The organism is Hespellia stercorisuis DSM 15480, from assembly GCF_900142165.1.
Taxonomy (GTDB): domain Bacteria; phylum Bacillota; class Clostridia; order Lachnospirales; family Lachnospiraceae; genus Hespellia; species Hespellia stercorisuis.
Genome location: NZ_FQZY01000007.1, coordinates 104979 through 151235, shown reverse-complemented (window position 1 = coordinate 151235; position 46257 = coordinate 104979). Strand labels below are relative to the sequence as shown.

Annotated in this window: 55 protein-coding genes (1 of these 55 cut by a window edge); 44 read left to right on the top strand and 11 right to left on the bottom strand. The window is 44.1% G+C overall.

Annotation, left to right across the window (positions count from 1 at the left end; translation table 11 throughout):
- Positions 1-294, top strand: a 294-nt coding sequence (locus BUB85_RS02340) for an IS66 family transposase (protein WP_143160647.1), incomplete at its 5' end; no start/stop codon positions are given.
- On the opposite strand, the gene BUB85_RS02335 is transcribed toward BUB85_RS02340, so the two are convergent.
- Positions 291-806, bottom strand: a complete 516-nt coding sequence (locus tag BUB85_RS02335; RefSeq protein ID WP_073104453.1) for a hypothetical protein — start codon at positions 804-806, stop codon at positions 291-293. The two genes, BUB85_RS02340 and BUB85_RS02335, sit on opposite strands and share 4 nt — an antisense overlap.
- Positions 807-1030: 224 nt before the next feature.
- On the opposite strand from BUB85_RS02335, the gene BUB85_RS21375 reads away from it, so the two are divergent.
- Together BUB85_RS21375 and BUB85_RS02330 are read left to right on the top strand one after the other, a co-directional pair.
- Positions 1031-1198 carry a hypothetical protein gene (locus BUB85_RS21375; RefSeq protein ID WP_159434605.1) on the top strand — a complete coding sequence of 56 codons (168 nt, stop codon included), beginning with the start codon at positions 1031-1033 and terminating at the stop codon, positions 1196-1198.
- On the top strand, positions 1198-1395 hold the full coding sequence (locus tag BUB85_RS02330; protein WP_073104451.1) for a recombinase family protein: 198 nt from the start codon (positions 1198-1200) through the stop codon (positions 1393-1395). Before BUB85_RS21375 ends, BUB85_RS02330 begins: the two co-directional genes overlap by 1 nt.
- A 308-nt stretch (positions 1396-1703) precedes the next feature.
- On the opposite strand, the gene BUB85_RS02325 is transcribed toward BUB85_RS02330, so the two are convergent.
- From BUB85_RS02325 to BUB85_RS02315, 3 genes are read right to left on the bottom strand one after another with little or no spacing between them, the layout of a single operon-like run.
- Positions 1704-3905: a GmrSD restriction endonuclease domain-containing protein gene (locus tag BUB85_RS02325; RefSeq protein WP_084533882.1), complete on the bottom strand. Its 2202-nt coding sequence runs from the start codon at positions 3903-3905 to the stop codon at positions 1704-1706.
- Positions 3905-5614 (bottom strand): DUF262 domain-containing protein, encoded by a 1710-nt coding sequence (locus tag BUB85_RS02320; RefSeq protein WP_073104450.1) that lies wholly within the window; start codon positions 5612-5614, stop codon positions 3905-3907. The genes BUB85_RS02325 and BUB85_RS02320 overlap by 1 nt, the downstream gene beginning before the upstream one ends.
- A gap of 16 nt (positions 5615-5630) precedes the next feature.
- On the bottom strand, positions 5631-8696 hold the full coding sequence (locus BUB85_RS02315; RefSeq protein WP_073104448.1) for a type I restriction endonuclease subunit R: 3066 nt from the start codon (positions 8694-8696) through the stop codon (positions 5631-5633).
- Positions 8697-8788: 92 nt separating this feature from the next.
- On the opposite strand from BUB85_RS02315, the gene BUB85_RS02310 reads away from it, so the two are divergent.
- Complete coding sequence (locus BUB85_RS02310; RefSeq protein WP_073104446.1) at positions 8789-9340, top strand: restriction endonuclease subunit S; 552 nt, start codon at positions 8789-8791, stop codon at positions 9338-9340.
- Here the strand turns inward: BUB85_RS02310 and BUB85_RS02305 are convergent.
- From BUB85_RS02305 to BUB85_RS02275, 7 genes are all read right to left on the bottom strand, one after another.
- A complete protein-coding gene (locus tag BUB85_RS02305; protein ID WP_073104444.1) occupies positions 9337-9882 on the bottom strand; it encodes a restriction endonuclease subunit S in 546 nt (181 codons plus the stop codon). The two genes, BUB85_RS02310 and BUB85_RS02305, sit on opposite strands and share 4 nt — an antisense overlap.
- A gap of 12 nt (positions 9883-9894) precedes the next feature.
- The gene (gene xerA / locus BUB85_RS02300; RefSeq protein ID WP_073104442.1) at positions 9895-10881 is read right to left on the bottom strand and encodes a site-specific tyrosine recombinase/integron integrase; all 987 of its coding nucleotides are present in this window, start codon (positions 10879-10881) and stop codon (positions 9895-9897) included.
- A 110-nt stretch (positions 10882-10991) separates the two neighbouring features.
- On the bottom strand, positions 10992-12086 hold the full coding sequence (locus BUB85_RS02295; protein WP_073104440.1) for a restriction endonuclease subunit S: 1095 nt from the start codon (positions 12084-12086) through the stop codon (positions 10992-10994).
- The gene (locus BUB85_RS02290) at positions 12076-13581 is read right to left on the bottom strand and encodes a type I restriction-modification system subunit M (protein ID WP_073104438.1); all 1506 of its coding nucleotides are present in this window, start codon (positions 13579-13581) and stop codon (positions 12076-12078) included. The genes BUB85_RS02295 and BUB85_RS02290 overlap by 11 nt, the downstream gene beginning before the upstream one ends.
- A 14-nt stretch (positions 13582-13595) precedes the next feature.
- Entirely contained in the window at positions 13596-14252 is a 657-nt protein-coding gene (locus BUB85_RS02285) for an SIMPL domain-containing protein (RefSeq protein ID WP_073104436.1), read from the bottom strand.
- A gap of 77 nt (positions 14253-14329) precedes the next feature.
- Positions 14330-14536, bottom strand: a complete 207-nt coding sequence (locus BUB85_RS02280) for a helix-turn-helix domain-containing protein (protein ID WP_073104434.1) — start codon at positions 14534-14536, stop codon at positions 14330-14332.
- A 15-nt stretch (positions 14537-14551) separates the two neighbouring features.
- Positions 14552-16897: an NACHT domain-containing protein gene (locus BUB85_RS02275; RefSeq protein ID WP_073104431.1), complete on the bottom strand. Its 2346-nt coding sequence runs from the start codon at positions 16895-16897 to the stop codon at positions 14552-14554.
- 555 nt (positions 16898-17452) lie between these two features.
- Between BUB85_RS02275 and BUB85_RS02270 the strand changes: the two genes are divergently transcribed.
- From BUB85_RS02270 to BUB85_RS02085, 40 genes are all read left to right on the top strand, one after another.
- A complete protein-coding gene (locus BUB85_RS02270; protein ID WP_073104476.1) occupies positions 17453-18004 on the top strand; it encodes a hypothetical protein in 552 nt (183 codons plus the stop codon).
- Between the two features lie 45 nt (positions 18005-18049).
- Positions 18050-18256: a hypothetical protein gene (locus BUB85_RS02265; protein ID WP_073104429.1), complete on the top strand. Its 207-nt coding sequence runs from the start codon at positions 18050-18052 to the stop codon at positions 18254-18256.
- Positions 18243-18617 carry a hypothetical protein gene (locus BUB85_RS02260; RefSeq protein ID WP_073104427.1) on the top strand — a complete coding sequence of 125 codons (375 nt, stop codon included), beginning with the start codon at positions 18243-18245 and terminating at the stop codon, positions 18615-18617. Before BUB85_RS02265 ends, BUB85_RS02260 begins: the two co-directional genes overlap by 14 nt.
- The gene (locus tag BUB85_RS02255) at positions 18617-19744 is read left to right on the top strand and encodes a DUF2800 domain-containing protein (RefSeq protein WP_073104425.1); all 1128 of its coding nucleotides are present in this window, start codon (positions 18617-18619) and stop codon (positions 19742-19744) included. Before BUB85_RS02260 ends, BUB85_RS02255 begins: the two co-directional genes overlap by 1 nt.
- A gap of 16 nt (positions 19745-19760) precedes the next feature.
- A complete protein-coding gene (locus BUB85_RS02250) occupies positions 19761-20327 on the top strand; it encodes a DUF2815 family protein (RefSeq protein ID WP_073104424.1) in 567 nt (188 codons plus the stop codon).
- A 69-nt stretch (positions 20328-20396) separates the two neighbouring features.
- On the top strand, positions 20397-22379 hold the full coding sequence (locus BUB85_RS02245; RefSeq protein WP_073104422.1) for a DNA polymerase: 1983 nt from the start codon (positions 20397-20399) through the stop codon (positions 22377-22379).
- A gap of 108 nt (positions 22380-22487) precedes the next feature.
- Entirely contained in the window at positions 22488-23153 is a 666-nt protein-coding gene (locus tag BUB85_RS02240) for a Rha family transcriptional regulator (RefSeq protein ID WP_073104420.1), read from the top strand.
- Position 23154: 1 nt separating this feature from the next.
- Positions 23155-23379 carry a hypothetical protein gene (locus BUB85_RS02235; protein WP_073104418.1) on the top strand — a complete coding sequence of 75 codons (225 nt, stop codon included), beginning with the start codon at positions 23155-23157 and terminating at the stop codon, positions 23377-23379.
- The gene (locus BUB85_RS02230; protein ID WP_073104417.1) at positions 23360-23791 is read left to right on the top strand and encodes a DUF7768 domain-containing protein; all 432 of its coding nucleotides are present in this window, start codon (positions 23360-23362) and stop codon (positions 23789-23791) included. Before BUB85_RS02235 ends, BUB85_RS02230 begins: the two co-directional genes overlap by 20 nt.
- Positions 23781-26159 (top strand): virulence-associated E family protein, encoded by a 2379-nt coding sequence (locus tag BUB85_RS02225; RefSeq protein WP_200803529.1) that lies wholly within the window; start codon positions 23781-23783, stop codon positions 26157-26159. The genes BUB85_RS02230 and BUB85_RS02225 overlap by 11 nt, the downstream gene beginning before the upstream one ends.
- A gap of 165 nt (positions 26160-26324) precedes the next feature.
- Positions 26325-26582, top strand: a complete 258-nt coding sequence (locus BUB85_RS02220) for a hypothetical protein (protein WP_073104416.1) — start codon at positions 26325-26327, stop codon at positions 26580-26582.
- A complete protein-coding gene (locus BUB85_RS02215) occupies positions 26579-26860 on the top strand; it encodes a VRR-NUC domain-containing protein (RefSeq protein WP_073104414.1) in 282 nt (93 codons plus the stop codon). Before BUB85_RS02220 ends, BUB85_RS02215 begins: the two co-directional genes overlap by 4 nt.
- On the top strand, positions 26841-28199 hold the full coding sequence (locus tag BUB85_RS02210; RefSeq protein ID WP_242945324.1) for a DEAD/DEAH box helicase: 1359 nt from the start codon (positions 26841-26843) through the stop codon (positions 28197-28199). The genes BUB85_RS02215 and BUB85_RS02210 overlap by 20 nt, the downstream gene beginning before the upstream one ends.
- A 67-nt stretch (positions 28200-28266) precedes the next feature.
- Entirely contained in the window at positions 28267-28701 is a 435-nt protein-coding gene (locus tag BUB85_RS02205) for a DUF1492 domain-containing protein (RefSeq protein ID WP_073104412.1), read from the top strand.
- Complete coding sequence (locus tag BUB85_RS02200; RefSeq protein ID WP_073104410.1) at positions 28688-29329, top strand: DUF559 domain-containing protein; 642 nt, start codon at positions 28688-28690, stop codon at positions 29327-29329. Before BUB85_RS02205 ends, BUB85_RS02200 begins: the two co-directional genes overlap by 14 nt.
- A 122-nt stretch (positions 29330-29451) precedes the next feature.
- Positions 29452-29817, top strand: a complete 366-nt coding sequence (locus BUB85_RS02195; protein ID WP_073104409.1) for an HNH endonuclease — start codon at positions 29452-29454, stop codon at positions 29815-29817.
- 111 nt (positions 29818-29928) lie between these two features.
- Positions 29929-30480: a P27 family phage terminase small subunit gene (locus BUB85_RS02190; RefSeq protein ID WP_073104407.1), complete on the top strand. Its 552-nt coding sequence runs from the start codon at positions 29929-29931 to the stop codon at positions 30478-30480.
- 1 nt (position 30481) lies between these two features.
- Complete coding sequence (locus BUB85_RS21675) at positions 30482-30640, top strand: hypothetical protein (protein WP_200803528.1); 159 nt, start codon at positions 30482-30484, stop codon at positions 30638-30640.
- Complete coding sequence (locus BUB85_RS02185) at positions 30640-31914, top strand: site-specific DNA-methyltransferase (RefSeq protein WP_073104405.1); 1275 nt, start codon at positions 30640-30642, stop codon at positions 31912-31914. Before BUB85_RS21675 ends, BUB85_RS02185 begins: the two co-directional genes overlap by 1 nt.
- A complete protein-coding gene (locus BUB85_RS02180) occupies positions 31907-32515 on the top strand; it encodes an HNH endonuclease (protein ID WP_073104404.1) in 609 nt (202 codons plus the stop codon). The genes BUB85_RS02185 and BUB85_RS02180 overlap by 8 nt, the downstream gene beginning before the upstream one ends.
- Positions 32505-34421, top strand: coding sequence for a DNA cytosine methyltransferase (gene dcm / locus BUB85_RS02175; RefSeq protein WP_073104402.1), 1917 nt, complete (start codon positions 32505-32507; stop codon positions 34419-34421). The genes BUB85_RS02180 and dcm overlap by 11 nt, the downstream gene beginning before the upstream one ends.
- 82 nt (positions 34422-34503) lie before the next feature.
- On the top strand, positions 34504-35253 hold the full coding sequence (locus BUB85_RS02170) for a virulence protein (protein WP_073104401.1): 750 nt from the start codon (positions 34504-34506) through the stop codon (positions 35251-35253).
- Positions 35237-35464 (top strand): DUF4314 domain-containing protein, encoded by a 228-nt coding sequence (locus BUB85_RS02165; RefSeq protein WP_073104399.1) that lies wholly within the window; start codon positions 35237-35239, stop codon positions 35462-35464. Before BUB85_RS02170 ends, BUB85_RS02165 begins: the two co-directional genes overlap by 17 nt.
- A gap of 132 nt (positions 35465-35596) precedes the next feature.
- Entirely contained in the window at positions 35597-36544 is a 948-nt protein-coding gene (locus BUB85_RS02160; RefSeq protein WP_073104398.1) for an amidoligase family protein, read from the top strand.
- A gap of 100 nt (positions 36545-36644) precedes the next feature.
- Positions 36645-37127, top strand: coding sequence for a gamma-glutamylcyclotransferase family protein (locus tag BUB85_RS02155; RefSeq protein ID WP_073104472.1), 483 nt, complete (start codon positions 36645-36647; stop codon positions 37125-37127).
- A complete protein-coding gene (locus BUB85_RS02150) occupies positions 37108-37308 on the top strand; it encodes a hypothetical protein (RefSeq protein WP_073104396.1) in 201 nt (66 codons plus the stop codon). Before BUB85_RS02155 ends, BUB85_RS02150 begins: the two co-directional genes overlap by 20 nt.
- A 133-nt stretch (positions 37309-37441) precedes the next feature.
- Positions 37442-37636, top strand: a complete 195-nt coding sequence (locus BUB85_RS02145) for a hypothetical protein (protein WP_073104395.1) — start codon at positions 37442-37444, stop codon at positions 37634-37636.
- A gap of 69 nt (positions 37637-37705) precedes the next feature.
- Positions 37706-39349, top strand: coding sequence for a terminase large subunit (locus tag BUB85_RS02140; protein ID WP_073104393.1), 1644 nt, complete (start codon positions 37706-37708; stop codon positions 39347-39349).
- A gap of 91 nt (positions 39350-39440) precedes the next feature.
- The gene (locus BUB85_RS02135; protein WP_073104392.1) at positions 39441-39710 is read left to right on the top strand and encodes a hypothetical protein; all 270 of its coding nucleotides are present in this window, start codon (positions 39441-39443) and stop codon (positions 39708-39710) included.
- A gap of 70 nt (positions 39711-39780) precedes the next feature.
- Entirely contained in the window at positions 39781-41160 is a 1380-nt protein-coding gene (locus tag BUB85_RS02130) for a phage portal protein (RefSeq protein WP_073104390.1), read from the top strand.
- Positions 41045-41800, top strand: coding sequence for a head maturation protease, ClpP-related (locus BUB85_RS02125; RefSeq protein ID WP_143160646.1), 756 nt, complete (start codon positions 41045-41047; stop codon positions 41798-41800). Before BUB85_RS02130 ends, BUB85_RS02125 begins: the two co-directional genes overlap by 116 nt.
- Positions 41801-41814: 14 nt before the next feature.
- Positions 41815-42987, top strand: coding sequence for a phage major capsid protein (locus tag BUB85_RS02120; protein ID WP_073104389.1), 1173 nt, complete (start codon positions 41815-41817; stop codon positions 42985-42987).
- A gap of 66 nt (positions 42988-43053) precedes the next feature.
- A complete protein-coding gene (locus tag BUB85_RS02115; protein ID WP_073104387.1) occupies positions 43054-43329 on the top strand; it encodes a head-tail connector protein in 276 nt (91 codons plus the stop codon).
- A complete protein-coding gene (locus tag BUB85_RS02110; RefSeq protein WP_073104385.1) occupies positions 43329-43661 on the top strand; it encodes a phage head closure protein in 333 nt (110 codons plus the stop codon). The genes BUB85_RS02115 and BUB85_RS02110 overlap by 1 nt, the downstream gene beginning before the upstream one ends.
- A gap of 1 nt (position 43662) precedes the next feature.
- Positions 43663-44049 carry an HK97 gp10 family phage protein gene (locus BUB85_RS02105; RefSeq protein ID WP_073104383.1) on the top strand — a complete coding sequence of 129 codons (387 nt, stop codon included), beginning with the start codon at positions 43663-43665 and terminating at the stop codon, positions 44047-44049.
- Positions 44042-44353, top strand: a complete 312-nt coding sequence (locus BUB85_RS02100; protein ID WP_073104381.1) for a hypothetical protein — start codon at positions 44042-44044, stop codon at positions 44351-44353. The genes BUB85_RS02105 and BUB85_RS02100 overlap by 8 nt, the downstream gene beginning before the upstream one ends.
- 32 nt (positions 44354-44385) lie before the next feature.
- The gene (locus BUB85_RS02095) at positions 44386-45048 is read left to right on the top strand and encodes a major tail protein (protein ID WP_073104380.1); all 663 of its coding nucleotides are present in this window, start codon (positions 44386-44388) and stop codon (positions 45046-45048) included.
- 3 nt (positions 45049-45051) lie between these two features.
- Positions 45052-45429, top strand: a complete 378-nt coding sequence (locus tag BUB85_RS02090; protein WP_073104379.1) for a hypothetical protein — start codon at positions 45052-45054, stop codon at positions 45427-45429.
- Positions 45426-45590, top strand: a complete 165-nt coding sequence (locus BUB85_RS21670; RefSeq protein ID WP_200803527.1) for a hypothetical protein — start codon at positions 45426-45428, stop codon at positions 45588-45590. The genes BUB85_RS02090 and BUB85_RS21670 overlap by 4 nt, the downstream gene beginning before the upstream one ends.
- A 62-nt stretch (positions 45591-45652) precedes the next feature.
- Positions 45653-46257 carry the 5' end (the start) of a phage tail tape measure protein gene (locus tag BUB85_RS02085; protein ID WP_073104377.1) on the top strand. Its footprint extends 2389 nt past the window's final position, so only the first 605 of its 2994 coding nucleotides appear in the window; its start codon is at positions 45653-45655; its stop codon lies beyond the right edge, outside the window.

The window sequence follows — 46257 nt, the reverse complement described above, 5'->3', positions numbered from 1 at the left end:
CGAAAGAAAAAGACCAAGGTACTAAATCTAATTGACAGACTTGTGAATTACAAGGCATCAGTCTGCTTATTTATAAAGAATCTCTGTGTTCCGTTTGATAATAACCTTGCGGAACGTGATTTGCGCATGATTAAGGTTAAAACCAAGGTCTCAGGATGTTTTCGCAGTGAGGAAGGCGCACAGGAATATCTTACAATCATGAGCTATATTGGGACTGCTCATAAGCATGGAATAAATGCTTTTACAGCAATCAGAGAAGCCCTTTTAGGGAATTCCGATATCATCTTTAACTAATGGAGTTCTGAACAGTTACCATCGAGGTAAATAAAATAATCGCAGTCATGGTAAATAAAGCGGTCAATAATTCCGCTCATCAATTTTTCTTTGTTGATATTTTTCAGTAAAATGTAGATGGTATCCGGTTGCTTTGCCGATGCGGTAGTCAAAATCATTTCACTCCATTCATAGACAAATTCTTTGACGAGAGAACGAAATTCCATACGTTTACTCTCCACACCACTGTGATAAAATTCTCGCAGTGCATCTAATGAGAGTGCTGCTTGAGCGGGATTCCGATCTTCCACCATGATGTTTTGAACTAAAAATGCGTCCAAAGCCTGATGATATGATAATACTTCCCCTTCTTTCATCACTCCAGTCGCATCGTAGAGGGCGGTGAATGTTTCCTCCTTAATATTGACAACCGTAATTCTGGCATAAGTCTGTTTTAAAAGGTCAAGCAGAATATCCTGCTTGGAGGAAAGTGTGTCTGCTGTTGTTAAATCGGATAGAAATGTATCGTCCATAAATACTCCTTTCAAAAAAAATCTATTGTAAAAATAGTAAGTCTGTTCTTGGCTTTAGAGAACGAAGATTATCTAATGTCAATTTTGTGTTTATTCTAACACAATTAATTTGTACTTTCCACTTATAAGATTTCAGAAGAATGATCATCCCTTGTAATATGGTACAAACCGGCACGAATACATTTTACCGAGGGGGTGTTAATCGGTTGAAATGTCGAGACTTTATGTATGTCGGTGAGGCTGTTGAGCAAATTACGGAGCGGGAGCATGCAGCGTTTTTGCTACAGCTTCAAAAATCAATCCTTGCTTCTTTGGAAAAAAGAGAGCTTTTAAACCACGCGCAGTATCAGCGCTGTGTCTGGGAAATTGAAAAGCAAAAAGGAGAAGTTTGATGTCGATCGAAAAATATGTAAACTTGAATGAAGAAAGAAAAATACAGAATACGAAAAGAAAAGTTGCGGCATACTGCCGTGTCTCTACTGATAATGAAGATCAGGCTAATTCGTTCGAAAGTCAACAGCGTTATTTCAGACAGTATATTGAACGCAATCCGGATTGGGAACTGTTTGAGGTTTTTGCCGATGAATAGAACCTCATATTGATACAATAATACAGGGTTTCTGCCCTCTAATATATGCAAAAACGGCTCTCAAGAGTGTGATTTTCACTCCGAGAGCCGTTTTTATTCCTATATTCCGTTTTTGTGGTTCACTGGGGTATGCTCGCCTGCGTATACCCTTGGCGAAAGAATGTACACCCTTGCAATAAAAGCGTATACCCTTTGGAGAAGATGCGTATACCCCCAAAGGCAAAGTCAAAAGGTTTCGTATTCACTTTTTGTGGTTTTCTTGCCTTTGGACATCACCAGCTGTGCAAATCATTATTCGACAGCTGGATTTATCCTTGTAATTTCTTTCTTTTCAAGTATCTTTTCAACTTGATTATTCTGTCTTCGGTGTCAGTACCGCTATCGTCTTGCGAAATATCCACTCGGTCAAGTTCTACCTCATCCTCGCCGTCCAGTTTGCAGAGAAGATAGGCGGCATTTTCACAATAAATATACTGTTCTCCATATTCCAGAAATTGCCCCATTTCATCCCTTGAGAGATGGGCATCGTCAGCAGCTTTAAGATAAGGCATATAGGTGTTCTGAGACCATTGCGATTTCGTTTGCATGATAGAGAACAGATACGGATTTTCTTCCAATTTGCTATTGCTCAATTTTCCAAAACTGCCTGGTCTGAATAGCGGATATTTCACATAATAATACCGCCAAGGATAGTTTTTGCTGTTCTCACATTCTGTAGTGAAAGCAGTAGCAATGCCTTCAAGGATATCATCAGTGAAGGTTTCGTTGGTAGAGAGCAGCTGAACCAGAATATTCTTGGTGTTATCGAATCCAGCATTTGCGCTCTTGTGGAACAGTTCATCCCAAGCAAGCTGCAGACTCTTTGAAGCAAACTGATGTCTCCATTTGTTTCGTTCCTGCTGACCATAGTTTCCTGTTGCCATCAATGCACAATCAATCTTGTCCCAACTACAGGTGAATAGCGATGCAAATCGGTCTGCATAAGTAAGGTTTTCAAGACCAATGATGCTGATTTGACCTTTAAGCATTGGGTGGTCTTCCAATTCAAATAATGTATCTGCAGACTTTGGATGATCTGCGAGGAATGCGATTTTTTCTTTTTCCTCCTGCAACTGGTTTACATTAAAGTTGTTTTCAACTGTATCATCAATTGTTCCGGTAAGGATAATAGCATCAACCTCTGAAAGAATAGCTGGGATTCTATTTCGGTCAATTCTGTCGCTGACCTCATCTTCAGAATTCTGAATCAGGTTATTTACAATTCTAATCCTGCGGGAATACTCACCCTGCGACACCTCGGCTTGGTGTTGTAAATACACCGTAATCGCATACAGAAGGACAATACGGTTCAATGGGAATTGACGTGTCCGCCCGGTTTTGTCAGAATATGAGTGCAGGCAATCTTCGAAAATATCAATGATATAACGAGAATCGACAATGATTTTGCCGGGTTCGTGTTGACTACTCATAAACGATGTTAAAAACTCGGAAGGATTAGAAAAACCATCAATGTAGCACCAACAATCGAAGAAGGCTTCAAGTGTTGCAATGTTAGCTATGACATTTTTGTTAGAAACAGAAAAATACTGCTGCAACAAATCAAATTCATCACTGCTATAACCCTGCGGTGATTGACCATTTCTGTAACAGATAATATCACAGATAAATTTGAAGTACCGCAGGAACTCATCATCAGTAATATTGTCATCGCTATTGCCGTTGCCTCCATCCCTGTATCGCCACAGCAAATCCGTCCAGGTTCTATCAATCTTATCAATGATTGTCACAGCGCGCTGCTCGTCTATTGCTCGAATGTTACGCTCCAGTTCAGCTTTAAAATGCTCAAACAATGTAAGCGGCTTTCCACGGGAATTCATCTTGATATAAAGCTCATCCGTTAATCCCATGTCCTTTATCGGAAGAAAGTAGAAGGTAATGGTTTTATCGGAGAGTTTATTCCAAATGTCCGGCACATCCTTGAACTGTTCATCGATGGCATCCAGCATGACAAGCATAGAGCTGATGGTTGGGTCTTTCTTCCAGTCCAGAGGAAACCATGCCTGATTGATGATTTCTTCGGAAATCTTTTTGCTGAAAGATGGATTAAACTTCACCAGCTCGGAACAGAAGTAGCGCACACTATAGCGGGTTTCATAGCTGAACATCTTCAAAAAAGCATACTTTTCTGCAGAGATATTCTGTTTTTTAGCGGCGTACCAGTGGAGCAGAAAGAGGGTGGTTAATCGCTGCTGACCGTCTAAAGGGGTCATTGTTCCGTTTGCATCAATATCACCATAAACAAAATCAAGAGTGACAGGTTCCTTTGTTATGGCATCATACAGAGAAGAAAGGAAGCGGTCTCTGACTCTGTTTATATCGGAGTCAATTCTGCCTTGCGCATAATCACGCTGAATGAGCGGAATTGCAATCTTCTTTAAGAGAACCTTGTCACCGCCAACATCGAATTCTGTTTCAAAAATATCCATAAAGGAATGGAGTGTTGTACCCATTATGCTTCCTCCTTTTCCAAAGTAATCGGCTCAGATAGATAATCTGCAAGTACCGTATTGATTGCCTGGACATAAGCAACGCGGTCAGCTTGTCCCCAAAAGTGAAGCTGATTTTCGGCAGACGGGGTGTAGTATTTCAAAAAAACCATCTTCGTGCAGAATGGTATGTATTGCCCCTTTTTGTCCATTTCAACGATGACATTTCGTTTTACATCGAAGGTTGCATTATTCAGTGCTGCATTATCGCTTATGTCGAGCAACGCAAGATTGGCAATGGAATGAAGATATTCGGTATTCCCTGATACAGAGAGCAGACTGATCACTTTCTGCTGAAGATTATCAAATTCCGCACGTTCAAGTTTTGCGTTGTCAATTGCGTTTTGCATGGATTGAATCAGTTCGTCCTGCTTATCGCTGACTGCCTCGACAGAGGGAATATGCAGCTTCAGCCATTCCTTCCAAACTTCCTGTGTTCGCATACCTTCGGATTGCTGTGCATGAATATGCTCCAAGCTCCAGGAAACCTTGCTGCCCTTGCTGTACTTGAACTTGTCGAATGGGAACCACTGCGTATGTTCACCGTTCTGGCGCACAGATTCCACGTTGAATAGGAGCAGAAGAGTGCTGATTTTTTTATAATCCAGAGGTTTTTCATAACTTAATTCTGAGTAATTACCAGAAATATGAATGCTGGATTTTATGTAATCATCCAAAAGTGCATTGAATGCATCCTTGGTTTTATTTTCTGATAATTCAAAAATCTGATGAAGTGTCATGCCAGAGGCAATCAGATATCCGATTTTATGGTATAATTCATGGTTTTCAAACCAATCCTTTAGAATGAGGAAGGTTTGCTGAATCTTTCGCCAGATTTCATCGAGAGATTGTTCCTTCTGCATTTCATCGAATCGGAAGAAGGTATAATATTTTTCTCTTGTGTTTTCTTGCTTTCCGGCAATCAAATCAAGCACAAGGTCAATGCGGGTCTGGTACTGATTCTTTGTGCTGTTAGTGAGAAAGTACCACAGGGAGTCGTTGTGAAGTTCCTTTTCCATGTTATCCCACTGTAAGGATATTTCTTCCTGCTTTTCCCTGTCCATGTTATCGGCACTGTCATGGCTCAAGAACATAGCCTTTACAAGTTCAGCACTGGTGAGCGGTATCTTGCCGATATTCAGTCGAGTGAACAGAGAAATTGCATCCTCATTTTCTCCGACTTCGTACCAGATGATTTTCACATACTTTACCAGATATCCATAGATATCATCGGCTACTACTACACTGTCGGTCTGGGCATTGAACCAGTTATCGATTGCTTTATATGCACCATAGATGTGATAAAAGTCAATGTTGCTGTCAGCCAGTGCCTCATCAATATGATCAAGATAATCAGCAGATTTCTCACGGGTTTTATAGGACAGCTTATATTTCAATGCAATTCTCGGTTTGAACTCACGCTTAATATATTGAAGCAGAATAAAAAGTGTTGTAAGACGTTGCTGACCATCTATCAATTCAAATCTATCTCCATCCCGGCGAATCACAACGGGCTGCAGGCAATAGTTTTTATTTCCATTTGTATATACATCTTCAAGAAGTCGTGTCACTTCGTCTTTGCCCCAACGGTATCCGCGCTGATAGGAAGGAACGAAAAATTCTCCAGTGACTTCTCCGACTAATTTGGTATCCAGAATTATTTCATCATTCATCTATTTTTTATCTCCCTTATTCCGTTTCCATAACGCTATCTGTCCACAATTCGCACTGGGTCATAACTGTCTGGACAGCATCATCCATGCCATCCGGTGGATATTTGTGGCGTTTTAAGAGTCGCTTGATTAGAGTACGCATTTTCGCACGAGCCGTTTCCTTGCGCTGCCAGTCAATCGTCTTGTTCTTACGGAGCGTGTCTGCCAGTTCTTTTGTGATAGCAATGAGTTCTTCGTTTTGATAGAAATCTTTAATTGCCTGTGGCTTAGTGAGTGCATCATAGAATGCCAGTTCATCTGCTGTCAAGCCAAGCTGCTGACCTTCTTCGTGTGCCTCTGCCAGCTGCTTCGCAAGTTTGAGCATTTCTGCGATTACTTCCTCGTTGGTAAGCATTCCGTTCAGATAGGAGTTGATAGCTTTTTGCATAATCTCGCTGAATTTTTCTGATTTTACAACATTGGTTCTACGGTAAATAGAAACCTGCTCTGCAATCAGCTTTTTAAGCAGTTCAACAGCAAGATTTTTCTCCTTCATACGGCTGATTTCTTCCAGAAACTTTGGGTCAAACAGTGAAAATTCTTCCTGTGCATCAGAGAATAGGTTAATAACACCATCGCTCTTAATGCTCTGTTTCAGCAATTCGTTAATGCGGGCATTCATCTCTGGAAGGGAAATTTTTCTGCCTGTTCCGGCATTGGTAAGACGCATAACCAAAACACGAACCGATTCAAAGAAAGCTGCTTCAAATCTGTCTTTCTCACATACAAGAGAAGAACAGAGGGAGAGTGCCTGATGGAGCAGAAGTGCTTCCTTAACAAAGGTTTCTTTTTCTGTTTGCTTTTCACGGGCAATGATGAAGTTGACGGCACCACTGATGGACTTGGCTCTTTCGAGGTCGGTTCCTGTGGTGAATTTACTATAGTCAAAGCCGTGGAACATATCACGGCAAACACCCAGCTTTTCAATGAACTTCGGATAGGCAACCTTGGCAACATCGGTATCACCATAGTTTTTCTTGTCACGAGTTGTGTAATCATTCATTGCCTGTTTTAGTGCAGCGGCTATGCCTACATAATCAACAACCAGTCCACCTTCCTTATCACGGAAAACACGATTGACACGAGCGATGGCCTGCATGAGATTGTAACCGTTCATTGGTTTGTATACATACATCGTGGCAAGTGAAGGAACATCAAAGCCTGTCAGCCACATATCTACTACAATGGCAATTTTCAAAGGACTATTATTGTCCTTGAATTTCTTTGCCAGTTCATTCTTGTGGTGCTTGTTCCCAACAATATCATGCCATTCTTCCGGGTCATTGTTGCCGGAGGTCATAACGATGCCAACTTTTTCTGTCCAGCCCGGACGCAATTCCAAAATGCGTTTATATATTTTCATCGCAATCGGACGAGAGTAGGCTACTATCATAGCCTTTCCTGTCAGCAGTCCTTCACGATAATTTTCATAGTGGTCGAGAATATCGCACACAAGTGAATTGATGGTATTGTCATTGCCAAGAACGGCATCCATCTGTCCCAGTGTGCATTTGCTCTTTTCGATAACTTCCGGGTCTGCATTATTCGACATAATGTCATACTCGGCATCAATCATTCTCAGCGTAGCCTCATCAAGGTTCAGCTTAATGACACGGCTTTCATAATAAACAGGGCGGGTTGCTCCATCCTCAACAGCTTGGGTCATATCGTAAATATCGATATAGTTCCCGAATACTTCACGGGTGCTGCGGTCTTTAGAAGAGATTGGTGTTCCTGTAAAACCGATGTATGTAGCGTTAGGCAAGCTGTTTCTAATGATACGGGCTGTGCCGACAACTCGCTTTGCGACTTCTTCGCCATCTTCATTGGTAGTCAGCTTGATTTTTTCTGTTAAGCCATACTGCCCACGATGTGCTTCATCAGCCATTACGATGATATTTCTGCGTTCAGATAGTGCTTCATTTGATTCTTCGAATTTCTGCATCGTGGTAAAGATAATACCGTTTGCCTGTCTGCCTGCAAGTAACTCACTCAGATTTTCACGGCTCTGCGCGTGCATTGGGTCTTGTCGCAAGAAGTCCTTACACTTTGCGAACTGACCGAACAGCTGGTCATCTAAATCATTTCTATCCGTCAGCACAACAATGGTAGGGCTATCCAATGCTTCTTGCAGCAAATGGGCATAGAATACCATAGACAGGGATTTTCCACTGCCTTGTGTATGCCAGAACACACCGCCTTTACCGTCTGTTTTGGTAGCGTGTTTTGTGGATTCGACTGCTTTATTTACAGCAAAATACTGATGGTATCCTGCTAAAATCTTAAACGAATTTATCCCTTCATTGGAAAAGCAGATGAAGTTTTTGATAATATCCAGCAATCGTTCCTTCTGAAACATTCCCTCGAAGAAAGTATCAAACTGCGCATATTGTGTATTTTCATAGCTGCCATCAACTGTTTTCCACTCCATGAAACGGTCTTCGCCGGAGGTAATCGTTCCAGCTTTTGAGGTCATTTGGTCACTCATAACACAGATGGCGTTATAGATGAAAATGGACGGGATTTCTTTCATGTAATTGCGAAGCTGACGGTATGCGGCAGAGGCATCCGTTTCTTCTCTGGATGGAGATTTCAGTTCAACAATTACAACGGGAAGCCCATTTACAAACAGCAAAACATCGGGACGCTTATTGCTGTTTTCAACAAATGTCCACTGATTTGCTACGATGAAAGAGTTATTATCGGGATTTTTATAATCCACGAGGTAGACGATAGAAGAGCGTTCCTCACCTTTGACAAAAAAGCGTACAGGAATACCATTTTGCAGGAAATCCATAAAGACAGCATTCTTCTGCACAAGTTCACCGTTTTCAAAATTCTTCAGCTTAAAAAGGGCATCGGAAATTGCGTCCTCCGGCAGAGAGGGGTTCAAACGGTGGAGAGAGGACAGCAGTTCTTCCTCATAGAGAGGATTGTTGAACTCACGCTCCACATCGGGACCGTATAAATAGGTGTAGCCCATATTGCGGAATAATTCGACTACAGAATTTTCATAATCCGCCTCAGTGTATAATCCTGACATAGTATTCGCTCCTTTACTTTAGTATTTTAGTTCGCTTGCGGTACGGTGTAAACAAGAATTTAGAGCAACAAGCTCAGGCAATATTTGATAATATGTTTCCTAATATCTCTAGTGGTGAAAAAACTATCGGAGATAGTATTACACCCAAAAGAGGTAAAGGTTTATTATCCAAAAACGCTGTATTTGGAAATGTTCCAGTAGTTGCTGGCGGTTTAGAACCATCAACTTACCACAATAGTTCTAATACCGTTGCACCTGTTCTTGCTATATCTGCTTCAGGTGCAAATGCAGGGTATGTTAGCTTATGGAATATACCCATCTGGTCATCTGACTCATCTTTCATTGATAGTGCTATGACAGACGATGTCTATTTTTGGTATGTACTACTCAAAAAAAGACAGAAAGAAATCTATGACGCTCAAACAGGTTCCGCACAACCACATATTTATCCTCAACATATAGCTTCAATGCTGATATGTGACCTGAATTTTGATGTAGTTCACAATTATACATCTGTTGTAACTCCTATTTTTGAAATGATAGGTCACAACAAAGATGAGAATATACGATTGGCTACAGCGCGTGATACCTTATTACCTAAATTGATGTCTGGTGAACTCGATGTTTCCAACATTACTATTTAAGCCGCTAAATTCTTGTTTATGCGAGCATTTTCTTCAATTTTTCTATCCAATGTATCCAAAACAGATCCGATTGCTTTTTGCTCTTCGTACGAAGCTGGAATGCGTACACCGATATTTTTCATAGTATTGCCTGATACTTCCTTGAATGTTGTGCCACTTCCCATATTTTCAATATTATCTTTATTGTACTTCAATAGGTAGTATAAAAATAAATAATCAGTATTTTCATTCGGAATGACACTCTTAAATCCTTGATTTGTACAGACTTCTCTATCAGCAATAGCAACATAACCTATAGGTGCTCTCGAGGTAAATAGAATTGTATGGCGGGGCATTAACTGTGCTGAACAGTTCTTTAACCCTACTTCAGTAATATTTCTGCTACCATATGTAATAAATCTACCTGTAAAATTTGACAAATCCTTAGGCGTAATCCATGAAATGTTACCATTTTCATAATATTCGGTTTTCTTTGTTGATGGCGTAGCACCACCAACAACAGTTCCTATATCTCCAATTGTACAGTCTTTCCATTCTCCCATTATCTTACCTCTCTATCCAATAAATTTTCTATGAGCAATTTTAACATTGCTCTGCTTGACCATTGCATATTGCAAAGTCGTATCTATCCTTTGATGCCCTAAAAGCTGTTGCAGCTGTTCAATAGGCATTCCCTTATCAATTGCCATTGTAGCAAGTGTTCTTCGGAATTTATGCGGGTGCATTTTATGAATGCCCAACTGCCTTCCAAGGCTTCGCAGTCTTACCTCGACACCACCAATCTGCAATCGCTTGTATGGTGCTTTCAGCGAAACGAAAAGTGCGGGGGTATCATCGGTTCGGCTGTCCAGATAGTTCTGCAAGTGTATTTTTGCTCTGGCATCGAAGTACACCATGCGTTCCTTGCTGCCTTTACCGAACACAACGCATTCCCGCTCATCAAAATTGATATCCTCACGATTTAGGAGAACCAGTTCACCTACACGCATACCCGTTGATGCAAGCATATCAATCAATGCTAAATCTCGCAGTTCTTCGCAGCTATCACGCATGGTTTCCAAGTTCTCATCGGTGTAGGTTTCTTTTATCGTCAGTGCTGATTTCACCTTATGTATGCGGCGAACTGGACTTTTTATAATGTAGTCCTCATCCTCCAACCACGAAAAGAAGCTGGAAAGAATTCTGCGAATATTATCAATCGTCACTTTGCTGGACTGCTTTTCCTTTTGATATTCGGTGAGATAGGAGCGGAGGTCATCTGTTTCAATGGTCTGGACACCTTTTCCTACCTTTGCCAGCATGGTTTCAATCGTTGTTTTATAATAACTCAGCGACTTTTCAGAACAGCCTTCTATGCGTTTTGCGGCAAGGAAAGCGTCTAAAAGTTTCGCATTGGGTGTTATGGTATCCTCGGACACCGTGTCTGTAATTTCTTTGCTGAAGAGGGTATGCTCCAACACCTTCTGTAGTTTTGCAAGCTGGGCATTGTTAAGGGTGCCAAGCATTCCCTGTATAATTTCTGTGATTAGTTTCTGTTTCATAGTCATTTCTCCTTTTCAAAATCGAGAATGACTAAGGAGTGGCAGTCCCTCAGTTCAACTCCTGCCACTCACAGGGGTTATTGGTATAGCTTAAACAAGAATTTAGCGGCTTAGAGGTCGAGGTTGGAGACATCAAGTTCACCGGACATCAGTTTCGGTAATAACGAATCACGGATTTGAGCAAGATTTTCATTTTCAAATTCATTTGCTTGTATTGCTTCGGTGAGACTCTTGAATATTGGCATATATTCTGTGAATGTTTGCTCGTTGTATATGAACTCAAACTTTGCTAAATCATTCATTACGATATACGGAATTGCAGAGCCACGAGTTCCGCCCATAATTTTCTTGCTGAGTTCTAATTTTACAAACCAATAAAGAGGAAATATGAACTCTGGATTTACATTATCAAGCAGCGTACAAGCATATGTTCTCTGGTATAAGTCAAATTTGCCACTATAAAAGCGTGTTCGACCTGTATATGCCCCATTACCCGAAACAATGATAGCGTTTCCGTCATAAATGTAGCTATCAATTTGCAAAGCTTCAGGAGCACAAGTAAAGAATTTATATTTTCCACCATCCACAGATGCATTAGCGTTCTTTTTGCCAGTGAAAATAGAGCAATATTCATCAAGTGTAACCAGTTTGCCTTGCGTTCCTGACTTGGGTGAAAAGAATGACTGGTACAAAGCATCTGCTTGCTGTTCTAAATTCTTGTTTATGTTCTGATTAAGTTCAATTTTATCGTCTATGCTTTGCAAAATGCTTGAAATATTTTTTTGCGTATTCAAATCAAATACTGGTACTGGATATTGCATTATTGAGGTTTTATCACCTCTTGGCATTTTTGTTCCCTTTGAGGTTGCCATTGAATAAGTGAAAAACTCGTCATTTGCAAGGACATAATATAAAAAGCTTGCATCTGTGTTTTTTTTAGCTGCAAAAACTAAAACATCATTGGAACAGCCACCATTAAACTTCGCTTGCCATATTTTTTTGAAATATGGACGAATATTCGAAACAAGAACATCACCAACTTTGTATTCTTGCGTTAAATCAACAGTAGGAAGAGAACTCGCTGTTGTAATTCCTCCTCGATTGGGTATCATGTTTTCCGTAGAAATATATGTACCTTTATCAAGCGTACTTACATCTGTCTTTCCTTTCCGAAAGGAGCAAATATCAGATAAATTATATTTCATACCCAATCGCCCCCAATTTCTTACGGATTTCATCTTCGAGTTCATGGGACTTGGCGAACATATCGGAGAGTTCAGAAGTCAGGCGGGTCATTTTTTCTTCAAACGGCTCTCCATCATCTTCCTGTTCCTCTATGCCGACATAACGACCCGGTGTGAGAATATAATCCTGTTTTTCGATGGTCTGCAAATCGGCAACAGCACAGAAGCCTTTGACATCTTCCAGTGTTCCATCTTGGAAGGAGGAGAAGGTATCTGCCAATGTCTGAATATCCTCATCAGTAAAATCCCTGTGCTTGCGGTCAACCATATAACCCATTTTGCGGGCATCAATGAACAGCGTTTTACCTTTTTGCTTCTTATTCTTGCTGATGAACCACAAGGTTACCGGGATAGTAACGCTGTAGAACAGTTGGGTAGGCAGTGCAACAATTCCTTCTACGAGGTCAGCATTGATGATATTCTTTCTGATTTCACCTTCGCCGGAGGACTGGGTGGATAATGCCCCGTTTGCAAGCACCAGACCGAGTTTTCCGTTTGGTGCGAGATGGTGAATCATATGCTGAATCCATGCGTAGTTGGCATTTCCAGCAGGCGGAGTACCGTATTTCCAACGGACATCTTCCTTTAGCTTGTCCTGCCCCCAGTTAGAAAGGTTAAACGGAGGATTGGCCATAATGAAATCCGCACGGAGATTTGCGTGTAAATCGTTAAAAAATGTATCCGCTTGATATGGTCCGAAATCAGCATCGATACCACGGATTGCCATATTCATTTTTGCCATTTTCCATGTATCAGCATTGGATTCCTGCCCATAAACGGAGATGCTGCGGCGATTGCCACTATGTGCCTGAATGAATTTTACACTCTGCACGAACATCCCGCCAGAACCACAACAGGGGTCATATACACGGCAGTTGTCAAATGGTTTTAGTATTGAAACGATGGTTTTTACGATACTGGAAGGAGTATAAAATTCTCCGCCCTTTACACCCTCGTATGCAGCGAACTGAGCGATGCAGTATTCATAAGTACGGCCGAGCAGGTCTTTTCCATCTTCCGTATCGCTCATGTCCATATTGGTAAAAAGGTCTACGACATCGCCCAACACTCGTTTGTCAAGGTCTGGACTTGCATAGTTCTTCGGCAAAACATTCTTTAATGTCTTGTTCTCGGCTTCGATTTCTCGCATGGCTTCATCAATAACTGTTCCGATTTCAGGGGTGTGAGCAGCGGCAGAAATAGCACTCCATCTTGCTTTTTCTGGAACGAAGAAGATGTTTTCTCCCAGATATTCATCTCTATCTTCCTCGAAACCTTCGCCTTCCGCTTTGAGTTCCTCATATCGTTTTTCAAAGGTGCTGGAAATATAGCGTAGGAATATCAATCCTACGATTACTTTTCTGTATTCAGCAGCTGGAATGTGTCCCCACAAAACGCAGGCGGCATCCCATATTTGTTTTTCAAAGCCTATTGTGGCATTGTTCTTTTCAGCCATTTATCTTTCCTCCATTATTTAATTTCCCACACAAAGGTGGCAGTATCCGTTGTTTCTATATCATCGGGTTCAATTTCAATAGAGCGTTCCATCATTGGAGCAGCCATACATTCATCTGCCATATCATAGCGAGTGTGAGAGTAGATATCTAATTCACCCCAGTTGTAGTCAATAGCCATCAATTGTCCAAGTTCAACGCCGGATGCCTCACATAATATTTCTGCCTTGCGTTTGGCATTCACTGTTGCCGACCGCAGCATTTCTTCGTTGATTGCGGTAGCATCTTTTACGGTAAAACGAATGGACAGTTCAGGATTTGAAATGCATCCGCTGATGGCGGAAAGTGCGGTCGCAAGACGATTGGTGTCGAAGTCAAACGCCAGTTTCAAGTCTTGGATGACTTTATAGCCATTGAATACTCTATGGTAGTTTCCGTTGCAGTCTTTTTCGCTATTATAATCTGTTTCTATATTAAAGTTGGTAGTCTTCAAATCGGCTTTATCAAATCCGAGTGATACCAGTGTTTCGGTCAAATGCTGTATCCGAAGAGAAGCGGAGTGCATGGTTTCTTCGTAATCCATGTTTTGAGATACTAAATGCATGGAAAGAACCACATAATCCGGTTTTGCGAATGCTTTACCAATTCCTTTAACAGTAATTGTTCTTGGCATAGATATAACCTCCATTTTGTTGTTTTTGATACTGCCACATTTCCATTATAAAGGAATGGCTGTACCATAATCAGGACTTATTCGTCCTTTATCGTATCTAAAATATCATCAATCGTGCAATCCAATGCCTCACAGATACGCAACAGAACATCGGTTGTGATGTTATCGCCTTTGCCAAGTTTCGCAACAGAAGCAGAACTGATACCCGCAATCTCCTGCAAGTCTTTTCGTTTCATGTCTTTATCAATCAATATTTTCCATAATTTATTGTAGCTGATTCGCATTTCGCACCTCCTGTATTATTGGAATAAATCAAATAGGTTCTGACTCTTTGGGGTCTGTTTTTCAAGCAGTTTTTCCAGATATTCTCGTGCCTTATCATATTCTTCGTGGTAGGTGAAATACTCATCTTCCAATATAGCCACGAAATCAGAATACGTTTCACGGTCATTAAAGATGGTTTCAATTTCAAATGAATAATTGCAACCGACAACCTCCGGATCATCAAAGCCGCATTCATGGGTGTATTCCCAAGGAACATCATCTTTTTCAATCGTGTCACCATGATAGTCAGAGTCAAACTGCATATAGTCATCATCCAGTTGAACCCATTCACTTGTGATGAAATTATCTTCTTCTGGAAATTCGGTGAAAATGTGAACACCTTTAAATTTCATTATGGTAGCTATAAAGTTAAACAAAAAAGATTCTGATTCGTTTTCAGAGGAAGCGGAATCTCCACAATCATATTCGATGGTTGGATATATTTTCTGAAGAAAAGTCCAATAGCCGTCTTTGGCATTACATTCATCAAACAGTGCCTGCAAATATGGCAGAAACACATATTCTTCGATTTTCTCTGGAATCATGTCATATAGCATATTAAAGGTTTTGTCCTGATTGAAACGAGATTTCTTCCTTTCAAACATATCGCCTATAGCACCAAGGTTTTTATCTTTCTGTTTTGAAAAATACACGGCACAGAAGTATTCCTGAAATGAACGGTGCGTGAAGTGGTACTTCCTGCTTTCTTGGTACATCAAGCACATATTAGCAACCAAATCTGTGATGAAGTCAGTTGTGGTTGCCGGACTGTTATCCTTTTTTGGTTCAGTCATGCTCGTAAAATATCTATCAAAATCCTCATCGGTAAAATCAAAGCGTTCATCACAGTAGGTTCTTGCACAGAACTCCGAAAAATACTCGGAGAATCTGTCTGCGGTTACTCCTGTGCATAAGGCTCGTTTGTAGGCTCCCTTTGTGGCATCGTGTTTTTGAGAGAGTGTGAGATAAGCCTCCCTGTAGAAAATATGCATTTTTGATGGAACTTCCGCAAACTGCTCAAAGGTCATAAGCATAATAGTGAGCAGGAGTGGATTCTCTGTAAATTCTCTGTGGGTGCGATATAAATCATCGTCCAGCTTTTTACGGAAAACAGCTTTAATAGTCGGCTCATCTGGACGGAATTCCAATTTATCAATCAGCGATAATGCCTGCGATTTAGTAAAGGGTTGCAATTCAAAGACTGTAAATCGATTAAATGCGACAAAGGACATTGCAGGACGAGAGGATATGACAAACATATTATTAGAATACTTATCGGCAAATATATCCAATTTCTTTTCAAACAGCTTTCGCACATCACTGTGGATTTCGTCCAATCCATCAAAAAGTAATAAGCATTTTCCTTCTGATAATACATCTTCTAAATCTATACCACCGCCAAGAGCATCAAATTTTTCATATACATATTCGGTCAAATCATCATAAGAGGAATCGAAGTCCTTTAGTGGAATGAATATCGGTAATTTCTCTATAATAGGATACTGCTCGATGCAATCCAAGAGGAGATGTCGCATCATCATGGATTTTCCAAGACCACCTGTGCCTGTGATAATGACAAAGTTGGTGCAGTCACCTAATATATCTGCCGTAACATGATTGATGGTACGGAGTTCATAGGAATTTCTGCCTTTGTTTACCTTATAGGTAAGGGTGTTGCAAACATAAAAATCGTAGAATGGTCTTGGCACTTCAGAATAGAGCAACGTTTTTATAGTCTGGTATTTCTCCTGTGTGTTTTCCAGATATTCCGAGAAATCATCATCGCTCCTTGTTATGCCCAGTTCCGCTCCCGTAACAATAAACAGAGGGTCACCAGTTAGTTCCGGAGCAACATCAGGAAAAGGAAAAGAGAAGTTGTTTCTTACTTGTGCGTGACTACTGTTATCTGCCGGAGCGGAAGGCTTCTTACATGGCACGGAAGTTCCGTCATATATTTCGTCCAGTATCTGAAGAAATAAGTCCGTGCAGGCATAACCGAGGTTGTCATCTTTGTTAAAATCCGGGATTAGATTCTTGAATTCAGTTTCCATTGATAACTGGTTGCTATCACTTAAGCCGTTGATATGCTTTGCAAATTTATGTATATCAGCCATGCCTCTTGCTTTATGTGCTTTTGTTTTGGCAACACTCGTTTCCTTATAATAACGCTCTAAGGTATCTGCCTGAAGGTCATAAAATGGATTGATACATTCAGGCGAGTCTTTAATTAACGTATCAAAGAGAAAAACAAAGTAATCGGCTTTTTTTCTGCTGCCATCACTGTATTTATATAAGGTATTTACGAATTCGCTTAATAGCATATTTTATGCACCTCCATCATATTTCCGAGTTTTTCCGAAAACATCCGAAGAACTCCGAGCCGTTCCGCAGTCATCCTGTCGGGATGGCTTATTTTTTTTATAATAATTACAGAGGTTAAACCTCCGGCAAGTGTTGTATGTGAAAAGTCGCAGCGACAGACAGTTATACTCTTTTACATTATAACACAAGTTTCTGCTAAATACAAGAAGTGAAATCAAGCGAACACAAATTTTCTCTGTTGGTTTCAAACTTTTAACTTTTTTAACAAAAGTGGTTCTTAAACAAACCGCTCATGTCCTTGTAATAGTGTAAGGACAAGCAATCACAGGTGCAAAGCTGACCGTAACAGCTGAAAATAAATATCGATTGTCTGAGTGCGCAATTAGGCAAGGATACACATACTGCAGCTTCTTTGGTTTCCATGAGAGACCTCTGAAAAGCAGTGCATGAGTACCCTTCTCTTGTTGCGCTCTTTTTGTCCGCAGACAAGGTGCTTCATGCCATTGCAGAAGGTGTTGTCCATGCCTTTCCACTCAGACGGAAAGGACAATCAAATGAAAATCAAAGTAAGCTATGACAACACCAAACAGACACTGGAGGTAGACCGTGACGAAATGTGGCTCTCTCTTTCCTTGGGAGATGCAGATGGCATGACTTCCGCAGAGATGGAAAAACGCATTCAGGAAAAATTCAACGAACTGTTCAATCGCCCTGAGTACAACAACTGGCACAGGCATGACCGCCACAGCAGTCCCACATCTGCACCGAAAAAGCTGGACGGCACAAAAGGCAGAGTACAGCTTGTCGATGATGAATCGGACGAGCCTGCAGGCAATACTATCGATTTGTTCCCGGATATGACGGATGTCATCAATCGGGACAAGCAGTATGAATACGAAGCCGTTTGCGGAATGCTCCGCAAGTATCTCAAGCCGGAACAGGCGGAGCTTCTGATTGAGATACATATTAATAAGGTACCAAAGCAGGAATATGCAGCCCGCAACGGTATCACGCCCAGTGCCGTATCGCATCGTTTGGAGACTGCAGAGAAGAATTTCAAAAAAGTTTTTCCGACATCCTCAAGTTTTAGCATCGCCCGTGGCTAACAAGTAGAGGGTCACATAAAGCACTCTCGGAAAGGAGCCAAGACGATGAAACAAAATTTGAAAATCAGTGTTTCAAAGGAACCAAGAACAGACGGTATTCTTTCCTGTCGCAACATTGGTGTGCGAGAACGTATTTTGAGATTTCTCTTCGGAGAAAAGCAGAAAATTACGATTCTCGTACCCGGTGACAGCGTAGAGGAAGTTTCCATTTGTGAAGTCAAAGAAGGAGGATGTGAAAATGAGTCATGTTAAATTGATGCTCGATGTCATTGACGGTGTTTGCACGGTGGCTGAGAGCCTGCAGGGTCTTGCAGGAAGTCTGAAAATTCTGGTGGAGGCATTCGGTAGCGATGAACAGCCAAAGATTGTGGCACCAGTGGGAAAAGCAGATGTAAAAGCAAAGACCACGGCAAAGCAAAAGGCGGCACCGAAAGAAGAATCCAAAGAAAAACTGCCAACACTCACGGAGGTGCGTGGGATTCTTGCAGAAAAGTCCAGAAGCGGTAAAACGGCACAGGTAAAGGAACTGCTTATCAAGCATGGGGCGGATAAACTTTCGGATATTAAGCCGGAAGAATATCAATCGCTGCTTGCGGATGTGGAGGGATTGTAATGGGAAAACACGCATTATTATCTGCCTCATCCAGTCACCGATGGCTTGCGTGTCCTCCGTCTGCAAGGCTGTGCGAATCCTATGAGGACAAAGGCAGCGAATATGCACAGCAAGGCACGGATGCCCACAGTCTTTGTGAGTATAAATTGCAGAAAGCACTGGGCATCAAGGCTGATGACCCTACTGAGAACCTTACTTATTATGATTCAGAGATGGAAGTTTGTGCAGAAAGCTATGCCGATTATGTAATGGAACAGCTGGCAGCAGCGATGAAAAACTGCTCTGACCCCATTGTGCTGATAGAACAGCGTCTTGATTATTCTCGCTTTGTCCCTGAGGGCTTTGGAACGGGCGATGCCGTTATTATTGCAGACGGTCAGCTTACCATATGTGACTATAAGCACGGAAAAGGTGTGCTTGTGGAGGCAGAGAAAAATCCTCAAATGATGTGCTATGCACTGGGTGCATTGGAGTTATTCGATGCCCTATACGATATCGATACAGTCCGCATGGTCATCTTTCAGCCAAGGCGAGAGAATGTCAGCGAGTACATCATTACAAGAACGGAACTGCTTCAATGGGCGGAAGATATCCTTGTTCCTACCGCAAAACTTGCCTTTGATGGCGAGGGCGAATTCTGTGCCGGAGAGCATTGCCGTTTCTGCAAAGCGAAAGCTGCCTGTCGCAAACGCGCCGAGTACAATCTGGAACTTGCAAAATATGACTTTGAAACTCCTGCCATGTTGGACGATGTGGAGATTGAAGCAGTTCTGTCTAAGGTAGATGAGCTGGTGTCGTGGGCAGCAGATGTAAAAGAATTTGCACTTCATGCAGCAATCAGCGGCAAGGCATGGACAGATTGGAAACTGGTCGAGGGGCGCAGTAACCGCAAATATGTCAGTGATGAAGCGGTGGCAACAGCTGTCACCGAAGCAGGCTACAATCCGTATGAAGAAAAACTGCTGGGTGTTACAGCCATGACCGCATTGCTTGGCAAGAAAAACTTTGTCGAAGTCATCGAAAGCAGAGGCTTGATTGAAAAGCCACAAGGCAAACCCGTATTGGTTCCGATGTCGGACAAGCGTCCGGCTTTGAATACAGCAAAACAAGATTTTAACGAAGAATAACAGGAGAAAAAAAATTATGTCAAAGGATTATACCAACCCTACAAAGGTTATCACAGGAGTAAACACACGCTGGTCTTATGCTAATATTTGGGATCCGAAATCTATCAACGGAGGCTCTCCGAAATATAGTGTCAGCCTTCTGATTCCAAAATCCGATACCGTAACGGTAAACAAAATCAAGAGTGCTATTGAGGCTGCCTACAAGGAGGGAGAAAGCAAACTGAAAGGCAGCGGCAAATCTGTCCCTGCACTCAGTGTACTGAAGACCCCGCTTCGTGATGGCGATGCAGAACGTCCCGATGCACCGGAATATGAGGGCTGCTATTTCGTGAATGCCAACAGTGGTACGGCTCCCGGCATTGTGGATGCAGACCGTCAGGAGATTATCGACCGCAGTGAGGTATACAGCGGTGTGTATGGCCGTGCTTCCATTAATTTTTATGCCTTTAATTCTAACGGAAATAAGGGCATTGCCTGCGGACTCAACAACCTGCAGAAAATCCGTGATGGAGAGCCGCTTGGTGGAAAGAGCCGTGCAGCAGATGATTTTGCAACGGAAGAGGACGAGGATTTTCTCGGTTAATCCATAATTAGCAAGGTATACGAGAGGTCGGCTCAATTTTGTGCCGACCTCTTTTTGAAAGGAGAGCCAATGACAAATTTGGAAATAGATATTGAAACATTTTCTGATGTGGATTTACAGAAATGTGGTGTGTATCGCTATACGCAGTCCCCTAATTTTGAAATTCTGCTGTTTGGATACAGCGTGGATGGCGGCGAAGTGCAAGTGGTTGACATTGCTCGTGGCGAGAAACTGCCAATGGAGATTATTACGGCACTGACTGATGATACGGTAACAAAGTGGGCATTTAACGCAGCTTTCGAGAGGGTCTGCCTTTCGGTATGGCTGCAAAGGAACTACCCTGCATATTTCCACAGCTACAGCATAAATGAAGATAGGGTTGGAGATTACCTTGACCCGTCGGCATGGAAATGCTCCATGATATGGTCAGCATATATGGGACTGCCGCTATCTCTTGCTGGGGCTGGCACGGTGCTTGGGTTGGAAGAACAGAAGCTGAAGGAAGGCAAAGACCTCATCCGATATTTCTGTGTTCCGTGTAAGCCGACCAAGGTTAATGGCGGCAGGACACGCAATCTACCGGAGCATGATATGGAAAAATGGAATCTGTTCAAGTTCTATAACAAGCGTGATGTGGAAGTGGAGATGTCTATTCAGGACAGGCTGAAAAAATATCCTGTGCCGGATTTTGTATGGGAAGAATACCACCTCGACCAAGAAATCAATGACCGTGGGATTGCTCTTGATATGGATGTGGTGGAGAATGCAATTGCTTTTGATGCAAAGTCCAAGGCAGAACTGGCAGAGAAAATGCAGGAACTGACTGACCTTGATAACCCCAACTCTGTGGTGCAGATGAAGCAGTGGCTTGCAGATAACGGTCTGGAGATGGACAGTCTTGGCAAAAAGGAAGTGGCACAGGCAGTCAAAACTGCTCCGAAGGAACTGGCGGAGGTTCTGCTTCTGCGGCAGCAGTTATCCAAGTCCTCTGTAAAAAAGTATCAGGCAATGCAGAATGCAGTCTGTGAGGATGGCAGGGCGAGAGGAATGTTTCAGTTTTACGGTGCCAACCGTTCCGGGCGTTGGGCAGGCAGAATGATACAGCTGCAGAACCTTCCGCAGAATCATATGCCGGATTTGGAACAGGCTCGTGGTCTTGTGGAGTCTGGCAATTATGAAGCGATGGAACTTTTGTATGACGATATCCCGGATACTTTGTCGCAGCTCATTCGTACAGCCTTTGTGCCGAGAGCCGGGATGAAATTTGTGGTGGCGGACTTCTCTGCCATAGAAGCAAGGGTACTGTCTTTTTTGGCAAAGGAAAGCTGGCGAAGCGAGGTGTTTCAGAATAACGGGGACATCTATTGTGCATCGGCATCTGCCATGTTCGGTGTGCCTGTGGAAAAGCATGGTGTCAACGGACATCTCCGTCAGAAGGGAAAAATCGCTGAATTGGCTCTTGGTTACGGCGGCTCGGTCGGTGCTTTAAAAGCAATGGGCGCTTTGGATATGGGACTTGAGGAGGAAGAACTCCAGCCGCTTGTGGATTCATGGAGAGCCGCTAATCCGAACATTGTGCGTTTCTGGTGGGATGTTGACCGCTGTGTGAAGGATACGGTCAGGAATAGAGTGACCACAGAAACACACGGTATCCGCTTTTTCTGCCAGAGCGGGATGCTGTTCATTCAGCTGCCAAGCGGCAGACGGCTTTCCTATGTGAAGCCACGCATGGGAGAGAACCGTTTCGGCGGCGAGGCTGTGACCTACGAAGGCGTGGGCGGTGCAAAGAAATGGGAACGCATCGAAAGCTACGGTCCCAAGTTCGTGGAAAATATCGTGCAGGCAATTAGCCGTGACATTCTTGCCTATTCTATGTGTACCTTATCCCACTGCTTTATCTGCGGCCATGTCCATGATGAACTGATTATTGAGTGCAGTATGGGAGTTTCCCTTGATGCTGTCTGCGAACAGATGGGCAGGACCCCGCCGTGGATTGATAGACTGCTTCTTAGGGCTGATGGGTACGAATGCAGTTTTTATAAAAAAGATTAAAATTATCCTCAAGTTTTACAGCCTCCTGTGGCTAAGAAGTAGGGAGTAATTTCCCCGCCGTACACGGGAGGCTTTTTCTCGTGAAAAAACTACGAGGAGGATATTAATTTGAAAGAACTGATACCAAAAGACGAGTATGGCATTTTTGCCGACAACCATGACACAGCGAGGGTGGACAGTTTGTTTGTAGCAGACTTTTTTGAAAAGGAACACAAGAATGTTGTGCGTGAAATTGAAAGATTGACCGCATCGGATTCTGGTCTAAGCCAAGAATTTAATACGCTCAATTTTGAGCGTATTACCTATCGTGATTCCAGAGGAAGAACACAGAGAGCATACGCCATGACAAGAGATGGTTTTGTGCTTCTTGTTATGGGTTTCACAGGTCAAAAAGCATTGAAATTCAAGGAACTCTACATCAAGCGTTTCAATGAGATGGAGAAGTTCATCAAAGCACTGGTGTCGGCAAGACAAGAGTTCCCACTCCTTACGGCAAACATAAAGCTGCTCCACGATAAGCCGAAGCCTTATCACTTCAGCAATGAGTGCGATATGTTAAACCGCATTGTGCTGGGCATGACAGCAAAGCAGTTCAGGCTTGCCAATGACATCGAAAAGGGCAAAAGCATCAGACCGTATCTGTCAAAGGAACAAATTGATATGCTGGAAACTTTGCAAAAGGTCGATGTGGGACTGCTTGTAGCTTTTCCGAATTATGAAGACCGCAAACGCCATCTAGAATGGTACAAAACCAAATTAGAGGAGGAAAAATAATATGTTTTATGTGAAAGAACAGCTGAATGATGCAATGGAGGTTTCCATTGAAATTAACGATGAGAATGTATTCTGCCGCTGTCCCCGTTGTGGTACGGAGATACAGGTTGACCTTGCAGAGGTTTTTGCCGATGGTGAGATTGATCTTTTCGGTACAGCAGTGATGTGTAAGAACTGCAGCAAAAAGTTGATGGGAGGTCAGGCTTGTGGGTGTGAGCAGGTATAACAGCGAAGGCTATCCTGACCCAACTACCTACGGTGCTTTATCCAATATCGAACAAGAAACGAAGGCAGCAAGAGCATACAGACCAATCGTGTATGTATGCTCCCCGTTTTCGGGAGATGTTGCCGGGAACATTGCAAATGCACGAAAGTACAGCCGTTTTGCTGTGGAGCAGGGATACATTCCCATTGCTCCGCATTTGCTGTTTCCGCAGTTTCTTAACGATAACGATATAACGGAACGTGAGATGGGACTGCACTTTGGAAATGTGATGATGAGCCATTGCAGCGAGGTGTGGGTGTTTGGAGAAATTATATCAACCGGAATGGATGCTGAAATTAGGAGAGCCAGAAGAAAAAATTACAGACTGCGATATTTCGGCAGTGATTTAAAGGAGGTACAGCATGAATTGTAAAGTGAAGATTGCTGTGTGCAATCACAGAACAGATAAGAAATATAAGAATCAGGAGTTGGACTGGGATTACCTTGTTGACCGCAACAAGCATCCCCTGCGTACTTCGGAAACCGCTGAAGAATATCCTAAGATGACCAAAGACCAACGCAGCAACTTAAAAGACATCGGTGGTGTGGTCGGTGGCTGGCTCAGAGGCGGTATCCGTAAAAACGGAAATGTGCTGTTTCGTACATTGGGACTTCTCGATGCCGACAGCATCCCTGCAGAGGTGGATTTCTGCAATGAAGTCAAAACAGCCTATGGCAATGTGACCTATTTCATTTATTCCACTCACAGCCATACAGCACAGACTCCGAGATACCGTGTGGTATTTCTGTTTTCTCGTGAGGTTAGTGAGGAGGAGTATCCGGCACTGATGCGTATGGCTGCCAAACAGATAGGAATGGACTATTTTGATGATTCTACCTATCAGGCAAACCGTATGATGTACTGGGCATCTTGCCCTTCAAACGGAGAATTTGCCTTTGAAGAGAATCAGGCACAGCCGCTTGATGTGGATGCACTGCTTTCCATGTATGAGGATTGGCATGATATTTCACAGTGGCCGACCTCAACGAGGCAGTCCGAGGTAATTAAAACGGCAGTGGGAAAACAGCAAAATCCACTTGAAAAGGCAGGCACTGTTGGTGTGTTCTGCCGTGCCTTTCCCACCATTCAGGAAACAATAGAGGAGTTCCTTTCCGATATTTATACACCAACAGCAGACGGGTCTGGACGATATGATTTTATCCCCGGCGAAGGCTCCGCAGGTGTTGTGATTTATGATGACCTGTTTGCTTACAGTCATCATGCTACCGACCCTGCCTGTGAGAAACTTTTGAATGGTTTTGACCTTGTACGTATTCACAAATTCGGAGATCTTGATGCAAAAAAATCTTTCAATGCCATGTGCGAGTTAGCATTATCCCTCGATAAGGTGAAACTCCAGCTTGCGGCAGAACGCAAGGAAAAAGTGGATAAGGATTTTGAGGGCAGTGAAAACTGGGAATCGCTTCTCAAATATATGCCGAGGAGCAATCTGCTGGAAAACAGCGTGTGGAATGAAATGCTGATTCTGAACAATGACCCCGATTATGCAAATTTTGCATTCAACGAAATGGCAAATCGTGTACAGATTACAGGTCCCTTGCCGTGGGATAGACCAAAGGATAATAAGTTCTGGCGCGATGCCGATACCGCACAGATGAAAGCACTCATTGACATTCGCTATATTCCATTTTCCTCTCGTAATCACGAGGTCAGCTTTACCAAGGTGGCAGATGACCGCAGTTTCCATCCTGTCCGTGATTACCTAAATAGTCTACCTGAATGGGACGGAAAAAAGCGTGTGGAAAATCTGCTGATTCGATACTTGCAGGCAGACAATGCCGATTATGTAAAAACAGTGACCCGTAAGACCTTTGCGGCAGCCGTAGCCCGTATCTATCATCCGGGTGTGAAATATGACTGCGTTCTGGTGCTTGACGGTATTCAGGGCATTGGTAAAAGTACCTTATTCAAAGACCTTGTGGGCGATGAATATTACTCTGAAACTCTGTCCCTTACTGATATGAATGACAAATCGGGTGCGGAGAAACTGCAGGGGTTCTGGATTATGGAGATTGCGGAGCTTGCCGGGATGAAAAAAGCTGATATTGAAAAAGTGAAAGCGTTCCTCTCTACCTCTGATGATAAGTACCGACCAAGCTACGGCAAGACCGTGGAGAGCCATCCGAGACAGTGTATCATCATTGCCTCTGTAAATGGTGAGCGTGGATATCTGCGTGATATTACAGGCAACCGCCGCTTTTGGGTGGTAAAGCTGAATCAGACCGAGCAGAAAAAGACATGGAATTTCACCAAAGAGGACAGAGACCAGATTTGGGCTGAGTCAAAATACTATTATGAAAATGGCGAAAAGCTGTATCTCGAAGGCGATATGATTTCCCGTGCAGAAGAGGTACAGCGTGAAGCAATGGAAGTCGATGAACGTCAAGGCATGGTGGAGGAATATTTGGAAACACTTCTGCCTTTAAGCTGGGAGTCAATGGATATTTATGCGAGGAAGAACTATCTGGCTGAACGTGATGCGCCTACAACCGTGAAAGGCATAACACGAAGAAATACGGTAAGTAATGCAGAGATATGGTGTGAATGCTTTGGACGCAGCTTGGCTGACCTTAAACCGTCTGACTCGTATGCGATAGCAGCCCTTATGACTCAGATTGACGGTTGGCAACGAACATCAAAGGTTCGCAAGTGTTCTCCCTATGGTAAGCAACGCCTGTATGAGAGAACCTGTTGCTTAGCCCAAAACACTGATAACTAAAGGCTTTTAGAGGTACAAGCAACATTTGTAACAACTATATTCCTTATATACAAAAGGGTACTTATAGTACTAAATATGTACCTGTAACACCCGCGTAGTAATTATAGGGGAAGGTGTTACATCTCGTTGCTTGTTTCCGGTATGAAGAAAATGGAGGAATTTATTATGTGGATTATAAATAAAGAAAACACACAGATTTATAACATGAGTGCATTTAGCAGACTTGCAGTATCAAATGGGAACAGCGGAAAGTTCTTGATATTAGCGGTAATTGATTCTAATAGTTTGGAGTATGGAAGAGTTGAAATGGGAGGTTATGCCACTGCTCACAAAGCTATTAGTGTTATTCGAGAAATTTATAAAGCGGTAGAACGTGGAGCAAATGTCTATGAAATGCCCACTGATGAGGATGAAATGGAATGAGAGAAAAACAAATAGAACAAAAGCTGGTAACAGCAGTAAAAAATATGGGAGGTATCTGCCCCAAGTGGGTATCTCCCGGATATGACGGGATGCCCGACCGCATTGTGCTTCTGCCGAAGAAAAAGATAGCATTCGTAGAAGTAAAGGCTACCGGGCAAAAGCCAAGACCCCTGCAGGTGTCAAGGCATAACCTTTTGAGAAAACTTGGCTTTGCGGTCTATGTGCTGGATGACCCGGAGCAGATTGGAGGGATTTTGGATGCAATACAATCCACATGATTATCAGAAATATGCTGCAGAATATATCGAAACGCATCCGATAGCGGCCATTCTCCTGTCGATGGGACTGGGCAAGACGAGCATCACGCTGACGGCAATCAATAATCTGTTGTTTGACAATTTTGATGTTCATAGGATTTTGATTATAGGTCCCCTGCGAGTGGCCAGAACAACATGGTCTGATGAAATCGGGAAATGGAATCATCTCTCCGACCTTCGGTATTCCATTGTTGTGGGCAATGTGGCAGAGCGAAAACAAGCACTGGAAAAACAAGCAGACCTCTATATCATCAACCGTGAAAATGTGCAGTGGCTGATTGAAGAAAGTGGCAGCCCGTTTGACTATGACATGGTGGTTGTAGATGAATTATCTTCCTTCAAAAATCATCAAGCAAAGCGATTCAAGGCATTGATGAAAGTCAGACCACAGGTAAAGAGAATTGTTGGTTTGACGGGAACACCAAGCAGTAACGGCCTGATGGATTTATTTGCAGAATTCAAGCTGCTGGACATGGGTGCAAGGCTTGGAAGATTTATCGGTCAGTACAGGCAGCAGTATTTCAAGCCGGACAAATGCAATGGTCCCATCGTGTATTCCTACAAAGCACTTCCCGGTGCAGAGGATGCCATTTACAGCAAGATTGCGGATATCACGATTTCCATGAAATCCACCGATCATCTGAAAATGCCTGAACTGATTAGCAGTCAGTATATCGTTCATTTGTCCGAGGATGAACAGAAACGGTACGATGAAATGAAACAGGAGTTGGTGCTTTCACTGCCAAATGGTGAAATTACAGCCGCCAATGCAGCGGCACTGACTGGGAAACTATCACAGATGGCAAACGGTGCGATTTATTCTGATGATGAGAGCGTTGTAGGTATTCATAATCAAAAGCTGGACGCATTGGAGGATATTATCGAATCGGCAAACGGACAGCCATTGCTTGTGGCATATTGGTTTCAGCATGATTATAAGCGTATCAGTGAAAGGCTGCATCAGCTGAAGATTCCCTTTGTTAAATTGGATACCGATGACAGCATCAAAAGATGGAATAATGGAGAATATCCCGTAGCACTGATACATCCTGCATCGGCAGGTCATGGACTCAACCTTCAGCAAGGCGGCTCCTGCCTTGTATGGTTCGGATTAACATGGTCGTTGGAACTTTATCAGCAGACCAATGCCCGTTTATGGAGGCAAGGTCAAAAATCCGAAACTGTAGTGATACAGCACATTATTACGGAAGGCACTATTGATGAACGCATATTAAAAGCACTGTCTGACAAGGACAGTACCCAATCCGCCTTGATTGATGCCGTAAAAGCCAATCTATGAAAATCAGAGTCAACCTATGACAATCCAAGCCAATCCGAGAGGAATACAAAAATTCGGAGGTAAGGATATGACAGCGAAAGATTATTTGTTGCAGGTAAAAAGAATTGAGATACAGATGAATTTTGATTTCCGCGAATTGGAACATTGGAGAGATTTGTCTGGTAGGATTTCAGGTTGTAATTTTGAAGCACATTACAATCCAAATAGAAATATAGAGGCTCCTTATGTGAGGTGTATTGATAAAATTATAGACGTGGAGCAAAAAATCACAAGAGAAATTAGTGCGCTTGTAGAAATAAAAACCACTATCATGGAACTGATACATGGGCTGGAGAATGTTGATTATCAATCCGTGTTGGAACTAAAATATCTCAGTTATTATACTTGGGAGCAAATAGCCAACGAAATGCACTATAGCCTAAGATGGATATACAAGCTGCATGGTAAGGCACTACAGGAATTTGAAAAGCAAATGGAGGTGAAAGATAATGGGATACGCTGAAGCGATACAAGATAACATTCCGATGGAAAAACACGATGGATTCGGGTGGTATTTTCCACCATGCAGGATTTGTGGAAGCCCCGTTTCTACTTGGTCTTACATTAGAGGTACGGAATATACGTGTGCTGATTGTAAGAAACTGTTGGTAGAAGAACACGTAAAAAACAAGAAAGTGTTGCAGGTGGATAAAAAGCAGAAGAAATTTGATACAGCGATTAAAAGAATTTCAAAAGTTACGGATATAGCCAAATACAAAAAGGCACTGGAGATTGTCCAAAAGAATCTTTATAAGGCGGGCTGGTTTCAGAGCACAGAGGAAATTATGACAGCAGTGGAGTTGATAAAGCGTGGGTTGAAAATCAATCACCAAGTTAGCGTATATGAATACAGTGTCGACTTTATCATCCCAGAATTTAAGGTTGCCTTGGAGATTGACGGACGGCCATTCCATACAAAGGATAATGAAAAAGCGCAAACAATACGAGATGAAGTGATTGCTGATAAATTGGGTGAGGGTTGGAATGTAATACGCATAGACACCGAAAATATAAACACCAACGTTACAAAGCTTGTTCCGGCGATTAAAAGAATCCTAAAATATCGTGAAGATAAAAAAAGTGCAGTATAGTTCACTACTATGCACAAAACTTGTGTGCTATACTTAAGACAGTGAAATAGGAGAAAAAGTCAAGCCTTGTGGGTCACACCGACCTGCAGGGTTTTTCTTATGCCCTAAAGGAGGTGGAGCAATTGCCAAGAAAACCAAGACGAGGGTGTGCTTACCCCGGCTGTCTTATGTATGCCGAGGAAGGCAGCAGCTACTGCTTGGAACACAAGAAGGCAGAAGCCAAACGCTACGAGACGTACAGCCGTGACCCGTCAGTACGCCGCAAGTATGGCAGAGCGTGGAAACGCATCCGTGACAGTTATGTCAGAGAGCATCCTTTCTGTGAACAGTGCTTTGAGCGTGGGATATTAGTTCCCGTGGATGAGGTGCATCACAAGGTACCAATATCAAAGGGCGGAACGCATGAAAGAAGCAATCTTATGAGTCTGTGCCGTTCCTGTCATAACAAAATTCATTTAGAGATGGGTGACCGTCAGATTCGTGACTGACCCCGGAGGGGGTCAATTTATCTCTGCGGGTCCATTTCCGGGAAAACGGCGCCCCCCTTCACGCACAAAAAGGGCGTTTTCAAAAGGGTAATAAAGGAGGTCGAGAAAAATATGCCTACAAAATCGAATAATACAGGCGGCAGAGGCGGTGCCAGAGCAGGTGCCGGACGAAAGAAATCTGCTGTAAAAGAGAAATCCGAAAACGGAAATCCGGGAGGCAGACCATTAGAGGTTTTGGATATTCCAGAGATGGAAGGTGTGGAGATGCCGAAGCCACACGATTTTTTATCAGCAGAACAGCGTGACGGCAGTGAACTGCAGGCCGCTGATATTTACAGAGAAACATGGGAGTGGCTGAAAAGGATCGGATGCAGTCAGAAAGTATCCAGTCAGCTTTTGGAACGATATGCAATGGCATCGGCTCGTTGGATTCAGTGTGAGGAAATGACCAGCAAGTTGGGGTTCCTTTCAAAGCATCCGACCACACAGAAGCCTATCCCTTCCCCATTTATCAATATTGGGATTAACTATATGAACCAAGCGGTGCGTTTGTGGAATGAGATATTCCAGATCGTAAAGGAAAACTGCAATACCGAATACAGCGATGAAGCACCACAGAATGATGTGATGGAGCGTCTGCTCCGTGCAAGGAAAGGAAACTGAAATGAAAACAGAATTGACAGATTTTATGAAAAAACTGAAAGCCAATAAACGCAACCTCAGCACACAGCAGTTCCGCACCATCAAGGGTCAGGCTTTTGCCGGAGATATTGCGGGTGCAGAAAAAGGACTGCATAAATTGTTGGAAAGGCGGTGTGGATAATGGGAAAGACAACAACAGAGATGCAGCTAATTGCAGTCTCCAAATTAGTGCCGTATGTGAATAATGCCAGAACGCATAACGCACAGCAGATTACGAAACTTCGCTCCTCCCTGCGAGAGTTCGGTTTTATCAATCCTGTCATTGTTGACAGAGAGTTCAATGTAATAGCTGGGCATGGACGCATTCTCGCAGCAAAGGAAGAAGGTATCACGGAAGTACCGTGTGTATTTGTGGACTATCTTACTCCGGCACAGAAGAAAGCATATATACTCGCTGACAATCGTATGGCAATGGATGCCGGATGGGATGAAGAGCTTCTGCGTGTGGAGATTGAAGCATTGCAGGCAGAATCCTTTGATGTGGGTTTGACCGGGTTTGATGAAAAGGAACTGTCGATTCTCTTTGATAAAGACAATGATGCCGAAGAAGATGACTTTGATGTAGATGCAGAACTGCAAAATCCTGCACTGTCAAAGTCGGGCGATATTTGGATAATTGGCAGGCACAAGGTAATCTGCGGAGATTCCACTGCTCCTGAAACTTTTGAAAAGTTGCTGGGCGAAACCAAGGTCAATCTTGTGTGTACGGACGCTCCATATTTTGTGGAACTGAAAAACAAGTCTGGCACGATTGCTAATGACAATCTGAATGATAAGCAGGGGTATGAATTCCTGTTAAAGGTCTTTACTAATTTCAAAAATGCTATGGCGGCAGATGCATCCATTTATGAATTCTATGCGACCATGAAGACTCGTGTGTTTTACGATGCGTTTGAGGATGCCGGGTTTAAAGTGGGGGCAGGTCTAATTTGGAAAAAGCCAAGGGCACCATTTATGCGTACCGACTGGAAGTTCAACATGGAGCCTATCATCTGGGGTTGGAGAAAAGACGGCAAGCATATCTGGTATGGCGATCAGAAGCAGACTGCCGTTTTTGAATTTGACGGTATCAAAGACTCTGAAAAAGATGGCTGTGGGCATCCATCCTCAAAGCCTGTGCCACTGATTGCCTATTTGATTAAGCAGTGTACACAATCCAATGGTATTGTGCTTGATGGCTTTCTCGGCAGTGCATCCACACTGATGGCTTGCGAACAGCTGGACAGAATCTGTTATGGAGTTGAGTTGGAGCCTAAATTTGTGGATGTAGCAGTGAAACGCTATGCTCAGTTCAAGGACGGAAAGACCGATGATATTTCAGTCATCCGTGACGGTGTGATTATTCGATTTGAGGATTTGGAGGTTGCATCAGAAACGGAGGTAACCAATGACTAATGTTACTTATAACTTTGAAGAAGGCATCGGATACGGAAGATTATCGAATGGGATGACATTTATATTTGACAGGAGGGATTACGATAAAATCCGCCATGTCAAATGGTATGCAAGCTGTGAAAGCGGAAGACCTTATATGATGGATTGCAGAGGACGAAAAATGCACAGCTATTTATTTCATTGTCCCGCTGGATATGAAATTGACCATATCAGTCTTGATACTTTGGATAATCGTTCATGTAACATTCGAGTATGTACTCATCAGCAAAATCAGATGAATCAGCCACTCCAGAAAAATAATACATCTGGGGTAGCTGGTGTTAGCTGGTATGCTGCAAGAAATAAATTCAGGGCGAGAATAAAAGTGGCACAAAGAGAAATCCATTTAGGGTATTTTGATACCTTTGAAGATGCTGTACGAGCAAGGAATATAGGCATGAGGTGTATGTTCGGTGCGTATGGTCGCTATGATGATATCGGAAAAATACCGTTCTGGATTGAAAAACAGGTAGTTGAGAAATGCATTCGTTTTGTGGAATTGGCACAGAACAGTGCATTTTTTGATTTCTGGGATTTGGAGGTAAGTGCCGATGGAGAATAATAACTTAACACTGGGGAGCCTCTTTGATGGTTCAGGAGGATTTCCTTTAGGAGGCTTGATTTCCGGGATTACCCCTTTGTGGGCATCGGAAGTCGAGCCTTTTCCTATCAGGGTAACCACAAAGCGATTTCCTAATATGAAGCATTACGGTGATGTCAGCAAATTAAACGGTGCGGAAGTTCCGCCCGTGGATATCATCACATTCGGAAGTCCCTGCCAAGATATGTCTGTGGCGGGCAAGCGAAGCGGACTGGACGGAGAGCGTTCCGGTTTATTTTATCAAGCGGTGCGAATCGTGAAGGAAATGAGGTGTAAGACAAATGGCAAGTATCCAAGATTTGTGGTCTGGGAAAACGTCCCCGGCGCATTCTCCAGCAACAAAGGCGAGGATTTCAAGGCAGTCCTCGAAGAAATCTGCAAAGTCAAAGACGATAGCATTTCTGTTCCTCAGTCTGGAAAATGGACAAACGCAGGAGAAATCGTGGGAGAACAGTTCTCCCTTGCATGGCGGGTGTTTGATGCGCAGTATTGGGGAGTTCCCCAAAGAAGAAAACGCATCTACCTTGTCGCAGATTTTGCAGGCCAATGTGCCGGAAAAATACTATTTGAGTCAGAGGGCGTGTCAGGGTATCCTCCGAAGGGCATCTGCCCGTGGCAAGGAACTGCCGGAGATTTTGAAGGCTGCACTGGAGCGGCAGGCATCGGCATAGATGGATATAACGGTTCTGCGGACGAAGTCGCAGCTACTCTTGGTGTGAATTGTGGAATAGCAACAGGCAGAAATGGTGTCATGGTACTCAATGACCAAGGCGGCAACCGCATGGATGTGACAGAAGATTTGACCTGCACCCTCCGTGCAGAGTCCAACCATCCTCCGCTGGTCTTTGAAAATCATAGTCAGGATACGAGATACACGGGTCCTTTGGAACAGGCTCCTACGGTCAGTTCTACTTATGGCACTGGTGGAAATAATCAGCCGTTTGTATTGGAAACACCGAAAACGCTGAAAATTCGCAGCGGCTGTGAGGGTGGCGGCAAGGGTGCATTGATTCAGGATGATTTGTCTGCCACCCTCGGCTGTAATAATGACCAGACACTGTTTGTGCCAAAGGCATACGGCATCTGCTCCAAGGACAGCAATTCCATGAAGTCGGATAATCCCCATAGTGGAATTTATGAAGCGGATACCTCCCGTACCATTGATGCCAACGGCGGCAACCCTGCCTGCAATCAAGGGGGCATTGTTGTGGTGGAGGGAAACGGCAGCAGACCATCCCACAAGGGTGACGGCTATAAGGAATCGGATGTCATGTATACCTTAAATACCATCGAACAACACGCAGTGGTGTATGCCATTGACCGTGAAAGCTATAACTGCGGTCAGAATTATGCAAGGAAGATGGGTATTTCCAAGGACGGCATCAATTCCACGCTGAATGCACAGGGACCAAGTGCCGTGGCTGCGCCCGTCTATTCTTCCAGCAAGGCATCCTTCTTTACTTCTGCGGAGGAAGAACTGGCAAACACACTGGTGGCTACGGATTATAAAGACCCGCCAATCGTAAATGATGTCAGTGAGATGCCGGAGTACATCGTCCGCAGGCTTACCCCTACGGAATGTGCAAGGCTGCAGGGATTCCCGGACTGGTGGTGCAATAATCTTGGCACGGCAGAACCGACAGAGGAAGAAATCAAGTGGTGGGCAGAGGTGTTTGAGACCCATCGTCATATCATGGGGACTTCCTCAAAACCAAAGACAGAAAAGCAGATCATTAAATGGCTGAAAGACCCGCACTCCGATTCTGCGGAATATAAGATGTGGGGCAACGGTGTAGCACTTCCAAATGTGGTATTTGTGCTTTCCGGCATCGTGTATTATTCACAACTCCCGGACTTTTTATTGTGAGATATTCTGCTACAGAATGACTTGCTATTTATTCCCTTTAGAGTGATATATGTAGTACCGAAAAACAAAGGAGGTACTTACCATGAAAGTTATTTACAACATTACCGACAGAAAGCCTTTTGTAAAGGCACTGGAAGAAATCACAGGGGCGAAAGCAGTCTACATGAAAACCCCAACCTACGCATACACGGTGGATTATTTTACCGTGACCCGCGAGGGCAACCTTACCTTTGATGACATGGCAGACAGCGAGGAAATCGAGCGAGTGCTTGAGGAACTTGACCAGAGAGGTTTCCGCTGCGAGAGTTCCGAGTACGATGAACCCCAGCTGGAAACGGGCTGTGAGGAGCCTTTGGAGGACTGCCAACCTGCATACGGAGTGCCGGAAACCGAGCCACAAGGCGAAACAGTCGGGCTTACGGTGGCAATGCCGCTGGATAAGGTATTGGTCGGCAATCTTACCAACCTCTTGGAAGCCAAGGGCAGTCTTATCAAGAAGGCATTGGGAATCAGTGAACTTCCCATCATCATTGATGAAGAGAAGATTTCCTTCCCTTGGTTTTCAGACGACTTGGATGCCGATACGGTCAAAGCCTACACCGACTTCATCGCAGCCCTGTGCAGGATGAGCCGAGAGCAGAAACGCATCTCCAACACCGAAAAGGCAGTGGAGAATGAAAAATACGCATTCCGCTGCTTGCTCCTGCGCTTGGGATTTGTGGGAGCAGAATATAAACGGGACAGAAAAATCCTGCTGAAGAATCTGACAGGCAGCAGTGCATTCAAGAATGATGTGAAAAAGGAGGCGGCAGACGATGAGATTTCCGAGTAAAGAAATTGTGGAGCGGGTACGCAGTCAGTACCCCGTTGGAACAAGGGTGGAACTTACCCAGATGGATGATTTGCAGGCTCCGCCAATCGGCACAAAAGGAACGGTAACAGGGGTGGATGATACCGCCTCCATCATGGTTCGCTGGGACAACGGAAGCGGACTTCATGTGGTCTATGGCGAGGACAAATGCAGGAAAATCAGCAATGAATAACTGCTGTAAGATACACAATTTCGCCCCCCAAAGATTGTGTAGTATATGGCGAGAATTGAGTGGATATATAGTGGTTTTAGCGGTAATATGTGTACTACCAAAAGGAAAACAAACCAAACGGAGGTACATAAAATGAGCGAGAAAACTACAAGACAGGTTGAAGAAATGAAACAGCAGACCATCGGAGTTGAGGTCGAGATGAATGGCATTACAAGGGATAAGGCAGCAAGGCTTGCAGCCACCTACTTTGGCACAGGCAGACACGAAAACACAGCCGGACGCAACGGCTACAGCACTTGGTCAGCTTGGGATGTAGATGGCAGAGAGTGGAAATTTCAAAAGGATGTCAGCATCGCAGGGTGCGACAGCGAGAAATGCGAATTGGTAACCCCAATTCTTCACTACAGCGACATTGAAACCTTGCAGGAACTTATCCGAATCCTTCGCCACGCAGGAGCAAAAAGCGATGCCACGAGGGGCTGCGGAGTTCACATTCACATCGGTGCAAACGGACATACCCCACAGACCATGAGAAATCTTGCAAACATCATGGCAAGCCACGAAAGCCTGATAGCCGATGCCCTTGACCTCGACAGGGGCAGGATGCATCGCTACTGCAAAACGGTTGACCCACGGTTCTTGGAGCAGGTCAACAAGAAAAAGCCAAAGACGATGGCGGCACTTGCAGACATTTGGTACTCCTCCAACGGAGCCAACTACGGCAGAGACCACCATTACAACGACAGCCGCTACCATATGCTCAACTACCACGCAACCTTTACCAAGGGAACAATTGAATTCAGACTTTTCCAATTTGATGCCCCGGCAGACGGCAAACTAAACGGACTTCATGCCGGACAGCTGAAAAGCTACATTCAGCTTTGCCTTGCACTCAGCCAAATGGCGAAAACAGTAAAGACTGCCAGTCCCAAGCCACAGCAGAATGAGAATCCGAAATACGCCATGAGGACTTGGCTCTTAAGGCTTGGCTTCATCGGAGAGGAATTCAAAACAGCAAGAGAAACCCTTACCAAGAAACTTGCAGGAGATACAGCCTTCAGAAACGGCAGAGCCGCTTGAAGGAATCGCAGGAGTTAGCCTCCTGCCACCTTACCTCCGACCGCTTCGGCGGTCTTAAGGTGGTAGAAGGGTGATTCCTTCGGAAAGGATGGATACCATTATGAAGAAACGATACTACCTTGCCTACGGCAGCAACTTAAACGTCCGTCAGATGCGGATGCGATGCCCATCGGCACGAGTCATTGGAACAGCAGAAATCAAGGATTATGAGCTGCTTTTCAAGGGCAGCCACACAGGAGCGTATCTTACCATTGAACCCAAATCTGGGGGCAGCGTTCCAGTAGCAGTTTGGTCGGTGACCGATGAGGATGAAGCGGCTCTTGACCGCTACGAGGGATTCCCCACCTTTTATTACAAGAAGGAAATGCAGCTGCCGATTAAAGGCATCAAGTCCGGCAAGACCAGAATCCGTGACTGCTTTGTGTATATCATGCACGAGGAGCGGAGCATCGGCATTCCGTCACTTGCTTATGTCAGCGTCTGCCTTGAGGGGTACATCAGCTTTGGCTTTGATGAACATTTTCTTGCAGAAGCACAGCTAAAATCAGAGGAGGCATTTGGATATGAAAACAGAAATCACTGAACTTAAAATCTGCCCACGCTGCGGCAAAGCATATCACGGTGTACCTGCTCTTTCGAGGGCAGACAGCGCAACCCTCATCTGCCCGGACTGCGGCACCAGAGAAGCCTTGGAGAGCATTGGTGTAAAGCCGTCCGAGCAGGAAGAAATTCTCGAAACCGTCCATCGTTCCATGCGTGGATAACTGCTGTAAAATACACAGTTTTCCTCCCAAAAGATTGTGTAGATTATGCCGAGAAATGAGTGGATATAGTCGGCACATAGCGGTAATATGTGTACTACCGAAAGGGAAAGCAACACAAACGGAGGAAACGAAAATGACAAGATTTGAGAAAGATTACAAGGACGCTAAGGACGGAAACGAAATCGAGGTAATTACCAAACGCAAAGCTGAAATTGAAAAGCTTACCCGTGAGGGAAAAAGCTGCAAAAACGGTTTTCGCAGAACCTGCATTGCACAGGATTTAACTCGACTGAAAGCAGAACTCAGAAAAATTGAGGAACTTTTCTAAGAGGAAAAACAATAAAACATTCCAAGAACGGAGCCAAGCGGCTCTGTATCTTGTTACTGAGGCTTGCCGATGGCAGGTCATTTTTTATGCCATGAAACGGAGGTGACGGCATTGCGAAAGCTAAAGAAATACAGACCTACCAAGTTCAAGGTAAAGGATAGCCACTATGATGAGGATGCGGCGGACTTCGCTGTTGCCTTCATCGAGAGCCTTTGCCACACCAAGGGTACATGGGCAGGAAAGCCATTTGAACTGATTGACTGGCAGGAACAGATTATCCGTGATTTATTTGGAACGCTGAAACCCAATGGGTATCGGCAGTTTAATACAGCTTATGTGGAAATTCCGAAGAAGATGGGAAAATCAGAACTGGCAGCTGCCGTGGCACTTCTTCTGACCTGCGGGGACGGAGAGGAACGAGCAGAGGTTTATGGCTGTGCCGCCGACAGACAGCAGGCTACCATCGTTTTTGATGTGGCGGCGGATATGGTGCGGATGTGTCCGGCACTGTCCAAGCGAGTGAAAATACTGACCTCGCAGAAAAGAATTGTGTATATCCCAACCAACAGCTTTTACCAAGTGCTGTCAGCAGAAGCCTACTCCAAGCACGGCTTTAATATACACGGAGTGGTATTCGATGAGCTGCATACCCAACCGAATCGAAAACTGTTTGATGTTATGACCAAGGGTTCCGGCGATGCCCGTATGCAGCCGCTGTATTTCCTTATCACAACAGCCGGGACAGATACTCATTCCATTTGTTATGAAACGCACCAGAAAGCAAAGGATATTTTAGAGGGGCGAAAAATCGACCCAACTTTCTATCCAGTGATTTATGGTGCCGATGAGTCGGATGATTGGACAGACCCAAAGGTGTGGAAGAAAGCCAATCCCTCCCTTGATATTACGGTAGGGATTGATAAGGTAAAAGCCGCCTGTGAGTCGGCAAAGCAGAACCCCAGCGAAGAGAACTCCTTCCGTCAGCTTCGTCTGAATCAGTGGGTAAAACAAGCAATCCGCTGGATGCCAATGGACAGATGGGATAAATGCTCCTTTGCTGTAAATGAGGACGATTTGGAAGGCCGTGTCTGCTACGGCGGTCTTGACCTTTCCAGTACCACAGATATTACAGCATTTGCACTGGTATTCCCTCCGCAGGACGATGAAGATAAATACATCATTCTCCCATATTTTTGGATACCGGAAGAAACCCTTGACCTGCGTGTTCGCCGTGACCATGTCCCCTATGATGTGTGGGAACGACAGGGATATTTGCAGACCACGGAGGGCAACGTGGTGCATTACGGCTACATTGAAAAGTTCATAGAAAAACTGGGCGAACGGTTTAATATCCGTGAAATCGCCTTTGACCGCTGGGGTGCTGTGCAGATGGTGCAGAACCTTGAGGGAATGGGATTTACAGTCGTTCCCTTTGGACAGGGATTTAAGGATATGAGTCCTCCCACCAAGGAACTGATGAAACTGACACTGGAGCAGAAAATCGCCCACGGCGGCCACCCGGTTCTAAGATGGAACATGGACAACATCTTCATCCGAACCGACCCTGCCGGAAACATCAAGGCAGACAAGGAAAAATCCACGGAGAAGATTGACGGTGCCATTGCCACGATTATGGGACTGGACAGAGCCATTCGCTGTGGTGCCGACAGTGGTGCATCGGTTTATGACGAGCGAGGAATTTTGTTTATCTGATGCAGATGTGCAACCGCCTATGATTTTAAAAAATCATAATTCGGCTGCACGATAATGTGGTACAATTGCTTTATGGAGGTGGTTGTTTCTTATGCTAAAAGAATTCTATGACTATTTGGTATCGCAGGGATTTTCAGAATACACAAAATCCGGACGAAAAAGTACGGTATATAGCTACTATAACCGTATTGAACTTGTATGTAAGAACGAAAATATTACGCTTGCAGAGCTAACAAAAGACATTCATTTCATTGTTTCTAAGTATGATTATGGCGGAGAATATGAAGCTATTGGAATGCGGTCAAGTAAAACCTGCATTAATGCATTAAAAGCATTTGAGGATTTTATAAATCAGAAATAATGATGAGAGCATCTATCAGAAACGGTAGGTGCTTTTCTTATGCCCATTTTTGAAAGGAGTGTGAATGCTTATGGGAATCTTATCGGGACTGTTTCGGTCAAGGGATAAGCCTGTGACCGACAGTACATCGGGCAGTGCCTACCGCTTTTTATTCGGTGGCTCAACAGCAGGAAAGCCTGTCAACGAACGGTCAGCCATGCAGATGACGGCAGTGTATGCCTGCGTGAGAATTTTATCTGAGTCTATTGCAGGACTGCCACTGCATCTGTATCGTTATACCGATAGTGGCGGCAAAGAAAAAGCACTGGATAATCCGCTGTATTTTCTCCTTCATGATGAGCCGAACTCGGAAATGACATCCTTTGTCTTTCGGGAAACTCTTATGACCCACCTATTACTGTGGGGAAATGCCTACTCGCAGATTATCCGAAACGGCAAGGGTGAGGTGGTAGCACTGTATCCGCTGATGCCAAACCGCATGAGCGTGGACAGAGATGATAAGGGAAATATCTATTATCAATACCAAGTGTCGGATTCCGATGCTCATACCATGAAAAGTGGAACGGTTATCCTAAAGCCATCGGATGTGCTTCATGTTCCGGGACTTGGATTTGATGGTCTTGTGGGATATTCGCCCATTGCAATGGCGAAAAATGCTATCGGACTCTCCATTGCCACAGAGGAATATGGTGCCAAGTTCTTTGCAAATGGTGCGACACCGGGCGGACTTTTGGAGTATCCGGGAACGGTCAAGAACCCAGATGCTATCAGAGAAAGCTGGAATAAAGGTTTCGGCGGCAGTCACAATTCCAACAAGGTGGCAATTCTGGAAGAAGGAATGAAGTACACACCGATTTCCATTTCCCCGGAGCAGGCACAGTTTTTGGAAACACGAAAATTTCAGATAGACGAGATTGCTCGAATTTTCCGAGTCCCTCCTCACATGGTAGGAGATTTGGAGAAGTCGAGCTTTTCTAATATTGAGCAGCAGTCCTTGGAGTTTGTGAAATACACCTTGGAACCATGGCTGGTTCGTTGGGAGCAATCACTTATCCGTGCTTTGATTTCTGAAAAGGATAAAAAGGATTATTTTATCAAATTCAATGTGGACGGACTGCTTCGTGGTGATTACGCAAGCCGTATGAGCGGCTATGCTACGGCAAGGCAGAACGGCTGGATGAGTGCTAACGATATTAGAGAACTGGAAAATCTCGACCTTATCTCTACTGAAGATGGAGGTGACCTATATCTGATAAACGGAAATATGACAAAGCTTGCAGATGCAGGCATTTTTGCAGCCAGTGCAGGAACTGGCGGAGAGGAGGAAAAAACCGATGAAGAAGTTTTGGAACTGGAAGAACAGGACAGTGACCAATCAGGAAACGCAGGAACAGAAAGCGGAGAGGACACTGTTTCTAAACGGCACAATCGCAGAGGAAAGTTGGTTTGACGATGATGTCACACCACAGCTTTTCAAGGAGGAACTGTTAGCTGACAGTGGAGATATTACTGTATGGATTAACAGTCCCGGTGGTGACTGCGTGGCGGCTGCACAAATCTACAATATGCTGATGGACTACAAAGGAAATATTACGGTCAAGATTGACGGCATTGCAGCTTCGGCGGCATCTGTCATTGCAATGGCAGGCACAAAGGTGCTGGTATCCCCTGTTTCTATGATGATGATTCACAATCCTGCAACCATTGCATTTGGTGATATGGGAGATATGCAGAAAGCCATTGATATGCTTTCGGAAGTCAAGGAATCCATTATCAATGCCTATGAAATCAAAACAGGAATGAGCCGTGCGAAGCTGTCCCATCTGATGGATGCGGAAAGCTGGATGAACGCAAACAAGGCTGTGGAACTTGGCTTTGCTGATGAAATCATGAATCGTGGTGAGAATACGGAAAATGTAGAACAGCCACAGGTTTCAATGATGTATTCCCAAGTGGCAGTGACCAATTCACTGATGGATAAGATTGCGAAGAAGTGTCATATCCAGAAGAAACCGCCTGTGCCGGAAAGCACAGAACGAAGCGTTGATTCGCTCATGGAGCGTCTCGATATTATCAAACAACACATTTAAGGAGGATTTTTATTATGACTATTTTAGAACTGAGAGAAAAACGTAACACAGCATGGAATGCAGCAAAGGCATTTTTGGATTCCCATCGTACCGACAAGGGTACTCTGAACGCAGAGGACGATGCCACCTATTCCAAGATGGAGCAGGAAATCAATGACCTCGGCAAGGAAATCAGCCGATTGGAGCGTCAGGAGCAGATGGAGGCAGAACTTTCTAAGCCTATCAATAAGCCGCTGACTTCCAAACCGGGTATGGGCAAAGAGCCGGAGGAAAAAACAGGCCGTGCATCGAATGCTTATAAAACCGCTATGCTGGATGCCTTCCGCTCCAACTTCAAGCGTGTCAGCAATGTTTTGCAGGAGGGTGTGGATGCCGATGGCGGTTATCTTGTGCCGGAGGAATATGACCATCGCTTGATTGATATTTTGACAGAAGAAAATATCATGCGTAACCTTGCTACCAAGATTACCACAAGCGGTGAGCATAAAATCAATATCGCAGCAACAAAACCTGCGGCATCTTGGATTGAAGAGGGCGGCGCACTTAGCTGGGGCGATGCAACCTTTGACCAGATCCTCTTGGATGCACACAAACTCCATGTTGCCATCAAGGTAACGGAGGAACTTCTGTATGATAATGCATTCGGTCTTGAGAACTACATCATCACACAGTTTGGTAAGGCACTGGCAAATGCCGAAGAGGATGCGTTCCTTAATGGTGACGGCACTGGAAAACCACTTGGTTTGTTCGCTGCTACTGGCGGTGGTCATATCGCAAACACGCTGACTGCGGCAATCAAGTCTGATGATATGCTGGATTTGGTGTATGCCCTTAAACGTCCGTATCGTAAGGATGCATCTTTCATTTTGAATGATCAGACATTGTCTGTACTTCGTAAGCTGAAGGACAATAACGGAGCCTACATTTGGCAGCCTTCTTATCAGGCTGGTGAGCCGGATAAAATCCTCGGTTACAGTGTTCATACTTCTGCCTATGCACCGACTGATGCCATTGCTTTTGGCGATTACAAGTATTACAACATCGGTGATCGCGGCAGCCGTTCTTTCTCCGAACTTCGTGAGTTGTTCGCAGGCAACGGCATGATTGGTTATGTTGCAAAGGAACGAGTGGACGGCAAGCTGATTCTGCCGGAAGCCGTACAGATTTTGAAGTTGAAGTCTGAGTAATCTAATGGCAGTGCTGTCAAATGTGGCGGCACTGCCTAATCTTTTAGGATTGAGGTGGTGATAAATATGCTTGTAGCATTAGATGAAATGAAGCAGTATCTTCGTGTGGATTTTGCAGATGATGATTCTCTGATTGAGTATCTTCTGTCCAGTGCGGAGAAAATCTGCATGGATATTATGAGAACTGATGATTCTGATAGGCTCACATCTGAGCCAAACGCAAAGACGGCGGTGCTGTATACGGTGGCATATCTTTATGAGCATCGTGAGGATGCAGATCATCACGCACTAATGATTACACTCAGGGCTTTGCTCTTTGGCAGCAGACAGGAGGGATTCTGATGGACATTGCACTTTTGAATGTGAGAGTGGTATTCCAGAAGTCAGCAGTAGTTGTGGATGCCATCGGCAATCACAAAAATGAATGGACAGAATTTTACTCCTGCTATGCTACAGTCAGCGGAGAGAATGGCAAGGAAACTACAGCGGCAGGCATTACCGTGGACGATTCCGACCTTAGCTTTTCTGTCAGATATTGCCTGAGTGTGTCAGAAATCAATAACACGGAGTACCGAGTGCTGTTTGGCGGAGAGATTTACAATATTCTCTCGGTTGACCACATGAATTACAGAAACAAGTCCGTAAAATTCAAATGCCAGAAAGTGAGACGGTAATATGGCGAGTGACAGAACATCGGTTGATAATATGGCATCTGCCATTATGGAGGGACTCACGGAATACGCTAATCTTGCCACCGATGATATGAAAAAGGCGGTTAAGAAAGCAGGTACTTCTGTGAAAAAAGAAATACAGCAGAATGCGCCCTCAGACACAGGTGCCTATGCGAAAAGCTGGGTAGTGAAGAATACCAAGGAAACCTCCAACTCGCTGGAAGTGACTGTCCATTCCAAGAACCGCTATCAGCTGGCACACCTTTTAGAGCATGGTCATGCCAAGCGTGGCGGCGGCCGTGTAGCAGGAAAAGCACATATTGCTCCAGCAGAGGAAAAGGCAGTCCGTCAGCTGGAGGAAGAAATCGAAAGGAGCCTGCAAAATGGATAAGCTGATTGCTATTATGAACAAAGTCGGTATCCCCTTTGCTTATGACCATTTTGCAGAGGGCGAATCGCCAGAACCACCCTTTATCTGTTATCTGCTCCCCGGCAGTGACAACTTTGCCGCTGATGGCAGAGTGTATTATAAGATAAATGATGTGAACATCGAACTGTACACCGATACCAAGGACTTGTCGGCGGAGCAGAAACTGGAGGATGTACTGGACAAATACGGCATCTTCTATGAAAAGTCCGAAACATGGATTGACAGCGAAAAGCTGTATGAAGTCCTATATCAATTTGAAATGTGAGGGTAAATCCTCCCGAAAGGAGTATTAAAACAATGCCTAAGAAGAATAAAGTAAAATTCAATATCTGCAATGTGCATTATGCCTTGCAGAATATTGCAGAAGATGGTGCAGTGACTTTCGGCACACCTGTGGCGATGCCGGGTGCAGTTTCCTTGGCACTGGATGCCAACGGAGAGCCGAGCAATTTCTATGCTGATGGTTATGCGTATTATACGATTTCTAACAACATGGGTTATGACGGTGATCTGGAACTTGCGATGGTGCCGGAGCAATTCCGTACCGAGGTGCTGAAAGAGGAACTGGACAGCAATAAGGTGCTGGTGGAGAATGCCAATGTGGAAACTGCAAACTTTGCACTGCTTTTTGAGTTTGACGGTGATGTAAGGAAAATCCGTCATGTACTGTATAACTGTGCGGCAAGCCGTCCGAGCATCGAATCTGCTACCAACGAAGATGAAATCGAGGTGCAGACAGAAACGCTTGCACTCACTGCCACACCTCTTGCCAACGGTTATGTGAAAGCAAAGACCGGGGATGATACCACGGATGCGGTTTATCAGAACTGGTACAAGACGGTATATCTCCCAACAGCGGAAGAAGAATCGTCTGCTGAACCTGCTGTGCAGTCTGTATCGGCTGCAAAATCTACTACAACTACAGCAGCAAAGACAACTGCCACTACGAAGGAGGTCTAATCTATGAGCATGAAACAGAATATCGAGATTGACGGAAAGCAGGTGCCGTTCAAGGCATCTGCCGCCATTCCTCGTATCTACAGAATGAAGTTCCATCGTGACATTTATAAAGACCTGCGTTCCTTGGAAAAATCCGTGGGTGACGGCAGTGAGGAGAATTCCAACTTAGATATGTTCTCCCTTGAGATGTTTGAGAATATCGCCTATATCATGGCGAAACACGCAGACCCGGCTATCCCAGATTCTCCGGAGGACTGGCTTGACAGCTTCAACACATTTTCTATCTATCAAGTTCTTCCAAAGCTGATTCAGCTTTGGGGACTGAATACGCAGACGGATGTTCAGTCTAAAAAAAACTTCGCTCAACTGAGCGGGAAATGACAACACCATTGTTTCTGCTCCGCTGTGTACAGCTTGGCTTATCAATTCGTGATTTGGATTTACTCACAATTGGCATGGTCAATGATATGTTCGCAGAGAGCAGGAATGATGATTTTAAGTACAGAGAAGTTGCAACACAAAAAGACTTTGATTTATTTTAACCAATGCATCGGCTGATAAGGTCGGTGTATTTTTTATGCCCGCAGGAAGGAGGTGTTTTGGCATGGCAAACAGAATTAAGGGTATCACAGTGGAAATTGGCGGCGATACCACTAAACTTCAAACGGCATTAAAGGGTGTCAACGGAGAAATCAAGAACACGCAGGCACAGCTGAAGGATGTAGAGAAACTCCTAAAGCTGGACCCCGGCAATACAGAACTGCTTGCACAAAAGCAGAAACTCCTCTCCGATGCGGTATCTGAAACCAAAGAAAAGCTGACTACCCTAAAGACGGCGGCTGAACAGGCAAATACGGCACTTGCAAACGGTGATATTTCACAGGAGCAGTATGATGCTCTTCATCGAGAAATTATTGAAACAGAAAATGATCTTAAAAAGTTAGAAGAACAAGCAAATCAGTCTGCCACGGCAATGCAGAAGATTGCCGCTACGGGAGAAAAGCTAAAAACCACTGGTGATAACATCTCCAATGCAGGAAAGAAACTGCTTCCTGTGACAGCGGCCGTGACTGGACTTGGAACAGCGGCTGTTGCTACGGCGGCAAACTTCGAGTCCTCCATGTCACAGGTGCAGGCTACTATGGGTATTACCAAGGACTCCATGTCTACGGTAGATGGTCAGTCGGTTAATACAATGGATACCCTTGG

Excerpts from the sequence above, each read along its gene's own strand:
- BUB85_RS02335 (WP_073104453.1), bottom strand. The coding sequence starts at position 806 with ATGGACGATACATTTCTATCCGATTTAACAACAGCAGACACACTTTCC.
- BUB85_RS21375 (WP_159434605.1), top strand. The coding sequence starts at position 1,031 with ATGTATGTCGGTGAGGCTGTTGAGCAAATTACGGAGCGGGAGCATGCA.
- BUB85_RS02330 (WP_073104451.1), top strand. The coding sequence starts at position 1,198 with ATGTCGATCGAAAAATATGTAAACTTGAATGAAGAAAGAAAAATACAG.
- BUB85_RS02325 (WP_084533882.1), bottom strand. The coding sequence starts at position 3,905 with ATGGGTACAACACTCCATTCCTTTATGGATATTTTTGAAACAGAATTC.
- BUB85_RS02320 (WP_073104450.1), bottom strand. The coding sequence starts at position 5,614 with ATGAATGATGAAATAATTCTGGATACCAAATTAGTCGGAGAAGTCACT.
- BUB85_RS02315 (WP_073104448.1), bottom strand. The coding sequence starts at position 8,696 with ATGTCAGGATTATACACTGAGGCGGATTATGAAAATTCTGTAGTCGAA.
- BUB85_RS02310 (WP_073104446.1), top strand. The coding sequence starts at position 8,789 with ATGTTTCCTAATATCTCTAGTGGTGAAAAAACTATCGGAGATAGTATT.
- BUB85_RS02305 (WP_073104444.1), bottom strand. The coding sequence starts at position 9,882 with ATGGGAGAATGGAAAGACTGTACAATTGGAGATATAGGAACTGTTGTT.
- xerA (WP_073104442.1), bottom strand. The coding sequence starts at position 10,881 with ATGAAACAGAAACTAATCACAGAAATTATACAGGGAATGCTTGGCACC.
- BUB85_RS02295 (WP_073104440.1), bottom strand. The coding sequence starts at position 12,086 with ATGAAATATAATTTATCTGATATTTGCTCCTTTCGGAAAGGAAAGACA.
- BUB85_RS02290 (WP_073104438.1), bottom strand. The coding sequence starts at position 13,581 with ATGGCTGAAAAGAACAATGCCACAATAGGCTTTGAAAAACAAATATGG.
- BUB85_RS02285 (WP_073104436.1), bottom strand. The coding sequence starts at position 14,252 with ATGCCAAGAACAATTACTGTTAAAGGAATTGGTAAAGCATTCGCAAAA.
- BUB85_RS02280 (WP_073104434.1), bottom strand. The coding sequence starts at position 14,536 with ATGCGAATCAGCTACAATAAATTATGGAAAATATTGATTGATAAAGAC.
- BUB85_RS02275 (WP_073104431.1), bottom strand. The coding sequence starts at position 16,897 with ATGCTATTAAGCGAATTCGTAAATACCTTATATAAATACAGTGATGGC.
- BUB85_RS02270 (WP_073104476.1), top strand. The coding sequence starts at position 17,453 with ATGAAAATCAAAGTAAGCTATGACAACACCAAACAGACACTGGAGGTA.
- BUB85_RS02265 (WP_073104429.1), top strand. The coding sequence starts at position 18,050 with ATGAAACAAAATTTGAAAATCAGTGTTTCAAAGGAACCAAGAACAGAC.
- BUB85_RS02260 (WP_073104427.1), top strand. The coding sequence starts at position 18,243 with ATGAGTCATGTTAAATTGATGCTCGATGTCATTGACGGTGTTTGCACG.
- BUB85_RS02255 (WP_073104425.1), top strand. The coding sequence starts at position 18,617 with ATGGGAAAACACGCATTATTATCTGCCTCATCCAGTCACCGATGGCTT.
- BUB85_RS02250 (WP_073104424.1), top strand. The coding sequence starts at position 19,761 with ATGTCAAAGGATTATACCAACCCTACAAAGGTTATCACAGGAGTAAAC.
- BUB85_RS02245 (WP_073104422.1), top strand. The coding sequence starts at position 20,397 with ATGACAAATTTGGAAATAGATATTGAAACATTTTCTGATGTGGATTTA.
- BUB85_RS02235 (WP_073104418.1), top strand. The coding sequence starts at position 23,155 with ATGTTTTATGTGAAAGAACAGCTGAATGATGCAATGGAGGTTTCCATT.
- BUB85_RS02225 (WP_200803529.1), top strand. The coding sequence starts at position 23,781 with ATGAATTGTAAAGTGAAGATTGCTGTGTGCAATCACAGAACAGATAAG.
- BUB85_RS02220 (WP_073104416.1), top strand. The coding sequence starts at position 26,325 with ATGTGGATTATAAATAAAGAAAACACACAGATTTATAACATGAGTGCA.
- BUB85_RS02215 (WP_073104414.1), top strand. The coding sequence starts at position 26,579 with ATGAGAGAAAAACAAATAGAACAAAAGCTGGTAACAGCAGTAAAAAAT.
- BUB85_RS02210 (WP_242945324.1), top strand. The coding sequence starts at position 26,841 with ATGCAATACAATCCACATGATTATCAGAAATATGCTGCAGAATATATC.
- BUB85_RS02205 (WP_073104412.1), top strand. The coding sequence starts at position 28,267 with ATGACAGCGAAAGATTATTTGTTGCAGGTAAAAAGAATTGAGATACAG.
- BUB85_RS02200 (WP_073104410.1), top strand. The coding sequence starts at position 28,688 with ATGGGATACGCTGAAGCGATACAAGATAACATTCCGATGGAAAAACAC.
- BUB85_RS02190 (WP_073104407.1), top strand. The coding sequence starts at position 29,929 with ATGCCTACAAAATCGAATAATACAGGCGGCAGAGGCGGTGCCAGAGCA.
- BUB85_RS21675 (WP_200803528.1), top strand. The coding sequence starts at position 30,482 with ATGAAAACAGAATTGACAGATTTTATGAAAAAACTGAAAGCCAATAAA.
- BUB85_RS02185 (WP_073104405.1), top strand. The coding sequence starts at position 30,640 with ATGGGAAAGACAACAACAGAGATGCAGCTAATTGCAGTCTCCAAATTA.
- BUB85_RS02180 (WP_073104404.1), top strand. The coding sequence starts at position 31,907 with ATGACTAATGTTACTTATAACTTTGAAGAAGGCATCGGATACGGAAGA.
- dcm (WP_073104402.1), top strand. The coding sequence starts at position 32,505 with ATGGAGAATAATAACTTAACACTGGGGAGCCTCTTTGATGGTTCAGGA.
- BUB85_RS02170 (WP_073104401.1), top strand. The coding sequence starts at position 34,504 with ATGAAAGTTATTTACAACATTACCGACAGAAAGCCTTTTGTAAAGGCA.
- BUB85_RS02165 (WP_073104399.1), top strand. The coding sequence starts at position 35,237 with ATGAGATTTCCGAGTAAAGAAATTGTGGAGCGGGTACGCAGTCAGTAC.
- BUB85_RS02160 (WP_073104398.1), top strand. The coding sequence starts at position 35,597 with ATGAGCGAGAAAACTACAAGACAGGTTGAAGAAATGAAACAGCAGACC.
- BUB85_RS02155 (WP_073104472.1), top strand. The coding sequence starts at position 36,645 with ATGAAGAAACGATACTACCTTGCCTACGGCAGCAACTTAAACGTCCGT.
- BUB85_RS02150 (WP_073104396.1), top strand. The coding sequence starts at position 37,108 with ATGAAAACAGAAATCACTGAACTTAAAATCTGCCCACGCTGCGGCAAA.
- BUB85_RS02145 (WP_073104395.1), top strand. The coding sequence starts at position 37,442 with ATGACAAGATTTGAGAAAGATTACAAGGACGCTAAGGACGGAAACGAA.
- BUB85_RS02140 (WP_073104393.1), top strand. The coding sequence starts at position 37,706 with ATGGCAGGTCATTTTTTATGCCATGAAACGGAGGTGACGGCATTGCGA.
- BUB85_RS02135 (WP_073104392.1), top strand. The coding sequence starts at position 39,441 with ATGCTAAAAGAATTCTATGACTATTTGGTATCGCAGGGATTTTCAGAA.
- BUB85_RS02130 (WP_073104390.1), top strand. The coding sequence starts at position 39,781 with ATGGGAATCTTATCGGGACTGTTTCGGTCAAGGGATAAGCCTGTGACC.
- BUB85_RS02125 (WP_143160646.1), top strand. The coding sequence starts at position 41,045 with ATGAAGAAGTTTTGGAACTGGAAGAACAGGACAGTGACCAATCAGGAA.
- BUB85_RS02120 (WP_073104389.1), top strand. The coding sequence starts at position 41,815 with ATGACTATTTTAGAACTGAGAGAAAAACGTAACACAGCATGGAATGCA.
- BUB85_RS02115 (WP_073104387.1), top strand. The coding sequence starts at position 43,054 with ATGCTTGTAGCATTAGATGAAATGAAGCAGTATCTTCGTGTGGATTTT.
- BUB85_RS02110 (WP_073104385.1), top strand. The coding sequence starts at position 43,329 with ATGGACATTGCACTTTTGAATGTGAGAGTGGTATTCCAGAAGTCAGCA.
- BUB85_RS02105 (WP_073104383.1), top strand. The coding sequence starts at position 43,663 with ATGGCGAGTGACAGAACATCGGTTGATAATATGGCATCTGCCATTATG.
- BUB85_RS02100 (WP_073104381.1), top strand. The coding sequence starts at position 44,042 with ATGGATAAGCTGATTGCTATTATGAACAAAGTCGGTATCCCCTTTGCT.
- BUB85_RS02095 (WP_073104380.1), top strand. The coding sequence starts at position 44,386 with ATGCCTAAGAAGAATAAAGTAAAATTCAATATCTGCAATGTGCATTAT.
- BUB85_RS02090 (WP_073104379.1), top strand. The coding sequence starts at position 45,052 with ATGAGCATGAAACAGAATATCGAGATTGACGGAAAGCAGGTGCCGTTC.
- BUB85_RS21670 (WP_200803527.1), top strand. The coding sequence starts at position 45,426 with ATGACAACACCATTGTTTCTGCTCCGCTGTGTACAGCTTGGCTTATCA.